This window comes from Pseudomonas sp. Irchel s3f10 (assembly GCF_900187515.1).
Taxonomy (GTDB): Bacteria; Pseudomonadota; Gammaproteobacteria; order Pseudomonadales; family Pseudomonadaceae; genus Aquipseudomonas; species Aquipseudomonas tensinigenes.
This window is the reverse complement of the sequence record NZ_FYDZ01000007.1, coordinates 1-57,671: the sequence shown is the minus strand read 5'-3', so window position 1 is coordinate 57,671 and position 57,671 is coordinate 1. Positions and strand designations below refer to the sequence as shown.

Annotated in this window: 44 protein-coding genes and 2 tRNA genes (1 of these 46 running past the window's edge); 30 read left to right on the top strand and 16 right to left on the bottom strand. The window is 60.0% G+C overall.

Annotated features, from left to right (window positions below; all coding sequences use genetic code 11):
- The 4 genes from CKW17_RS16565 to CKW17_RS16550 form a co-directional block, all read left to right on the top strand.
- On the top strand, positions 1-973 hold the 3' portion of the coding sequence (locus CKW17_RS16565) for an esterase-like activity of phytase family protein (RefSeq protein ID WP_095120648.1). 17 nt of this gene lie to the left of the window's left edge; 973 of the gene's 990 nt are visible here — the last part of the coding sequence; its start codon lies off the left edge, out of view; the stop codon is at positions 971-973.
- Positions 970-1,494 (top strand): TIGR02281 family clan AA aspartic protease, encoded by a 525-nt coding sequence (locus CKW17_RS16560; protein ID WP_053116749.1) that lies wholly within the window; start codon positions 970-972, stop codon positions 1,492-1,494. Before CKW17_RS16565 ends, CKW17_RS16560 begins: the two co-directional genes overlap by 4 nt.
- A gap of 7 nt (positions 1,495-1,501) precedes the next feature.
- Positions 1,502-3,766, top strand: coding sequence for a DNA topoisomerase IV subunit A (gene parC, locus CKW17_RS16555; RefSeq protein WP_095120647.1), 2,265 nt, complete (start codon positions 1,502-1,504; stop codon positions 3,764-3,766).
- A 177-nt stretch (positions 3,767-3,943) separates the two neighbouring features.
- Positions 3,944-4,654 carry a membrane integrity-associated transporter subunit PqiC gene (locus CKW17_RS16550; RefSeq protein WP_095120646.1) on the top strand — a complete coding sequence of 237 codons (711 nt, stop codon included), beginning with the start codon at positions 3,944-3,946 and terminating at the stop codon, positions 4,652-4,654.
- Positions 4,655-5,048: 394 nt separating this feature from the next.
- Here CKW17_RS16550 and CKW17_RS16545 read toward each other — a convergent pair whose 3' ends face one another.
- Entirely contained in the window at positions 5,049-6,554 is a 1,506-nt protein-coding gene (locus tag CKW17_RS16545; RefSeq protein WP_095120645.1) for an AhpA/YtjB family protein, read from the bottom strand.
- Between the two features lie 134 nt (positions 6,555-6,688).
- On the opposite strand from CKW17_RS16545, the gene serB reads away from it, so the two are divergent.
- Entirely contained in the window at positions 6,689-7,903 is a 1,215-nt protein-coding gene (serB, locus tag CKW17_RS16540; protein WP_008079219.1) for a phosphoserine phosphatase SerB, read from the top strand.
- Between the two features lie 118 nt (positions 7,904-8,021).
- Here the strand turns inward: serB and CKW17_RS16535 are convergent, their stop codons facing one another.
- From CKW17_RS16535 to CKW17_RS16520, 4 genes are all read right to left on the bottom strand, one after another.
- Entirely contained in the window at positions 8,022-9,776 is a 1,755-nt protein-coding gene (locus CKW17_RS16535) for a molecular chaperone (RefSeq protein WP_095120644.1), read from the bottom strand.
- 67 nt (positions 9,777-9,843) lie between these two features.
- Positions 9,844-10,704: an archaetidylserine decarboxylase gene (gene asd / locus CKW17_RS16530; RefSeq protein WP_008079215.1), complete on the bottom strand. Its 861-nt coding sequence runs from the start codon at positions 10,702-10,704 to the stop codon at positions 9,844-9,846.
- Between the two features lie 9 nt (positions 10,705-10,713).
- On the bottom strand, positions 10,714-11,538 hold the full coding sequence (gene rhdA, locus CKW17_RS16525; protein ID WP_095120643.1) for a thiosulfate sulfurtransferase: 825 nt from the start codon (positions 11,536-11,538) through the stop codon (positions 10,714-10,716).
- A 42-nt stretch (positions 11,539-11,580) separates the two neighbouring features.
- Positions 11,581-13,119, bottom strand: a complete 1,539-nt coding sequence (locus CKW17_RS16520; RefSeq protein ID WP_095120642.1) for an HDOD domain-containing protein — start codon at positions 13,117-13,119, stop codon at positions 11,581-11,583.
- Positions 13,120-13,285: 166 nt separating this feature from the next.
- Between CKW17_RS16520 and motA the strand changes: the two genes are divergently transcribed.
- The 3 genes from motA to CKW17_RS16505 all read left to right on the top strand — a co-directional run bounded on the left by motA (position 13,286) and on the right by CKW17_RS16505 (position 16,443).
- Positions 13,286-14,137 (top strand): flagellar motor stator protein MotA, encoded by an 852-nt coding sequence (gene motA / locus CKW17_RS16515; protein ID WP_007915795.1) that lies wholly within the window; start codon positions 13,286-13,288, stop codon positions 14,135-14,137.
- A 3-nt stretch (positions 14,138-14,140) separates the two neighbouring features.
- Positions 14,141-15,217: a flagellar motor protein MotB gene (gene motB, locus CKW17_RS16510; protein ID WP_095120641.1), complete on the top strand. Its 1,077-nt coding sequence runs from the start codon at positions 14,141-14,143 to the stop codon at positions 15,215-15,217.
- Positions 15,218-15,309: 92 nt separating this feature from the next.
- The gene (locus CKW17_RS16505; RefSeq protein ID WP_095120640.1) at positions 15,310-16,443 is read left to right on the top strand and encodes a sterol desaturase family protein; all 1,134 of its coding nucleotides are present in this window, start codon (positions 15,310-15,312) and stop codon (positions 16,441-16,443) included.
- A 58-nt stretch (positions 16,444-16,501) separates the two neighbouring features.
- Here CKW17_RS16505 and CKW17_RS16500 read toward each other — a convergent pair whose 3' ends face one another.
- From CKW17_RS16500 to rsgA, 4 genes are all read right to left on the bottom strand, one after another.
- Positions 16,502-16,987 (bottom strand): toll/interleukin-1 receptor domain-containing protein, encoded by a 486-nt coding sequence (locus CKW17_RS16500; RefSeq protein ID WP_095120639.1) that lies wholly within the window; start codon positions 16,985-16,987, stop codon positions 16,502-16,504.
- The gene (locus tag CKW17_RS16495; protein ID WP_095120638.1) at positions 16,987-17,946 is read right to left on the bottom strand and encodes a caspase family protein; all 960 of its coding nucleotides are present in this window, start codon (positions 17,944-17,946) and stop codon (positions 16,987-16,989) included. The genes CKW17_RS16500 and CKW17_RS16495 overlap by 1 nt, the downstream gene beginning before the upstream one ends.
- A 2-nt stretch (positions 17,947-17,948) precedes the next feature.
- On the bottom strand, positions 17,949-18,356 hold the full coding sequence (locus CKW17_RS16490) for a TIR domain-containing protein (protein WP_095120637.1): 408 nt from the start codon (positions 18,354-18,356) through the stop codon (positions 17,949-17,951).
- A gap of 211 nt (positions 18,357-18,567) precedes the next feature.
- Complete coding sequence (gene rsgA / locus CKW17_RS16485) at positions 18,568-19,599, bottom strand: small ribosomal subunit biogenesis GTPase RsgA (RefSeq protein WP_095120636.1); 1,032 nt, start codon at positions 19,597-19,599, stop codon at positions 18,568-18,570.
- 107 nt (positions 19,600-19,706) lie between these two features.
- On the opposite strand from rsgA, the gene orn reads away from it, so the two are divergent.
- Positions 19,707-20,249, top strand: a complete 543-nt coding sequence (orn, locus tag CKW17_RS16480) for an oligoribonuclease (RefSeq protein WP_034151653.1) — start codon at positions 19,707-19,709, stop codon at positions 20,247-20,249.
- Between the two features lie 92 nt (positions 20,250-20,341).
- Positions 20,342-20,953, top strand: a complete 612-nt coding sequence (locus CKW17_RS16475) for a trimeric intracellular cation channel family protein (protein WP_095120635.1) — start codon at positions 20,342-20,344, stop codon at positions 20,951-20,953.
- On the opposite strand, the gene queG is transcribed toward CKW17_RS16475, so the two are convergent.
- Complete coding sequence (gene queG / locus CKW17_RS16470) at positions 20,935-22,014, bottom strand: tRNA epoxyqueuosine(34) reductase QueG (protein WP_095120634.1); 1,080 nt, start codon at positions 22,012-22,014, stop codon at positions 20,935-20,937. The genes CKW17_RS16475 and queG overlap by 19 nt on opposite strands.
- Positions 22,015-22,077: 63 nt before the next feature.
- Between queG and CKW17_RS16465 the strand changes: the two genes are divergently transcribed.
- The 12 genes from CKW17_RS16465 to CKW17_RS16410 all read left to right on the top strand — a co-directional run bounded on the left by CKW17_RS16465 (position 22,078) and on the right by CKW17_RS16410 (position 37,075).
- On the top strand, positions 22,078-23,577 hold the full coding sequence (locus CKW17_RS16465) for an NAD(P)H-hydrate dehydratase (protein WP_095120633.1): 1,500 nt from the start codon (positions 22,078-22,080) through the stop codon (positions 23,575-23,577).
- Positions 23,565-24,035 carry a tRNA (adenosine(37)-N6)-threonylcarbamoyltransferase complex ATPase subunit type 1 TsaE gene (gene tsaE, locus CKW17_RS16460; RefSeq protein WP_007915806.1) on the top strand — a complete coding sequence of 157 codons (471 nt, stop codon included), beginning with the start codon at positions 23,565-23,567 and terminating at the stop codon, positions 24,033-24,035. Before CKW17_RS16465 ends, tsaE begins: the two co-directional genes overlap by 13 nt.
- 57 nt (positions 24,036-24,092) lie before the next feature.
- Complete coding sequence (locus CKW17_RS16455) at positions 24,093-25,466, top strand: N-acetylmuramoyl-L-alanine amidase (protein ID WP_371850959.1); 1,374 nt, start codon at positions 24,093-24,095, stop codon at positions 25,464-25,466.
- An 8-nt stretch (positions 25,467-25,474) separates the two neighbouring features.
- Positions 25,475-27,376, top strand: coding sequence for a DNA mismatch repair endonuclease MutL (gene mutL / locus CKW17_RS16450; RefSeq protein WP_176470085.1), 1,902 nt, complete (start codon positions 25,475-25,477; stop codon positions 27,374-27,376).
- A complete protein-coding gene (miaA, locus tag CKW17_RS16445; RefSeq protein WP_095120630.1) occupies positions 27,376-28,347 on the top strand; it encodes a tRNA (adenosine(37)-N6)-dimethylallyltransferase MiaA in 972 nt (323 codons plus the stop codon). Before mutL ends, miaA begins: the two co-directional genes overlap by 1 nt.
- Before the next feature lie 95 nt (positions 28,348-28,442).
- Positions 28,443-28,703 (top strand): RNA chaperone Hfq, encoded by a 261-nt coding sequence (gene hfq, locus CKW17_RS16440; protein ID WP_007902656.1) that lies wholly within the window; start codon positions 28,443-28,445, stop codon positions 28,701-28,703.
- A gap of 12 nt (positions 28,704-28,715) precedes the next feature.
- Complete coding sequence (hflX, locus tag CKW17_RS16435; protein ID WP_095120629.1) at positions 28,716-30,017, top strand: ribosome rescue GTPase HflX; 1,302 nt, start codon at positions 28,716-28,718, stop codon at positions 30,015-30,017.
- Between the two features lie 96 nt (positions 30,018-30,113).
- A complete protein-coding gene (gene hflK, locus CKW17_RS16430; protein WP_007915828.1) occupies positions 30,114-31,286 on the top strand; it encodes an FtsH protease activity modulator HflK in 1,173 nt (390 codons plus the stop codon).
- Positions 31,286-32,155: a protease modulator HflC gene (gene hflC, locus CKW17_RS16425; protein ID WP_007915830.1), complete on the top strand. Its 870-nt coding sequence runs from the start codon at positions 31,286-31,288 to the stop codon at positions 32,153-32,155. Before hflK ends, hflC begins: the two co-directional genes overlap by 1 nt.
- A 313-nt stretch (positions 32,156-32,468) precedes the next feature.
- Entirely contained in the window at positions 32,469-33,656 is a 1,188-nt protein-coding gene (locus tag CKW17_RS16420) for an ATP phosphoribosyltransferase regulatory subunit (protein ID WP_007915833.1), read from the top strand.
- A 54-nt stretch (positions 33,657-33,710) separates the two neighbouring features.
- Positions 33,711-35,000, top strand: coding sequence for an adenylosuccinate synthase (locus CKW17_RS16415; protein WP_016984782.1), 1,290 nt, complete (start codon positions 33,711-33,713; stop codon positions 34,998-35,000).
- Between the two features lie 140 nt (positions 35,001-35,140).
- Positions 35,141-37,075 carry a methyl-accepting chemotaxis protein gene (locus CKW17_RS16410; protein ID WP_095120819.1) on the top strand — a complete coding sequence of 645 codons (1,935 nt, stop codon included), beginning with the start codon at positions 35,141-35,143 and terminating at the stop codon, positions 37,073-37,075.
- A 108-nt stretch (positions 37,076-37,183) separates the two neighbouring features.
- Here CKW17_RS16410 and CKW17_RS16405 read toward each other — a convergent pair whose 3' ends face one another.
- The 4 genes from CKW17_RS16405 to CKW17_RS16390 form a co-directional block, all read right to left on the bottom strand.
- Positions 37,184-38,749 (bottom strand): iron ABC transporter permease, encoded by a 1,566-nt coding sequence (locus CKW17_RS16405; RefSeq protein ID WP_095120628.1) that lies wholly within the window; start codon positions 38,747-38,749, stop codon positions 37,184-37,186.
- The gene (locus CKW17_RS16400) at positions 38,749-39,759 is read right to left on the bottom strand and encodes an extracellular solute-binding protein (protein ID WP_095120627.1); all 1,011 of its coding nucleotides are present in this window, start codon (positions 39,757-39,759) and stop codon (positions 38,749-38,751) included. Before CKW17_RS16400 ends, CKW17_RS16405 begins: the two co-directional genes overlap by 1 nt.
- A 191-nt stretch (positions 39,760-39,950) precedes the next feature.
- A tRNA-Leu gene (locus tag CKW17_RS16395) sits at positions 39,951-40,037 on the bottom strand.
- A gap of 180 nt (positions 40,038-40,217) precedes the next feature.
- Positions 40,218-40,304: transfer RNA gene (locus CKW17_RS16390), tRNA-Leu, on the bottom strand.
- 225 nt (positions 40,305-40,529) lie between these two features.
- On the opposite strand from CKW17_RS16390, the gene rnr reads away from it, so the two are divergent.
- The 7 genes from rnr (at position 40,530) to dnaB (ending at position 47,826) form a co-directional block, all read left to right on the top strand.
- Complete coding sequence (gene rnr / locus CKW17_RS16385) at positions 40,530-43,160, top strand: ribonuclease R (protein ID WP_095120626.1); 2,631 nt, start codon at positions 40,530-40,532, stop codon at positions 43,158-43,160.
- On the top strand, positions 43,157-43,924 hold the full coding sequence (rlmB, locus tag CKW17_RS16380; RefSeq protein WP_016983783.1) for a 23S rRNA (guanosine(2251)-2'-O)-methyltransferase RlmB: 768 nt from the start codon (positions 43,157-43,159) through the stop codon (positions 43,922-43,924). The genes rnr and rlmB overlap by 4 nt, the downstream gene beginning before the upstream one ends.
- Positions 43,925-44,231: 307 nt before the next feature.
- Complete coding sequence (gene rpsF / locus CKW17_RS16375; protein WP_038360383.1) at positions 44,232-44,654, top strand: 30S ribosomal protein S6; 423 nt, start codon at positions 44,232-44,234, stop codon at positions 44,652-44,654.
- Between the two features lie 28 nt (positions 44,655-44,682).
- Positions 44,683-44,913, top strand: a complete 231-nt coding sequence (gene rpsR, locus CKW17_RS16370) for a 30S ribosomal protein S18 (protein ID WP_002551829.1) — start codon at positions 44,683-44,685, stop codon at positions 44,911-44,913.
- Positions 44,914-44,949: 36 nt separating this feature from the next.
- Positions 44,950-45,843: a hypothetical protein gene (locus CKW17_RS16365; protein WP_095120625.1), complete on the top strand. Its 894-nt coding sequence runs from the start codon at positions 44,950-44,952 to the stop codon at positions 45,841-45,843.
- Between the two features lie 19 nt (positions 45,844-45,862).
- Positions 45,863-46,309, top strand: a complete 447-nt coding sequence (rplI, locus tag CKW17_RS16360) for a 50S ribosomal protein L9 (RefSeq protein WP_003186385.1) — start codon at positions 45,863-45,865, stop codon at positions 46,307-46,309.
- A 119-nt stretch (positions 46,310-46,428) separates the two neighbouring features.
- Positions 46,429-47,826, top strand: coding sequence for a replicative DNA helicase (gene dnaB, locus CKW17_RS16355; protein WP_007915846.1), 1,398 nt, complete (start codon positions 46,429-46,431; stop codon positions 47,824-47,826).
- A 44-nt stretch (positions 47,827-47,870) separates the two neighbouring features.
- Here dnaB and CKW17_RS16350 read toward each other — a convergent pair whose 3' ends face one another.
- Positions 47,871-52,229: an NEL-type E3 ubiquitin ligase domain-containing protein gene (locus CKW17_RS16350; protein WP_256586244.1), complete on the bottom strand. Its 4,359-nt coding sequence runs from the start codon at positions 52,227-52,229 to the stop codon at positions 47,871-47,873.
- Positions 52,230-52,343: 114 nt separating this feature from the next.
- Positions 52,344-54,956, bottom strand: coding sequence for a hypothetical protein (locus tag CKW17_RS16345; RefSeq protein ID WP_095120623.1), 2,613 nt, complete (start codon positions 54,954-54,956; stop codon positions 52,344-52,346).
- 226 nt (positions 54,957-55,182) lie between these two features.
- Here CKW17_RS16345 and CKW17_RS16340 point away from each other — a divergent pair, with 226 nt between their 5' ends.
- Complete coding sequence (locus CKW17_RS16340; RefSeq protein WP_095120622.1) at positions 55,183-57,495, top strand: YgiQ family radical SAM protein; 2,313 nt, start codon at positions 55,183-55,185, stop codon at positions 57,493-57,495.
- Positions 57,496-57,671: the final 176 nt, after the last annotated feature.

Genomic DNA, 57,671 nt, shown 5'->3' with positions numbered 1-57,671 from the left:
CTTGGCGGGTGCGTTGCTGCTGAGTGCAATGAATGTGTCGGCCGAGCCGTTGCAGGAGTTGCGCGTGCTCTCCGGGCACCCGGTCGAGGGCATGCGCGGCGGCAACCTGTCGGGGCTGGCCATGTGTGGCGGCGAGTTGTGGACGGTGTCGGACCGCGATGACGATCAGATCTATCGGCTCAATACCGCCGAACAGGTCTGGCAGGCCGAAGCCTTGCACATCGACGTACCCCTGGTGCCTGAGACCGGTTTGCCGTGGGGGTTGCGCTCGCGCAATTGGGCCGCGTCGTTCGTGCGCGGTGGCGATCTGGATTTCGAAGGCATCAGCTGCGACAGCGCCGGCAATCGCTACATTGTCAGCGAGGGCCACGCGGCGGTCTTGCAGGTGCCCGTCAGCGGCCCGGTCAACTGGCTGAAGATCTCGCCGATGATGGTTCGCGAAGCGCGGGCCAGCGGCATGCTCCTGCATTTCAATGCGATCTTCGAAGGCCTGGCGATCAGCCCGGCGGGTGATCAGATGTGGCTGGCCGCCGAGCGGCAAAGCCGTGGCTTGCTGCTGATCAAGCGCCAGCAGACGGTGTGGGATTGCGACGGTCGTTGCGTGCTGCTCAGCGAGGGCGGCAAGGAAATGCAGCCGCCGCAGTTCCTGAAGGCCAGAGCGGTCAACCGAGACTTTTCCGACCTTTCGTTGTTTAACGGCAAATTGTTTACCCTTGAGCGCAACGCGTTCCAGATTTGTCGGCGCGATGCGCAGACCGCCAAGGTCGAGCGTTGCTGGTCGTACGCCGCTGAACTGTTGCAGGCCAACCGCCGTTATTCGCAGAACTTCGGGTTGGAAGAGGCGCTGATCGTTGACGCTGATGGTGCATGGGTCGGCGTCGACAATAATTTCGGCCCGCGCGCTGACGGTGAGGTTCGGCCGATCGTCTGGCGCTTCGCCGCACCTGACGGTGGCTGGAGCGCCAAGCCATGAGCCAGCAACCGCCGGGCAAGCGCGCCGGTCGGGTGCTGATGATTCTGGCGTGGTGCGCGGCGCTGTTCCTCGCGACGCGGTTCTTTGGCCAGTGGGAGCAACGCCAGCAGAATCCGAACGTGGTAGTCAGCTCGGAGCAGGGTGAAGGGTTTATCGAGGTGAAACTGGCCGGTAATGCCCAAGGGCATTTTGTCGCCAGCGGTCAGATCAACGGTGAGCCGGTGGAGTTCATGCTCGACACCGGTGCGACCGATGTGGCGATCCCGGCGGATCTGGCCAAGCGTTTGAAACTGGAAGAGGGCTTCGGAGTGACCCTGAGCACGGCCAACGGCCTGAGCCAGGGCTATCGGACCAAAATTGCCCGTCTGCAACTGGGTGACATCGTGCTGCGGGACGTCCGTGCACTGGTGGCGCCGGGGTTGCATGGCGATCAGGTGCTGCTCGGCATGAGCGCCCTGAACAAACTTGAATTTACTCAGCGCGGTGGCACCATGCTGCTGCGCCAGACAACGAACCGATGAGGCCTGCATGAGCAACCCCCTTGATCTCAGCCTGGACGGTGTAGAACGCCGCTCGTTGGCCGACTTCACCGAAAGTGCCTACCTCAACTACTCCATGTACGTGATCATGGACCGTGCCTTGCCGCATATTGGCGACGGCCTGAAACCAGTGCAGCGGCGTATCGTCTACGCCATGAGCGAGTTGGGCCTGGACGCCGATTCCAAGCACAAGAAATCGGCGCGTACCGTCGGTGACGTGCTCGGCAAGTTCCACCCGCACGGCGACTCGGCGTGCTACGAAGCGATGGTGCTGATGGCCCAGCCGTTCAGCTATCGCTACACGCTGGTCGACGGCCAGGGTAACTGGGGTGCGCCGGACGATCCGAAGTCCTTCGCCGCCATGCGTTACACCGAAGCGCGGCTGTCGCGTTATTCCGAAGTACTGCTCAGCGAACTGGGCCAAGGCACTGCCGACTGGGGCCCGAACTTCGACGGCACCTTGCAGGAGCCGCTGGTGCTGCCAGCGCGCCTGCCGAACATCCTGCTCAATGGCACCACGGGTATCGCCGTGGGCATGGCCACCGATGTGCCGCCGCACAACCTGCGCGAAGTCGCGACAGCGTGCGTGCGTCTGCTCGATGAGCCGAAAGCCACGGTTGAACAGCTCTGCGAACACATTCAGGGCCCGGACTATCCGACCGAAGCAGAAATCATCACGCCGCGCGCCGACCTGCTGAAGATGTACGAAACCGGCAAGGGCTCGGTGCGCATGCGCGCCGTGTACCACGTCGAGGACGGCGACATCATCGTCACCGCGCTGCCGCATCAGGTCTCCGGTGCGAAAGTGCTGGAGCAGATTGCCGCGCTGATGCAGGCGAAACCGTCGAAAGCCCCGCAGATCGCTGACCTGCGCGACGAATCCGACCACGAAAACCCGTGCCGCATCGTGATCATTCCGGTCAACAGCCGCGTCGATCACGAAGCGCTGATGCAGCACCTGTTCGCCAGCACCGAGCTGGAGTCGACCTACCGGGTCAACGTCAACATCATCGGTCTGGACGGCAAGCCGCAGTTGAAAAACCTGCGCGCGTTGCTGGTCGAATGGTTGGAATTCCGCGTGCAGACCGTGCGTCGCCGCCTGCAATTCCGCCTCGACAAAGTCGAGCGTCGCCTGCACCTGTTGGACGGTTTGTTGATCGCCTACCTCAATCTGGATGAAGTGATCCACATCATCCGTACCGAGGAACATCCGAAAGCCAAGCTTATTGAACGTTTCGCCCTCAGCGAGATTCAGGCCGACTACATCCTCGACACCCGTCTGCGTCAGTTGGCGCGACTGGAAGAGATGAAGCTGCGCGACGAGCAGGACGAACTGCTCAAGGAACAAGCCAAGCTGCAAGCCCTGCTGGGCAGCGAAGCCAAGTTGAAAAAACTGGTGCGTACCGAGCTGATCAAGGACGCCGAAACCTATGGCGACGATCGTCGTTCGCCAATCGTTGAGCGTACCGAAGCCAAAGCGTTGACCGAACACGATCTGCTGCCGAACGAGAAAGTCACCGTCGTGCTGTCGGAAAAAGGCTGGATCCGTTCAGCCAAAGGGCATGACATCGACGCTACCGGCCTGTCGTACAAGGCCGGCGATGGCTTCAAAACCTCGGCGGCGGGGCGTTCCAACCAGTCTGCCGTGGTGATTGACTCCACCGGCCGCAGCTATTCGGTTGCCGCGCATACGCTGCCGTCGGCGCGTGGCCAGGGTGAACCGTTGACTGGCCGTCTGACGCCGCCGCCGGGAGCCTCGTTCGAATGCGTGCTGATGCCGGAAGACGACGCGTTGTACGTGATCGCTTCCGACGCCGGTTACGGCTTCGTGGTCAAAGGCGAAGACCTGCAAGCCAAGAACAAGGCCGGTAAAGCCCTGTTGAGCCTGCCGAACAACGCCAAAGTGATCGCGCCGCGCCCTGTGGCTGATCGTGAGCAGAACTGGCTGGCTTCGGTCACGACCGAAGGTCGCCTGCTGATCTTCAAAATCAGCGATCTGCCACAATTAGGGAAGGGCAAAGGCAACAAGATCATCGGTATTTCCGGTGAGCGTGTGGCCAGTCGCGAAGAATATGTCACGGACATCGCCGTACTTCCGGAAGGCGCCACTTTGGTGTTGCAGGCCGGAAAACGCACCTTGTCGCTGAAGGCTGACGACCTTGAACACTACAAAGGTGAGCGTGGACGTCGTGGCAACAAGCTTCCAAGGGGCTTCCAGCGGGTCGATGCGCTGCTCGTCGAAAACCTCAATTAGGCGTCCTAGAGGCGTCGATCCACGATTTAACGCGTAGATCGACGCTTTGGCGCTGGAGTCGGAACGCATATTCACGGATGATATGGCCTTTCCAAGCGCCGGCGTGGCCGAGCGTTCTTCATATTTATTGAGTATTTTCACTGTGGTCAGCCTTGTGGCGGCCACCTGGACGGGATGATGACTGCTCTGCGCCCCCTTATTTTCCTGCTCGCCGGCGTTCTTGGCCTGGCGGGTTGCAGCGTTCACCAGCCGGTGTCGCTGTATCAACTGGACAGCGGAAGTCCGGTTCAGCCTGCGCAAAGCGCTGGCATGGCGGTTTTGTTGGGCCCGGTAGTCGTAGCCGATTACCTGCAACGTGAGACATTGCTGCAACGTCAACCGGACGGCAGTCTGCAAGCGGCGACCGACGGTCGTTGGGCTGGCAGCCTTTCGTCGGATATCGATCAGTTGCTGATGCGTCAGGTGGCGGGTCATCTGGACAGCCAGCGAGTGGTGCTGGCACCGGCCACTTCGGGGTTCACTCCGGATGTGCAGGTGTTGCTGACCATCACGCGTCTGGACTCCGGTCAGAAACAACCGGCGATCCTCGATGCGCAATGGCGTCTGATCGACCGTCGTGGTCAAGTGCGCGATAACCGCATCGTGCATCTGCAAGAGCTGCATGCTGGTAGTACGGCTTCGCAGGTGCAGGCGCAGGGCATTTTGCTGCAGCGTCTGGCCGAGCAATTGTCGGTCGCGCTGAAGCCTTTGGCCAATCAGCCACCGGTGGCCGAAGCGCCGCGTAAATCGGCACCGAAACCGGCCGCGCCGGCGGCGGAGGCCGAGAAGCAGCCGAAGATTCCGATGGCCTCGCCGATTCGGACTGACATGGAAGTGTTCCGCTTCTAAGCTGGATCGAGTCAGAACAGAGCCCGCCTTGTGCGGGCTTTGTTGTGTTTGGGGTTTGGTGGGGAAGATCAAAAGCCCCTCACCCTAACCCTCTCCCGGAGGGAGAGGGGATTGACCGAGGTGTCTGGCGTCATACATCGACCTGAAAGAGCATGGCGATTATGGATTCGGTAGAGCAGGAGCGACCGAGGTGTCTGCGTCATGCGTCGACCTGAAAGAGCTTGGTGATTCTGGATTCACAGCAGGGCGCTCAAGTCGGTGTAGCTCTCCAATATCCCCCAATCAGTTCCCTCTCCCTCGGGGAGAGGGCTAGGGTGAGGGGCTTTTCAGTCATCCACAAAAAAGCCCGCAGACAATCACTCATCTGCGGGCTTCTGTGTTTCTGACTTAAGGCCTACGCCCGACGCTCATGCATCCGCGCCAGTTGCCGCTCAAGCATCGACGGATAAGGCTCCATCAACCGCTCCACGCAGCAAGCCCCCTCAGGGCTGGCGATCGGGCGGATCCGTGCACGCTGGCGGATCAGCGCGTCATCACTGATCTTGCGCTCAACCAGCAGCAGGTTGCGGCTGTGTTGCGACAAGGCCAGCGCGTCCTGGGCCGAATCGGTCAGCAACAGATCAATCTGGCTCAGGCCAAACAGCTCGTCACCCAAAGTCAGGCCCAATTGCAGTTGCAGGGTGATGCCGCTGTCCGCGACTTCAATCTGCAACTGATGACCCAGCGCGCGCAGCAACTCACCGCAGCAGATTGCATTGGTCAGGTAGTCATCGCCACTGTCTTCGGTGTGGAACAGCATCAGCGTGCTGCCGTCGTTCAGCGTTTCGATTTCGCCCTGATACAACGAAGCGGCCTGATCGAGGCAATCGCGATAGCGCTCCTGCAACTCTTCCAGGCGTGCCCGTGGCAAGCGGCGCAGTTGCTCCTGTGAACCCAGTTGCACGGCCAGCACGGCGGTGTGCTGCGGCACGCTTGGCGACGGCTGACGAACGACGGGTTGCGGCGCGCCATTGAGCGACTCGTCGCGCAGGTCGGCGAACGCGTCATCGTCATCATCGTCTTCAACGGTGCTGACCAGATGTCGCGGTGCCGGCTTCTGCGCGGCCATCGGACGGGTTTCGTCGAAACTTGGATCACGCAAGTTGCGCACCTCGAATTCCGTCTCGTCCTCCTCATCCTCGAACTCGGGTTCCGGTTCCGGTGCAGGCTCCGGCGCGTAGTTGGCGTGCAGCTGACGCGCCAGATCGCCAATCTCATCCTGACGCTCTATGCCCGGTGTGTGCTCGTCAATCCGGCGCAGCCACACGCGCAATTGCAGCAACGGCGTCGACAGATAGCGGCCCATGCGCAGGCTCAAGGCCAGCGACAGCGCCAACAGAATCGCACTGAGAATGCCCATGCTTTGCAGGCTGATGGTCATCGGCTGCTGGAACTGATCCATGTCCAGGCTGATGCGCAGTTGCCCGGCGGTCACGTCCTGGAAAGTGATCTTGCTCTCGTACATGCCTTCGGCTTCGCCCAACAGGCTGTGCTTGGGGCGCTGACCGGATTCGGCGAGGATACGGTTATCCACGCTGTAGATCGCCGCGTGGGCCACCAGTTTGTTTTTGGTCAGGTTGTTGAGCAGCACGTTGAGGCTGAGGATGTCGTTGGACACCAACAGCTCCGTGGCGGACGTGGCGGTCTGCGTGGTCAGGCTTTCACCCAGCGCATCGGCCTGCTCGTGCATGGCCTGCTTGAATTGCAAGCCCATTACCCCGGCATAAATCACCAGGGCCAGAGCGACCAGGATCACGTTATGGCTGGCAATGCGCAATGCAATCGGTACACGGCGATGACGCAGTGCACGGAAGATCAGCAGGAAGAAGTTATCGGTTTTAACTGGCGTGGGCCGGTTCACTGAGCTCGGCTCTTTTGTCCGTGAAGTTGACGCGCAGTATAGCGACAGGCCCTAGACCGGCAAAGCGCTCCCGGTGCCCGATGGTCACTGAAAGTGGGTAGAATGCGGTTTTTTTCCAGTTGCGGGGGTGCGCGTTGCGCGAAATCGTCCTGATTAACATCACGGGAGTCGACCGTCCGGGTCTGACTGCGGCCATTACCGGCGTTCTGGCACAAGGTGGTGTGAACATTCTCGACATCGGTCAGGCGGTGATCCACGACACCCTGTCGTTCGGCATCCTGGTTGAAATTCCCGATTCCGAGCAGGGTAAGTCCGTGCTCAAGGACATCCTGTTCAAGGGCTACGAGCTCGACCAGCAGGTGCGCTTCACCCCGGTGTCCGAAGAGGATTACCAGCAATGGGTGGGCAATCAGGGTAAAAAACGCCACATCGTTACCCTGCTGACCCGCAAAGTAACCGCCGGTCAATTGCAGGCGGTCAGTTCGATCACGGCTAAATACGGTTTGAATATCGACCATATCGACCGTCTGTCGGGTCGCATGCCACTGGACACGCCAGCGGACAAGGGCAAGGGCTGCATCGAGTTTTCCGTGCGTGGCGAAGCGGCCGATCCGCAGGCGCTGCGTGCCGAATTCCTCAGCGTCGCTCAGGAGCTGAATGTCGACATCGCCTTCCAGGAAGATTCGCTGTTCCGGCGCAACCGTCGCCTGGCGGTGTTCGACATGGACTCGACCCTGATTGAAGCTGAAGTCATCGACGAACTGGCCAAGGCTGCCGGCGTGGGCGAGCAGGTGTCCGAAATCACTGAGCGGGCAATGGCCGGCGAACTGGATTTCCGCGCCAGCTTCAAAGAGCGTCTGGCTTTGCTCAAAGGTCTGGATGTCAGCGTGCTGGATTCTATCGGTGCTTCATTGCGTCTGACCGAGGGCGCGGAAACGCTGTTCGCCGAACTCAAGCGTCTGGGCTACAAGACCGCGATCCTCTCCGGCGGCTTCACCTATTTCGCCAAGCAATTGCAGGCCAAACTCGGCATCGACTATGTGTTCGCCAACGAACTGGAAGTGGTCGACGGCAAGTGCACCGGCGTGGCGATCGAGCCGATTGTCGACGCGCAGCGCAAGGCTGATTTGCTGAAAGAGCTGGCACACAAGGAGGGTTTGCGTCTGGAGCAGACCATCGCGGTCGGCGACGGCGCGAATGACCTGCCAATGCTGGCGATTGCCGGTTTGGGCGTGGCGTTCCGCGCCAAGCCGTTGGTGAAACAGTCGGCGAAGCAGGCGATTTCCACCCTAGGGCTGGATGGCGTGTTGTATCTGCTGGGCTTCCGCGATCGTGATGGGCAGCTCTGAGATATCTATCGCCTGACTGGCCTCTTCGCGAGCAGGCTCGCTCCCACATTGGAATGCATTTCAACTGTGGGAGCGAGCCTGCTCGCGAAGATAGCGCCGCCGATCCATCGGCGGGCACTTAAAGCGATTTCCACAACGAATCGAAATCCTCCTCACTCCCGCCATTTTTCGCGGCCTCCAGCGAGCGATAGGCAAACTGATTGAAACTGTGCGTACTTGCCACCCGCCGATCCAGCCCGGCGCGGTGTTCTTCGCCTTGGGTATTGATCATCACCTTGCTGCCCTCCTGAAACGGCAAACGTGGTGCCAGCAAGGTTGCCGGCACATCGATTGCACTGATCTCCGGCAACAATAATCCGCGCAGATACTGACTGTGATCGTCCCGCGAGCGCACCAGTTGCAAACCGCAGGGCTGCGCATGTGGCGCCACCAGTTCAATGCCCATTTGCGTGCCGCCACCGCGTACCTGACGGATCCAGCGGATCACCGCAATGCTCCAGCCCAGACTGACACTGTCGTGTATTCCGAGCATTTCTCCGGCCTGCAGTTCGGCGGGCACTTCCTCTGGCCATGCCAGGCAATAACCGCCGGGGCTATGGTTGATCACCGGCAGGGCATGGGTCGGGTAATGGGGTGTGCTGTCGGTGCCGCTTTCGTCCTCGACCAAATGGTCGTACTGGATTTCCTCGTAGGGCAAAAACTGCTCGGCATTACTTTGCGGTGCTGCGTCGAAGGCCTGACTCCAACTGTCCTTTTCACCTTTGATGACGGCACTGCTGAAATTCGCCGAGCGCGCCCCGGGAAGCTTGAGCAGCTCGCTGAAACTGCGCTCGCCGCCGAGGTAGAAGTGCAGGGCGCTCATGCCCACGCACACGGTCAGATTGCCTTGGCCAACGGTCCGCTGAAAACTGCGTTCAGCCGCTTGCCCCCAGCTGGCGTGCAGGTGTTGCAAGGTATCGAAGCTCAGCCCGGCCGGGACGGGCAGCGGCGCCGAAGTGTCCTGATGCAGCAAATGCGCTTCGATGGCATTCACCAGCGGCTGCGGATCGAAACCGAGCAATCCGCGTTGTTGCTCGCTGCGAAACATGCTGCGATAGCGTGGGCCGGCATCCAGTTCTGCACTGATCGCCAGCAGGCCGGCGTCCGGGCTTGCGGGATGCAGCTTGAGCCGCGCGCTCCACGGCTCTAACACGTCGGCCAGCCGCGCGATCTGGTTTTGTCGCAACTGATTGCAACGAGCGCTGCCCAGTAAGAGCGCGGCGATGTAGGTCTGCTCCAGGCTCAGCTCTGTCGTGAGGCTGGCCAAGTCGTCATGCACGGCGCGGTGTTGCAGTTGCAGTTCAGCGGCGCTGCGATACAGCTGATGCAGTTCGAACCAGACATGTTCCGGCGGCGAGCTATACAGCTGCGTGGCGCGCAGCAGTTGGCCTTTGAGTGCATGGGCTGCTCGCTGCAGAGCCATACTGACCAATGCTGCGCGGTCCTTGCGGTACTTTGGCGCAATTCGCAGCACGATCTGTTTGTAGCCGATGGCCAGATGGCTTTGCAGGGCCTGACAGAGATTGCTGATCTTGCGCGACCGCTCGTCGAGCATGATTGCCTGATGCAGGAAGTGCCGCTCCAGATGCAGGCAGACGAAATACACCTCGGGCCGCAGCAGCTCCAGCAGATTGAGGCGATTGTCGCTGGGTGTGAGCAATTGGTTGAGTTCACCCAAGGCTTGATACAACTGGCGGGCGGTTTCGCCGATGTTGGCTTTGGGCAGGTCGGCGATCCAGCGCTTGAGGTCGCGCGGAGTCGCTTCGCAAAACGACAGGCGCGTTTGCGACGGTGTTGGTGCTTGAAGGGACGGCGGGGAGATGGTCTGGCTCATGCCAAAAACCATAGCAGCAAATAACGTAATCTGCGGGAGCGCCTGAGGCGACTCCCGCAGCGGTCAATCAGGCTTTTGGCAGCGCCAGGCCCTGGCCCATCTGCACAGGCGAACCAGCGACCAGTTCTTCAGCCCATTTCACCTGATCCGGCCCAAACAGCACGATGGCGGTCGAACCCAGCTTGAAGCGACCCAGTTCGGCACCTTTTTCCAGATGGATCGGCGCACGCGCGGCTTCGTCATAGCGGAAGGTTTTCAGTTCACGCTTTGGCGGCGTGACCAGACCGGCCCACACGGTTTCGATCGAAGCGACGATCATCGCGCCCACCAGCACCACCGCCATCGGCCCGCGCTCGGTGTCGAAAATGCACGCCACGCGCTCATTACGGGCGAACAGTTCCGGAACGTTTTCAGCCGTGGTCTGGTTGACCGAGAAAATCCGCCCCGGGATGTAGACCATCTCGCGCAGGGTGCCGGCCAGCGGCATGTGCACGCGGTGGTAGTCCTTGGGCGACAGGTAAATGGTGGCAAAGTCGCCGCCCATGAACGGCGCCGCATTGGCCGCGTCACCGCCGAGCAGTTCCAGCACGCTGAAGCTGTGGCCCTTGGCCTGGAACACGCGACCGTGCTCGATCGGGCCGAGCTGGCTGACCGCACCGTCGGCCGGGCTGAGGATCGCGCCCGGGGTTTCGTCCAATGGACGCGCGCCGTCTTTCAGGGCACGGGTGAAGAAGGCGTTGAAATGCTCGTAAGCGGTCAGGTCTTCGACCAGTGCTTGCGACATGTCCACCTGGTAACGCTTGGCGAACCACTGGGTGAAAGCATTCTTGAACCAGCGCACGCGGCACTCGGCAACGCAGCCGGCCAGGCGCGACAGCAGGTGATGAGGCAGCAGGTACTGGCTGAGGATAAACAGACGCTCTTTCATTAGTTGTCCTTAAAAACCTTGAATCTCGACGGGCGTGTCAGGGTGGTTACCCCATTCGCCCCAGGAACCGGCGTAGCCCTTGACCCGCGGATAACCGAGGGACTTGGCCACCAGATAAGTGAAGCCCGACCGGTGATGGGTCTGGCAGTGGGTAATGATTTCTTTGTCCTTGGTGATCCCGAGGTCTTCGAGAATCTGCGGCATGTCTGTGCGAATACGCAGCTGACGGGCCTTGTCCATGCCGGCGGTCCATTCGAAATTGACCGCGCCGGGGATGTGCCCGGCCTTGGCGGCCAGGACTTTCTCGCCGGAATACTCCAGCGGCCCGCGCGCATCCCAGATCGCCAGATCGGCAGCACCGAGACGGCTTTGCAAATATTCGCGCGTGGCAGTCGGCTCGTCGTGCAAAGTCAGCGCAATCGGGCCGCCAACCGCTGGTGGTACCTGGATCGACATCGGCATGCCATCTGCCAGCCACGCCGGCAGACCACCGTCTATATAGTGGTACTTGTCGTGACCGATGACGTCGAGCAGCCAGATGAAGCGCCCGGCCCAGCCGCCACCTTCATCGTCATACACCACGTAGACCGCGTCCTGGCGATGCCCGAGTTCACCGAACAACGCTTCCAGATCGGCTTTGGCCGGCAGCAGGCCCGGCGCCGGCGGCTGGCCGAGCTGGGTGCGCTTCGGGTCGACAAAACGTGCGCCGGGAAGATGACCTTCGGTGTAGCGGGCAGCGCTGGTCAGATCCACCAGAATCAGTTCAGGGGAATCGAGACGCGGGAGCAGGTCGCTCGGCTCGATGACGAGCGGCAAGCCAGAGAAGTCAGACATGTGAGGTCTCCAGAGCACAAAGGGGAGGATTGTAGCGCAGCCTCATCGGCCACGGCTGCTAAAGCTGTGCAGGGCTTTTTCTATGCACTGCGCGGTTTTGCCAAAGGCTTGCACGGTGATGTCGGCGAACGGCCCGCCGCCCTGATCGGCGACGACGATCATGATCACCCGGCCATTGTTGACCAGAGAGCGCAGGAACAGATGCTCGCCACGAAACAGCGTGCGCAGGCTCGACGGCAGCAGGGCGGAGAACTGTGCATTGTTGTCCGGGTTGATGCGCACCTGCGCTTGTTGCGCGAGTAAACGTTGCAGCACGCTACTTTGGCTGACGGCAAAAGTCAGTGCAGCGGCTTCTTTCGGCAAACCATAGGTTTGCTGCACACGCAGACTGGATTGGCTGCGGTCGGCCATCAGGATCATCACCCGGCGCATGCCGCTGGCGGCCAAGGCATCGCGCGCGGCGACGGTCAGGCTCATCGCATTGGTGAAGCGGCTCGGTTCTGCCAGCAATTCGGCGCATTGCTTGCGCCATTGGCCCAAGTCCTCAGCTGTCGGCGCGGCGGCGGGCAGCAGGCCGGCGGGTAAACGACGGGTGCCCCACGGCCACAACAGCGAAACGGCCGGGTGCCACAAATCGGGCATCGCGTGATAACGCGCGCTGTTGGCGGCTTGTTGGTGCAACTGTTGCTGCACTTCGTCCATCGAGATTTGCAGATAAAGGCTGGTCAGGTACTGCCAGCGTTCGCTGTGCGGACTGTCCCAGGCCTGTTGCGCCGACAGCGCCAGACCGTTGGCCAGCAGTACGCTATTAGCCGGTTGATTAAGCCAGCGGCGCAGCGTCGGGTCATCGTCGAGGCGATTCTGCTGGCGCAGCGGATGCTCGCTGTCGCGGGCGATGCGCAGCACTTTCACCAGTTCGCGCTGTTCACTGAGCAGCAGTTTGTAGCCCTGCTGCACCCAGATCGGCAGATGCCAGGCCTGCACCAGTGCCTCGGCAATTTTCAGCAGGCGCACGCCGAACAATTGCTTTTCGACGGTGCGGGCCGACTCGCCCTTGTGGATAACCCGCAGCTCCCATTCCTCAAGCAGTTGCGGATAAGTCAGCGCCAATGGCCACAGCGGCGACAGAAACAGCAGGCTGCCCCAATGAATGTCCTGCCACAGCCGCGCCAGGCGACTGGCAAAAAAACCGTTGGCCTGTTGCGTCGCGTGCTGGCTGATCATTTGCAGTTGGCGCAGGGCCTTGGGGATTTGCATCAGCGGTTCGGCGGGCAGGCGCGTCAGCAGCTCTTCGGTGCGGGCGAGGCCCAGACGATTGATCGCTACCTCGAGATTTTCCGCTGGCGTGGCCATGGTGCCGTGGGTGTGACGATTCGCCTCACGGATGATGCTCAAGGCCAATGCCGGGCTGTCCTGCATCAGGTCGGCGATGTCACGCAACGAGCTGCGGTTGTCGCGAATCGCCCGACAAACCTTGTCGTGAGACTCTTGCGGCACGGGCAGTCGCACGCCATCGAGCAACTTTACCCAGCCGTCGAGTGTGGTCGGTTTTGCGTGTGGGACGTTCGTTTCATTAGCCATGTCTGGAGGGGATCTTCACTGACTGTAGACGCGCCCGGCATGGGCTAAATTGGCTTTTCGCCTGAACTGGCTATAGTCTGGCGCAGTTTTGCCGATAAGTAGAAGAAGAGATTTTTTAACTTCCGAATATGACCTTGAACCCGACTTAAGTAAGTACTTTCTACCTATGGCTAAAATTATCGGCATCATCGTCGTATTCGCGAGCGTGCTCGGCGGATACGTGCTCTCCCACGGCAAGATTGCCGCCCTGATCCAGCCTTTCGAGGTGTTGATCATCGGTGGTGCTGCACTCGGTGCATTCCTGCAGGCCAACCCCGGCTACATGACGATGCACGTGCTCAAGAAATCCCTGAGCATGTTCAGTTCGCGCTTCAGCCACACGTTCTACCTGGAAGTGCTCGGCCTGATCTACGAGATCCTCAACAAGAGCCGCCGCGAAGGCATGATGGCCATTGAAGGCGACATCGAAGATGCCGCCGCGAGCCCGATTTTCGCCAAGTACCCGGCAGTGCTCAAAGACGAACGCATGACCGCGTTCATCTGCGATTACCTGCGCATCATGTCGTCCGGCAACATGGCCCCGCACGAGCTGGAAGGCTTGTTCGACATGGAACTGTACAGCCTCAAGGAAGACCTTGAGCATCCGTCCCACGCGGTGAACGGCATCGCCGACGCCATGCCCGGGTTCGGTATCGTTGCGGCGGTACTCGGTATCGTGGTGACCATGGCCTCGCTGGGTGAAGGTGATCAGAAGTCCATCGGTCTGCACGTCGGTGCGGCACTGGTCGGTACCTTCTTCGGTATTCTCGCGGCGTACGGTTTCTTCGGCCCGCTGGCGCATTCCCTGGCCCACGATGCCAAGGAAGAGCTGAACGTCTACGAAGCCATCAAGGCTTCGCTGGTGGCTTCGGCTTCCGGCATGCCGCCGTCGCTGGCGGTCGAGTTCGGTCGCAAGGTGCTGTACCCGGCCCACCGTCCAAGCTTTGCCGAGCTGGAACAAGCCGTTCGCGGTCGCTAAGCCATGGAAAATAATCAGCCGATTATCATCAAGCGCGTCAAGCGCATAGCCGGCGGGCATCACGGCGGGGCGTGGAAAATCGCCTTCGCCGACTTCGCCACGGCGATGATGGCGTTCTTCCTGGTGCTGTGGTTGCTGTCCACCGCAACGCCGGAGCAGAAGATCGCCATCGCCGGTTACTTCAAAGACCCGGTCGGCTTTTCCGAAAGCGGCACGCCGTACATCATCGACCTGGGTGGCACACCGACCCTGGCCCCGGAAAATACCCTCAACCCTGAGGTGAAATCCCAGCCGCAACCGGACAAGGTCACCGTCGACACCGAACAAGTTGAAGGCATGGCTGAAATGGTCGAGAAAGAGCGCCTCGAACTGCTGCTGCAAGAACTGCAGAACAAGGTCGACGAGAACCCGCAACTGCAGAAATTCAAGGATCAGATCCTCTTCGAAATCACGCCGAATGGCTTGCGTATCCAGATCATGGACGCCGAGAACCGGCCGATGTTCGACTCCGGTTCTGCACGCCTGAAGCCGTATTTCGAAGACATCCTGCTGGCCATGGCCGACACCATCAAAGCGGTGCCGAACAAGATCAGCATCAGCGGCCACACCGACGCCAAGCCATACACTGGCACTGGCGATTTCGGTAACTGGGAACTGTCGGCCAACCGTGCCAACGCTGCCCGTCGTGCGCTGATCGCCGGTAGCTATCCGGATGCGCAAGTGGCGCGGGTCGTCGGTTATGCCTCGTCGGCACTGTTCGACAAGGAAAACCCGTTCAACCCGGTCAACCGTCGTATCGACATTGTGGTGTTGACCAAGAAAGCCCAAGCGGCCATCGAAGGTGCGCAAGGTGCAGACGCTGCGAAGCCAGCGGATCAAGGTCAGAACGGCGCCGCTCCAGCGACGCCGGTTGATCCGAACGCACTGCCAGCGGATCAGCAACCGGTGCCTGCACACGAGCTGCGCGAACGCTTGAACCTGTTCGACGACGCTGCGCCGAAACCGGCTGAGCCGGGGAGTGCGGCGCCCGCGCCTGCTGCCCCGCCAGCCACTGTGCCGGCCCCCGCGCCGAAACAGTGACCGACAAAAAAGCCACGGTCACCGTGGCTTTTTTGTATCTGCCTGCGTCGCAATGACCAGTCGCAGTTTTCGCAATCACGGAAGATCAGTTAATGGAAAGACTCAAAGCCTATTTTCAACGGCATGGCAACGCACCCTTCAAATTTGGCGAGGGGCGGGTCAGTGGCTATATATCAGCCACCCTCGGACTGTTGAGCCTGCTGGCGGTGTTCTGCTTCCTGTTTCCCGAGTGGCTGACCACAGCCGAACTGCGCAAGGTCTATGACGAACAGTTCGCGCGAACCACGCTATTGCTCGGTCTGGTGGTTTCGTTCAGCCTCGGCACCCTGAATATCCTGCTCAACAAACGCAAGCGTCTGGGGATTACCGGTCTGGTTGCATCGGGCCTGGCGGTGTTCCTTGGGGGCACCAACGTACAAGTCAGCTCGATCGGGCAGACCCCGTACTCGTTGGGTCTGGACTGGTTCGTGCTGGCGCTGCTGGTATCGGCCATCGTGTTCATTCCTCTGGAGAAGCTCTACTCCAAGGATCCCGAGCAAAACATCCTGCGCCCGCACTGGCGCACCGACCTGACCTACTTCTTCGTCAGCCACATGCTGGTGCAATTCATCCTGATCTTCATCACTGCCTCGTCGAGTTACATCGCCGGTTGGGCGATGTCGCCGAGCGTGCAGACCAGCGTACAAAGCCTGCCGTTGCTGGTGCAGTTCCTGCTCGCAATCCTGGTTGCGGATCTCGGCCAGTATTGGCTGCACCGGCTCTATCACGTGGTGCCATTTCTGTGGCGCCTCCACGCGGTGCATCACTCCAGCACGCACATGGACTGGCTCGCCGGCTCGCGCGTGCACTTCATCGAAATCCTGCTGACCCGCACCGGCGTGCTGGTGCCGTTGATGCTGCTGGGCTTCGCCCCGCAAGCGTTGAACGCCTATGTGATTCTGGTCGGTGTCCAGGCCGTACTGGCCCACGCCAACGTGCGAATCAACGGCGGCTGGCTGAACTACCTGATCGTGCTGCCGCGCTACCACCACTGGCACCACGCCCGGCACAAGGATTACATCTACAAAAACTACGCGATCCACACGCCGCTGGTGGACATGTTGTTCGGCACGTTCAAATTGCCGCCGAAGGAGTGGCCGGTGCGTTACGGCGTGTTCGGCAAAGAATTGCCGGGCGGGATTGTGCGTCAGCATTTATATGCGTTTCGCAAGCCTGAGCCGAAGTAGGTTTGGAAGTTGAAGAAAGCCACGGTTACCGTGGCTTTTTTGTATCTGCCGATGGGCTCTAAAAACCGCGCCGAATCCGGTTTTTCAGTTGGTCGTGGAATACCTCTGCGTTGCGTTTATAGGTGCCGCTAAAGGATTCATTGCTCGAATCCAGCGTCATCGAACGCTTGCTCGACACCTCCTCACGATACGCATCGATAAAGAAATTCAGATCTTTATCCGTGCTCAACTTCGGCCACTTGTCCAGGTACAACGGCAATTCTGCGGGGCCGGTCTTGAACGAGCAGATCCGGCGGTTGCTGATAGTCGCCTCACCAATTTCGAACGGCACCCACCACGACAACGCAGTCTTTTCCGAGACCACTGCCAGCAGGTGCGTGCATTCGGTGATGTTGCGGGTGATGACCCCGGTGATGTCGTCGGTGGTCTGCGACTCGGGGTCGAGCACATCGAGGTAGGTCTTGATGTTGGCCTGGATAAGGCGGCTGTTGATGGCGATGGCGTGGGCGCGATCCATGTGGCGGTAGCTGATGAAGACGGGCATCAGAAGTGTCCTTTGAGGGCGAGTTCGCGGTAGTAGGCGCCGAGGGCGGTGAGGCGGCAGCCGGTGGAATTGATGGCCGCGTAATACATGTGTTCGGCGTCCACCGGCTCGACCAGGCTGTGGCGGTTGCACATTTGCAATTGTTTGAAGATGTCGCCGTGATCGGCATCGAACGAGGGTTCTGTGGGCTCGTAACTTGGATCGAGCCTGAAGACGAAACTCGGCTCGGGGAACCAGTCCTTGAGTTTGCGCAGGGTTTCTTCGGCGATCAGCGGTGCCACTTCGCGTAGCGGCACGAACTGCGAGACATTGGTCTTGAATACCGGACGCTGCTCCCAGGCACCCAGTGCATTGTCGACAAACGAGTAAACGCTACCGGGGGTGACCTTGCCGAGCACGTTGGCGGCGCCACCGTGCAGCGCTTGCAGCAGCAGGTCGGTGAATACGCCATGGCCACGACTTTCCAGAGCGGACTGTTCTTTTTTACAGGCCGTGAGAATGGTCATGCCTTCGCCAATCACACTGCTACCACCGCGCAAACCGCGCATGGCAGCGGCCGCGCCGGCCTGGCAGCAATCGAGGATGATGATTTTGTTTTTGATCTGCGACGCCTGATCAGCCCACAGCAGAATGTCGCTGATGCGAATGCCTTCCCCGCCGTGTTTGAAGTCCTGCGGAATCAGCAGCCCTTCGTCGATGCTGGTGTCGAACTGGCCATGGCCGGCGAAGTACAACAGAGCCACGTCGCAATCACCGGAAAACAGACTCTGAATCTGTTGCTTCAGGGTGTTAAGTGTCAGGTTTTCCTCAGATGAGGTCAGCACTTTACTGCTGAAGTTCGGGCGCCCGTTGGCGTGGCGTTCCAGCACCGACGCCATGGCCATCGCATCGTTGTTGCAGCCGCTCAATGGCGCCACGTGCTGGTAATGATTGATGCCGATAAACAGTCCCTTGCGCATGGTTACACCGCCGTATGCAGACGAATCGCGCTAACGATGCTTTTGGTGCTCCACGCGCACTCAGCATGCGCGGCATTGCGCACCACGGTAGAAATCCGCTCGGCGCCGAACGGTTTGATCGCGATGATCACCTTGCCCATGCGCTTGGCGATCTCGATTTCCTTGTTGATCCACTTGCTGTAGGTCGAGTACATGCCAGCCATGATCAGCACCGCCGAGCAAGGGCGGATCTTGTTCTCGATGGCTTCTTCCAGTTGCTTGTCGGTTTGCGCACCCATGATCGGGTTATGCGGCGGTACGGAAAAATTCTTGAAGGTGAAACCCGGTTGCGCGCCGAGCAGGCGTACCAGATTGTCGTGGGCGTGGGAGTAGTTCCACGAATGGCTGATGAACAGATGATAGGTTTGCATGGGGTTCCTCGGAAGTCGCGAATGTGCGAAGGAGGAACCGACTGTAGGCATCTGCGTGATGCCTACAAGGTGCTGGCAGCAAAAGAGAAATGTCCTGCAAACGGGTGTGCGGACGCCTACAGAAACGTCTGATGTTTAAGCGTTTTAGGGATTTGTCAGGCGTGATCCGACAACCGGCAACCCCGGGTCTCAGGGCTGCCGGTACGGCTGTTTAATAACCGTTTTCCGGTAGGCTGGCGATGATCGAGCGGTAGCTGTTCATGCGCTGTTGCTGCACGCGGCCGTCTTCAAGGGCCTTGAGCAACGCGCAACCCGGTTCGCGGTCGTGCTTGCAGTCGCGGAAACGGCAAGTGCCGAGCAAATCATCGAACTCGATGAAGCCGGCTTCGACGTCGGCGCGGCTGACGTGGCCCAGGCCGAACTCACGGATACCCGGGGAGTCGATCAATTCGCCACCGCCAGGGAAGTGGAACAGTCGCGCGGTGGTCGTCGTATGCGTGCCCTGGCCGGACAACTCGGACAACGGCCCGACGCGGGTTTCGACCTCCGGCAGCAGGCTGTTGACCAGCGACGACTTGCCGACACCGGACTGGCCGACGAATACGCTGATGCGGCCGTCGAGCTGCTGTTGCAGTTGTTCCATACCGTTGCCGTGGTGCGCCGACACTTCCAGTACCGGATAACCCAGCGTGCGGTATACCGCCAGCAGCGCATTGAGCGCCGGGGCGTTGTGCTCGTCGATCAGGTCGAATTTGTTCAGCAGCAACAACGGACGGATGCCGGCGTGTTCCGCGGCAACCAGATAACGGTCGATCAGGTTGGCATGCGGCTCGGGCAGGGGCGCGAAGACGATGACGATCATGTCGACGTTGGCCGCAACTGGTTTGAGCTGGCCGCGGCTGTCCGGGCGGCACAGTTCGGTGGTGCGCGGCAGTTGCGCGACGATCACGCCAATGCCCTGATTGCCGGCACGCCAGACGACTGTGTCGCCGGTCACCAGCGCAGGCAGGTTGGCGCGCAAGTGGCAGCGGAAGACCTGGCCGGCCTGATCGCCGTCAACAGCTTCGACCTCGACCTGCACACCGAAGTGGGCGATCACCAGACCTGTTTGCTCTGGGCCCAGATCGCCGCCCTCAAGGGCTTCGACCGCCGAGGACTCGCGTTTGGCGGCGCGTGCGGCGCGTTCGCCCTGAATCTTTTCGATGCGCCAGTTTTGACGACGATTGAGTTGGCGTTTGGCCATGGGTGTTCCGTCTGAAGAATGCAGCGATTAGGTAAAACGGCCGCGAGTTTAGCACGCCCGGCCACCGGCCTAGGCTAAACTGCGCAGCATTGTCTAGGAGCCGAAATATGCCAAACCCGCAGAATCTGATCTGGATCGACCTGGAAATGACCGGTCTGGATCCGGAAAACGACGTCATCATCGAGATGGCCACCATCGTTACCGACAGTGATCTCAACACCCTGGCTGAAGGCCCGGTAATTGCCATCCACCACAGCGATGAAGTGCTTGCGCGCATGGACGAGTGGAACACTCGCACCCACGGCAACTCCGGCCTGACCCAGCGCGTGCGCGATAGCCGCATCAGCATGGCTGAAGCCGAAGCAGAAACCATCGCCTTCCTGGAAAAATGGGTGCCGAAAGGCAAATCGCCGATCTGTGGCAACAGCATCTGCCAGGATCGCCGCTTTCTTTATACGCACATGAAAGCGCTGGAAAGCTACTTCCACTACCGCAACCTCGACGTTTCCACACTCAAGGAACTGGCCGCGCGCTGGGCGCCTGATGTGCGTGACAGCTTCAAGAAGGGCAGCACGCACCTGGCGCTGGACGACATCCGCGAATCGATCGCCGAGCTGCAGCATTACCGCAAGCACTTCATCAAGTTCTGATACTTGGCGATGGGGGCGGGTAAAGCATTTGCCCCCTTTTGGTGCCGCATCGAAATGGCTAGACTGCGCGCCTTCCTGCCTGGATCGCCACCATGTTGCTGATGCTCTATCTGATTGCCATCACCGCTGAAGCCATGACCGGCGCGCTGTCTGCCGGCCGTCGCGGCATGGACTGGTTTGGCGTGGTGCTGATCGCCTGCGTCACGGCGTTGGGCGGCGGTTCGGTGCGCGACGTGTTGCTTGGGCATTACCCGCTGACCTGGGTCAAACATCCGGAATACCTGGTGCTGACCTCGGTAGCGGCGATGTTCACGGTGTTCACCGCCCGCTGGATGCGTCATCTGCGCTCGCTGTTTCTGGTGCTCGACGCCGTGGGTCTGGTGGCTTTCACCCTGATCGGTTGCATGACCGCGCTGGAAATGGGCCACGGCATGCTGGTGGCCTCGGTCAGCGGCGTGATCACCGGAGTCTTCGGTGGCATCCTGCGCGACATCTTCTGCAACGACATCCCGCTGATCTTCCGCCGTGAACTGTACGCCAGCGTCTCGTTCGCGGCGGCGTGGTGTTACATGCTTTGCCTGTACCTGAACGTACCGAGCGAGCAGGCGATTCTGATCACGTTGTTCGGCGGCTTCCTGCTGCGCCTGCTGGCAATCCGTTTCCACTGGGAAATGCCCAAGTTCGTTTATAACGACGCGCCTTGACGTTGGGCGTGCTGCTTCAGCGCCCACTCGACGTGCTCTTGTACCAGCGCTGACGGGTAGTCACGGCGCGCCTTCAATGCTTCCAGTACTGGAATGCTCGAGGGCGCATTGCCCAGTCCCACGGCCAGATTGCGCAGCCAGCGCTCATACCCGGCCCGACGCAACGGTGAGCCTTCGGTACTGCTGAGAAATTTGTCTTCATCCCACATGAACAGTTCAGCCAGTTCGGCGTTGTCCAGATTGTGCCGTGGCTTGAAGTCGCTTTCCCCGGAGGGCTTGGCGAACCGGTTCCACGGGCAGACGATCTGGCAGTCATCGCAACCGAACACGCGGTTGCCGATCAACGGACGCAGGTCTTCAGGAATCGCGTTTTTCAGTTCGATGGTCAGATAAGAAATACAGCGTCGCGCGTCCAGCACATACGGCCCGACGAAAGCGTTGGTCGGGCAGATATCCAAACACGCTGTGCAGCGCCCGCAATGTTCGCTGCTGTGCGGCTCATCCACCGGCAATGGCAGGTCGACGAACAGCTCACTGAGAAAGAAATAACTGCCAGCCTTGCGGTTCAGTACCAGGGTGTTTTTGCCGATCCAGCCCAGCCCGGCCTGTTCGGCGATGGCTTTTTCCAGCACCGGGGCACTGTCGACAAACGCACGAAAACCAAACGGGCCGATCTGCGCCTGAATCTTGTCAGCCAATTGCTGCACACGTTTACGGATCAATTTGTGGTAATCGCGGCCCAAGGCATAACGCGACACGTAGGCTTTTTCCGGTTGCGCGAGCATTTGCGCCATTTGCGTGTCGCCGGGCAGGTAGTCCATGCGCAGCGAAACCACGCGCAAAGTGCCCGGCACCAGTTCTTCCGGGTGCGAGCGTTTGCTGCCATGGGCGCCCATGTAGTCCATTTCGCCGTGGTAGCCGGCCTCGAGCCAGCGTGCGAGGTGCTGCTCATGCTCGGCCAGATCCAGACCGCTGATGCCGACTTGCTGAAAGCCCAGCTCGCGGCCCCAATCCTTGATCGATTGGGCGAGGGCGGGCAGGTCTGTGGTGATGGCGGACATGAGGCGAGAGAAACCGGAGCTGAGGTGCGTATAATTCTGCCAGACATCGGAGCCCGAAGACGCATGCCGCACACGAAAGATCAATTACCCGACGCGCTGTATGGCGCCGCACAGGTGCGCGAACTCGATGCACGGCTGATTGCCGCCGGTACGCCGGGCTTCGAATTGATGCAGCGCGCGGCCCATGCGACGTGGCGAGCGTTGGTGCGGCAATGGCCGTCGGCAACTGAACTGACGGTGCTGGCCGGGCATGGCAACAATGCCGGTGACGGTTATCTGGTCGCGGCCATGGCGCAGCGAGCCGGCTGGCAGGTGCGGGTGTTGGCGGTCGGCGATCCGCAGCGTTCGCAGGGCGATGCCGCGCAGGCCCATGCCGCAGCGTTGGCAGAAGGTGTCGTGGTGCAGGCCTGGCAGGCTCAAAGTGAATTGCGCGGGGTCATTCTCGATGCATTACTCGGTACGGGTCTGAGCGGGGATGTGCGCGAGCCTTACGTGGCGGCGATCAAAGCAATCAACGCCAGCGGTTTGCCGGTGACAGCCGTTGATATCCCTTCCGGGCTATGTGCTGACACTGGACATGTACTGGGTGTCGCCGTGCAAGCCGAACTGACGGTGACTTTCATCGGGCTGAAACTCGGCTTGTTCACTGGAGAGGCGGCGGATCACATCGGCTCCTTACTGTTTAATGATCTGCAGGCCAGCGCCGACATCTATCGTGACATTCCCGTTATCGCGCAACGGCTCAACGCGGCTAATCTTCCGCGGTTGGCCGCGCGTGCCCCGACTTCGCACAAGGGCCGCTTCGGCCATGTGTTGCTGATCGGTGGCGATCACGGTTTTGGCGGGGCGATCCTGCTCAGTACCGAAACCGCCTTGCGCAGCGGCGCGGGCATGGTTTCGCTGGCAACCCGTCCTGAACACGTCCCGGCGGCGCTGACGCGAGTGCCGGAAGCCATGGCGCTCGGAACCTCGTCGGCCAATCAGTTGATGAGTTTGCTGGAGAAAGTTTCTGTATTGGTTGTTGGTCCGGGGTTGGGACAGGCCAGTTGGGGGCGGGCGCTGTTGTCGGCGGCAGCCAACGCAGCACTGCCGCAAGTCTGGGACGCCGACGCGTTGAACCTGTTGGCCAGTGGTCTGGTCGAGTTGCCCAAGGACTGCGTGATCACCCCGCACCCGGGCGAAGCGGCGCGTTTGCTGGGGATCAGCACTGCCGACGTGCAGGCGGATCGTCCGGCGGCAGCGCTGGCACTGAGCAAAAAATATACAGCGGTTGTGGTGTTGAAAGGCGCGGGCAGTCTGATCGCGCATCCCGACGGACGTCTGGCGTTGTGTCATCAGGGTCATCCGGCCATGGCCACCGCAGGTCTCGGCGACGTGTTGGCCGGTTTGACCGGCGCGCTGCTGGCGCAAGGCATGGACGGCTTCGATGCTGCATGCCTGGCGGTCTGGCTGCACGCCAATGCCGGTAGGCAACAAGGGAAATTCGGCCGTGGGCTGGCGGCCAGTGATCTGATTCCAGCCATTCGTCAGTTGTTGGAGGAGCAAGCACCGTGTCTGAAGTAACCCTGTACCTGGCCGATGAACAGGCCATGAGCGACTTTGGCGCACGGATCGCCCGCGTGACCCAGGGCCATGGCCTGATTTTTCTCGAAGGCAATCTGGGCATGGGCAAAACCACCCTGTCGCGAGGCATCATTCGCGGGTTGGGCCATGTTGGTGCGGTAAAAAGTCCGACCTTTACTTTGGTCGAACCCTACGAGATCGGTGACATCCGCGCTTTCCACTTCGATCTGTATCGCCTGGTCGATCCGGAAGAGCTGGAGTTTCTCGGCATCCGCGACTACTTCGAAGACGACGCAATGTGCCTGATCGAATGGCCCGATAAAGGTGCAGGCTTTTTGCCAAAGCCTGACCTGACCATTACCATTAGCCCGCAAGACAGCGGGCGTTCGCTGAAAATTTTATCCCAGGGCTCGCGTGGCGAGGCCTGGTGTGCCGCTTTGGCATTGGAATCCAATTAAATGATGGGGTTAGGTATGCGCTTTCGCGCGTTGGTGGCTGCCGCTGGACTGTTGTTGATGGCAGTAACCGTCAACGCTGTGGCCGATTCGAAGGTCAACAGCGTGCGCCTGTGGCGGGCGCCGGACAACACGCGACTGGTCTTTGACCTGAGCGGCCCGGTGCAGCACAGCGTCTTCACCCTGACCTCGCCGGACCGGCTGGTGATCGACATCAACGGCGCCACCCTCGGTGCACCGCTGAATGTGCAGACCGCGAACACGCCAATCACCGCGATGCGCTCGGCCCAACGTACGCCGACCGATCTGCGCGTGGTCATCGATCTGAAGAAAGCCGTCACCCCGAAAAGCTTCTCGCTGGCGCCGAACGCGCAGTACGGCAATCGTCTGGTGGTCGACCTGTTCGACAACCCGGCCGACGCCGCACCGCCGCCTGCGCCAACGCCGCAGGTGGCGACCGTGCCAGCGGTGCCGGTAACCCCGACCGAACCTGCGATCAAGCTGCCGCCAGCTCCGGCCGGCAAGCGCGACATTATTGTCGTGATCGACGCCGGCCACGGTGGCGAAGACCCGGGTGCGTCCGGCTCGCGCGGTCAGCGTGAAAAAGACGTGGTACTGCAGATCGCCCGCGAACTGCAGCGTCAGGTCAACGGCATGAAAGGCTTCCGCGCCGAACTGACCCGTACCGGCGACTACTTCATCCCGTTGCGCGGCCGTACCGAAATCGCCCGCAAAAAAGGCGCCGACCTGTTCGTCTCGATCCACGCCGACGCCGCACCATCCGCCGCAGCTTTCGGTGCCTCGGTGTTTGCCCTGTCTGATCGCGGTGCAACGTCGGAGACCGCCCGTTGGCTGGCCGACAGCGAAAACCGTTCCGACTTGATCGGTGGTGCCGGCAACGTCAGCCTCGACGACAAGGACCGCATGCTCGCGGGCGTGTTGCTCGACCTGTCGATGACCGCCTCGCTGACCTCCAGCCTCAACGTCGGCCAGAAAGTCCTGACCAACATCGGCCGCGTCACGCCGCTGCACAAACAGCGCGTGGAACAGGCCGGGTTCATGGTGCTGAAATCGCCGGACATCCCGTCGATTCTGGTCGAAACCGGCTTCATCTCCAACGCCAACGAAGCCAACAAGCTCTCGGCATCGAGCCACCAGCAAGCGCTGGCGCGTTCGATCAGCAGCGGCGTACGGCAGTTCTTCCAGCAGAACCCGCCACCGGGCACCTACATCGCCTGGCTGCGTGATTCCGGCAAGATCGCCCAAGGCCCTCGCGACCATCGCGTTGGCCCGGGTGAAACGCTGGCAATGATCGGTGTGCGCTATCAGGTGTCGCCGGCCACATTGCGCAGCGCCAATAATCTGAAAAGTGATGAGCTGAAAGTCGGCCAGCACTTGACCATTCCTGGCACCGAACTGGCGTCCAAAGAATGAACGAAGTGCTGAACGCCGCTGCCCGCATCGAACTGCTCAGCCCACGGCTGGCGAACCAGATTGCCGCCGGTGAGGTGGTTGAACGCCCGGCCTCGGTGATCAAGGAGTTGCTGGAAAACAGCCTCGACTCCGGTGCCAAACGCATTGACGTCGACGTCGAGCAGGGCGGCGTCAAGCTGCTCCGTGTGCGCGACGACGGCAGCGGCATCTCTGCCGATGACCTGCCGCTGGCGCTGGCCCGTCACGCCACCAGCAAGATCCGCAATCTGGAAGATCTTGAGCAGGTGATGAGCCTCGGTTTCCGTGGTGAAGCACTGGCGTCGATCAGCTCCGTGGCGCGCCTGACCCTGACCTCGCGCACGCGCGATGCCGATCAAGCCTGGCAGGTCGAAACCGAAGGTCGCGACATGGCGCCTCGGGTGCAACCGGCAGCGCATCCGGTCGGCACCTCGGTGGAAGTTCGCGACCTGTTCTTCAACACCCCGGCGCGACGCAAGTTTCTCAAGACCGAAAAAACCGAATTCGATCACCTGCAAGAAGTGATCAAGCGTCTGGCGCTGGCGCGCTTCGACGTGGCGTTCCATTTGCGCCACAACGGCAAGACCATCCTCAGCCTGCACGAGGCCCACGATGATGCGGCCCGCGCCCGCCGTGTGGCAGCAATCTGCGGCTCAGGTTTCCTTGAGCAGGCGCTGCCGATCGAGATCGAACGCAACGGCTTGCACCTGTGGGGCTGGGTCGGTTTGCCGACCTTCAACCGCAGTCAGGCGGATTTGCAGTATTTCTTCGTGAATGGTCGGGCGGTGCGCGACAAACTGGTGGCCCACGCGGTGCGTCAGGCCTATCGCGACGTGCTGTTCAACGGTCGCCATCCGACGTTTGCATTGTTCTTCGAGGTTGATCCGGCGGCGGTCGACGTCAACGTGCATCCGACCAAACACGAAGTGCGCTTCCGTGACGGGCGCATGGTGCATGACTTCCTTTACGGCACCTTGCACCGCGCATTGGGCGATGTGCGGCCGGAAGATCAGCTTGCCGGTTCCGTGACCACAGCCGTCGTGCGGCCAACGGGCCTGGATGCCGGTGAGTTCGGCCCGCAGGGTGAAATGCGTCTGGCGGCCAATGCGCTGCTGGAGCAACCGCAGGCGCAACCGGCGTTCAACACCTCGTCCGGTGCCAGCGCCGGCGGTGCTTATCAGTATCAATACACGCCGCGCCCGCAATCGGCGGTGCCGCCGGCGGCTGAGGCGCAGGCCGCATATCGCGAGTTTTTCGCGCCGCTGCCTGAGGCCAATGCCAACGCATTGCCGGCCGGTCAGGAAGATATTCCGCCGCTCGGTTATGCCCTGGCGCAGCTCAAAGGCATCTACATTCTGTCCGAGAACGCCCAAGGACTGGTGTTGGTGGATATGCATGCCGCCCACGAACGGATCATGTACGAGCGTCTGAAAATCGCCATGGCCAGCGAAGGCCTAAGCGGTCAGCCATTGCTGGTCCCGGAATCGCTGGCGGTCAGTCAGCGCGAAGCCGATTGCGCTGAAGAATACGCCGCATGGTTCCAGCGTCTGGGCTTCGAATTGCAGCGCCTAGGCCCGGAAACCCTGGCGATTCGTCAGATTCCAGCCTTGTTGAAGCAGGCCGAAGCCAACCGCCTGGTCGGCGATGTACTGTCGGATCTGATGGAGTACGGCACCAGCGACCGGATTCAGGCGCACCTCAACGAATTGCTCGGCACCATGGCCTGTCACGGCGCGATCCGTGCCAACCGGCGCCTGGCCCTGCCGGAAATGAACGGCCTGCTGCGTGACATGGAAAACACCGAGCGCAGTGGTCAATGCAACCATGGCCGACCGACCTGGACCCAATTGGGCCTGGACGATCTGGACAAACTGTTCTTGCGCGGTCGTTGATGAGCCAGCTTCCTCCAGCGATTTTCCTGATGGGCCCGACCGCTGCGGGCAAGACCGATCTGGCCATCGAGCTGACCAAGGTGCTGCCGTGCGAGTTGATCAGTGTCGATTCGGCGCTGGTCTATCGCGGCATGGACATTGGCACGGCCAAGCCTTCGAAAGAACTGCTGGCCGAATATCCGCACCGTTTGATCGATATTCTCGACCCGGCCGAGGCTTATTCGGCTGCGGATTTCCGTCGCGATGCCCTGCAAGCCATGGCCGAGATCACCGCGCGCGGAAAAATTCCGCTGCTGGTCGGCGGCACAATGCTCTATTACAAGGCTTTGGTCGACGGCCTGGCAGACATGCCGGCCGCCGATCCTGACGTCCGCGCGCAGATCGAAGAAGAGGCTGCACGCCTTGGCTGGCAAGCCCTGCACGACCAATTGGCGATCATTGACCCGGTGTCAGCGGCGCGGATTCACCCGAACGATCCGCAGCGCCTGAGTCGCGCGCTGGAAGTTTACCGAGTCAGCGGTCAGAGCATGACCGCCCTGCGCCAGCAACAATCTGCGCAAAGTACTGAAGCAGCCGCTTCGGGACTGCAACAATTGCCCTATACTGTCGCGAACTTGGCCATTGCCCCGGCGAATCGTCAGGTACTGCACGAGCGCATTAAACAAAGATTCACAAATATGTTGGAACAGGGGTTCATCGACGAGGTCGTAGCCCTGCGTAAAAGAAGTGACCTGCATTCAGGGTTGCCGTCTATACGTGCGGTAGGCTACCGCCAAGTCTGGGACTACCTGGATGGCAAGCTGACGTTAGCCGAAATGCAGGAGCGCGGCATCATCGCCACGCGCCAGTTGGCCAAACGCCAGTTCACCTGGCTGCGCAGCTGGGAAGATCTACACTGGCTGGACAGTCTTGATTGCGACAATCTGCCACGCGCCTTGAAATACCTTGGGACCATCTCCATATTGAGCTGAGTCCTTGCAATTGCCGTCTATCCTTGGGGGTGTGACGGCCAAAGCCATCTGAATTACCTATTTTTTATTATCGAATCCTTAAAGGAGTGCGGCACATGTCAAAAGGGCATTCGCTACAAGACCCTTACTTGAATACTTTACGTAAAGAGAAAGTTGGGGTTTCCATCTATCTGGTCAACGGTATCAAACTGCAAGGCACGATCGAGTCGTTCGACCAGTTCGTGATCCTGCTGAAAAACACCGTAAGCCAGATGGTTTACAAACACGCTATCTCGACAGTAGTGCCGGTTCGTCCAATTCGTCTGCCTAGCGCAACCGAATCCGAAGCAGGTGACGCTGAGCCAGGTAACGCCTGATAGGAGTCTCCTTTGTTCTTTGAGCGCCACGGTGGTGGTGAGCGAGTGATCCTCGTTCACTTGGATGGACAGGACCCTGAGGCGCGCGAAGATCCGCAGGAGTTTCAGGAATTGGCTAATTCGGCCGGCGCCGAGACCGTTGCGTTTTTTAACGTGCCGCGTCATCGGCCAACCGCCAAATTTCTGATCGGCAGCGGCAAGGTCGAGGAGTTGCGCGACCTGGTCAAGGCTGAAGAAGCCGATCTGGTGATTTTCAATCACATCCTCACGCCCAGTCAGGAACGTAACCTCGAACGTGTTTTCGAGTGTCGCGTGATCGACCGTACCGGTCTGATTCTCGATATTTTTGCCCAACGCGCGCGTACCCATGAAGGCAAGCTCCAGGTCGAACTGGCCCAGCTTGACCACATGAGCACCCGGCTGGTTCGCGGCTGGACTCACCTTGAGCGTCAGGGTGGCGGTATCGGCATGCGTGGCCCGGGTGAAACCCAGCTCGAAACCGACCGCCGTTTGCTGCGGGTGCGCCTGCGCCAGATCAAGGGCCGGCTCGAGAAGGTGCGCAGCCAGCGCGAGCAATCGCGACGTGGCCGCTCCCGTGCCGATATTCCGACCGTTTCTCTGGTGGGATACACCAACGCCGGCAAATCCACGCTCTTCAATAACGTGACGAAATCCGACGTCTACGCGGCCGACCAATTGTTCGCCACGCTGGACCCGACCCTGCGTCGTCTGGATCTGGACGACCTGGGGCCGATTGTCCTGGCGGACACGGTGGGCTTCATTCGTCACTTGCCGCACAAGCTGGTCGAAGCATTTCGGTCTACCCTCGAAGAGTCGGCCAACTCTGACCTGTTGTTGCACGTGATTGACGCGGCGGAACCGGATCGCATGTTGCAGATCGAGCAGGTGATGGTGGTACTGGGCGAGATTGGTGCCCAGGACTTGCCGATCCTCGAGGTCTATAACAAACTCGATTTGCTTGAAGGCGTTGAGCCACAAATCCAGCGCGACGAAAACGGCAAGCCCCAGCGGGTCTGGCTGTCGGCGCGAGATGGCAGTGGTCTGGAGTTGCTTGAACAAGCCATCGCCGAATTACTTGGCAGTGATTTGTTTGTCGGTACCCTGCGTTTGCCGCAACGATTCGCCCGACTGCGTGCGCAGTTTTTCGAGCTCGGCGCGGTACAGAAAGAAGAGCACGACGAAGAAGGCATCAGTTTGCTGGCCGTTCGTTTGCCCCGGGTCGAGTTGAATCGACTGGTAAGCCGCGAAGGATTGCAGCCGATGGAGTTCATCGAGCAACACACTTTGCAATAAAAGCCTGACAAAGCGGTTGTGCCGCAACGGCAGGCATTCTGTAGCATTGGTCGGCGCGCCGTGGGTGCGTCTTTGCTTTATCAGATGGAGAGCGCTATGGCTTGGAATGAGCCGGGTGGCAACTCGAATAATCAGGATCCTTGGGGTGGCAAACGCCGCAATAACGGCGACCGCAAGGGGCCACCGGATCTCGACGAGGCCTTCCGAAAGCTGCAGGAAAGCCTGAACGGGTTGTTCGGTGGTGGTAAGAAACGTGGTGATGATGGCGGTGGTTCGGGCAAGAGCAGTGGCGGCTTCGGCGGTTTGCTCGGCATCGGCCTCGTTGTGCTGGCGGCTGTCTGGCTGTACAGCGCGGTTTACGTAGTGGACGAGCAGGAGCAAGCCGTGGTGCTGCGCTTCGGCAAGTACTACGAGACTGTCGGCCCGGGCCTGAACATCTACTTCCCGCCGATCGACAAAAAGTACATGGAAAACGTCACGCGTGAGCGTGCCTACACCAAGCAGGGCCAGATGCTGACCGAAGACGAGAACATCGTCGAAGTGCCGCTGACCGTGCAGTACAAGATCAGCAACCTGCAGGACTTCGTGCTGAACGTCGATCAGCCGGAAATCAGCCTGCAACATGCGACCGACAGCGCCCTGCGCCACGTGGTGGGTTCCACCGCCATGGACCAGGTGCTGACTGAAGGTCGTGAGTTGATGGCCAGCGAAATCAAGGAGCGTCTGCAACGCTTCCTCGATACCTATCGCACCGGTATCACCGTTACTCAGGTCAACGTGCAGAGCGCAGCGGCACCGCGTGAAGTGCAGGAAGCCTTTGACGACGTGATTCGCGCCCGTGAAGACGAGCAGCGTTCGCGCAACCAGGCTGAAACCTACGCCAACGGCGTCGTGCCGGAAGCCCGTGGTCAGGCCCAGCGCATCCTTGAAGATGCCAACGGTTACCGTGACGAAACGGTCTCGCGCGCCAAGGGTGAGGCTGATCGCTTTACCAAGCTGGTCGCCGAGTATCGCAAGGCACCTGAAGTCACCCGCCAGCGTCTGTACCTGGACACCATGCAGGAAGTCTTCAGCAACACCAGCAAGGTACTCGTGACCGGTAACAAAAACGGCCAGAGCAACCTGCTTTACCTGCCGTTGGACAAGATGATTCAGAACAGTTCGGGCAGCAATGCACCGGTCACCGGTTCGGCTGCCGCCAGCAACAACACGGACGTCACGCCGCATGTCACTGACCTGCCGCAGTCGCGTACAAGGGAGACCCGCTGATGAGCAATAAATCGCTGATCGCCCTGATCGTTGGCGTCGTTGTGGTCCTGGTGGGCTGGAACTGCTTCTACATCGTCGCTCAGACCGAGCGTGCGGTGCTGCTGCAATTCGGTCGTGTGGTTCAGGCCGATGTTCAGCCAGGCCTGCATGTGAAAGTGCCTTACGTTAACCAGGTGCGTAAATTCGACGCACGTCTGATGACGCTGGATGCACCGACACAGCGTTTCCTGACCCTGGAAAAGAAAGCCGTGATGGTCGACGCTTATGCCAAGTGGCGCGTGAAAGATGCCGAGCGCTTCTACACCGCGACTTCCGGTCTGAAGCAAATCGCTGACGAGCGTCTGTCCCGTCGTCTGGAATCCGGTCTGCGTGACCAGTTCGGTAAGCGCACCCTGCACGAAGTGGTGTCGGGTGAGCGTGATGCACTGATGGCTGACATCACCGCATCGCTGAACAAAATGGCGGAAAAAGAGCTGGGTATCGAAGTGGTCGATGTCCGGGTCAAGACCATCGATCTGCCGAAAGAAGTGAACCGCAGCGTGTTCGAACGTATGAGCACCGAGCGTGAACGTGAAGCTCGCGAGCACCGCGCCAAGGGTAACGAGCTGGCGGAAGGCATCCGTGCTGACGCCGATCGTCAACGCCGCGTGCTGCTGGCTGAAGCCTATCGTGAATCCGAAGAGGTTCGCGGTGACGGTGATGCCCAGGCCGCTGCGATCTACTCCAAGGCCTACGGTCAGGATCAGGAGTTCTACAGTTTCTACCGTAGCCTGCGCGCCTACCGTGAAAGCTTCGCGAACAAATCCGACGTATTGGTCCTCGACCCAAGCAGCGACTTTTTCCACTACCTGGAAAAGGCCAAGCCTTGATACGCCGTTGACCTGAATCATTCCGCCCGGCGGCTAAAACCTCGGGCGGGGTGATCCTTTGGGAAAACGTGTGTATGATGCGGCAGCCGGGAAATTCCCGGCTTTTTTGCGTCTGCACGTTTGATTGCTGTTTTTTGTTGCAGGCATCGGGTTGAATGGCCCGAGAGTATTTCGAGGAAAGTGATGGGCGAAGCCGCTAACAGGCCTTTCGCCGCGTCGTTCATGCGCGTGCGTTTTGAACGGTTCAGTCATTTTCTGCTTCACTCAAGGCTCGCCCGCAGGCTGGCCGCCCGGATCAAAGGGGAATGGCGTAATGGCAACGGTAGACCGCTGGCTGCTGCCAGATGGCATCGAAGAAGTACTGCCACCGGAAGCGGCGCGCATTGAAGTCGCGCGTCGTCAGGTGTTGGATCTGTTCCAGAGCTGGGGTTACGAGTTTGTCGTGACTCCCCATATCGAGTACCTGGAATCCCTGCTGACCGGCGCGGGCCAGGACCTGGATCTGCGTACCTTCAAGGTCATCGACCCGCAGTCGGGCCGGCAGATGGGTTTCCGTGCCGACATCACGCCGCAAGTGGCGCGCATCGATGCGCACACCCTGCGTCGCGAAGGCCCGAGCCGTCTGTGCTATGCCGGCAGCGTGCTGCATGCCCAGCCGCGTGCACTGTCGTCCTCGCGCAGCCCGATTCAGTTGGGCGCCGAGTTGTACGGCGATGCCAGCCCGAGCAGCGACGTTGAAGTGATCAGCCTGATGCTGGCCATGTTGCAACTGGCCGATGTGCCGGACGTGCACATGGACCTCGGTCATGTCGGCATCTACCGTGGTCTGGCACGTGCCGCCGGTCTGTCCGGTGAAGTCGAGCAGCAGTTGTTCGATGCATTGCAACGCAAGGCCATCGACGAGGTCATTACCTTGACCGAAGGCTTGCCGGCCGACTTGTCCGGCATGCTGCGCGCGCTGGTCGATCTGTGCGGCGGCCGTGAAGTGTTGAGTGCTGCCCGCGAGCGTCTGGCCAATGCGCCGGCGCCGGTTCTGGCGGCACTGGAAGATTTGCTGGCGATCGCCGAGCGCCTGTCGGCACGCTTCCCGGAGCTGCCTTTGTACTTCGATCTGGGCGAGCTGCGTGGCTACCACTACCACACCGGTGTGGTGTTCGCGGTGTTCGTACCGGGCGTTGGCCAGTCCATCGCTCAGGGCGGTCGTTATGACGACATCGGCGCCGATTTTGGCCGCGCCCGTCCAGCGACAGGCTTTTCCACCGATTTGAAAACCCTGGTGACCCTGGGGCGTGCTGAGATCGAGCTACCGTCTGGCGGTATCTGGATGCCTGACAGTACGGATGCGGCACTCTGGCAGCAGGTTTGCCAGTTGCGCAGTGAGGGTCAGCGTGTCGTTCAGGCGTTGCCTGGGCAACCTTTGGCCGCCGCCCGTGATGCGGACTGCGACCGGCAATTGATTCAGCAGAACGGGCTTTGGCAAGTATCGCCACTGGCTTCTTGAGTTTTCCTGCCGGCCATCGCCGGCACCAAGTTTGCGCGAATGAGGACAAGTGTTATGGGTAAGAATGTCGTAGTCCTGGGCACCCAATGGGGTGATGAGGGCAAAGGCAAGATCGTTGATCTGCTGACCGAACATGCTGCCGCCGTAGTGCGCTACCAAGGTGGCCACAACGCTGGCCACACACTGGTGATCGACGGCGAGAAAACCGTCCTGCACCTGATCCCGTCGGGCGTGCTGCGCGAAGGTGTGCAGTGCCTGATCGGCAACGGCGTGGTGGTTGCACCTGACGCCCTGCTGCGCGAGATCACCAAGCTGGAAGAGAAAGGTGTACCGGTGCGCGAGCGTCTGCGTATCAGCCCGTCCTGCCCGCTGATCCTGTCCTTCCACGTGGCACTGGATCAGGCCCGTGAAAAGGCCCGTGGCGAGCTGAAGATCGGTACTACCGGTCGCGGCATCGGCCCGGCGTACGAAGACAAGGTTGCGCGTCGTGGCCTGCGTGTTGGCGACCTGCTGAACATGCCGCGCTTCGAAGACAAGCTGCGTGAACTGGTGGATTACCACAACTTCATGCTGGTCGGTTACTACAAAGAGCCGGCCATCGAGTTCGAAAAGACCCTGGCCGAGTGCAAGGAATACGCTGAGCTGCTGAAGCCGCTGATGCTCGACGTGACTGCCGAGCTGCACGACCTGCGTCGCGCCGGCAAAGACATCATGTTCGAAGGCGCCCAGGGTTCGTTGCTCGACATCGACCACGGTACCTATCCGTACGTGACCAGCTCCAACACCACCGCCGGTGGCGTGGCCACTGGTTCGGGCGTTGGCCCGATGTTCCTGGACTACATCCTGGGCATCACCAAGGCTTACACCACTCGCGTCGGTTCGGGTCCATTCCCGACTGAGCTGTTCGACGAAGTCGGTGCACACCTGGCCAAGCAAGGTCACGAGTTCGGTGCGACCACCGGCCGTGCCCGTCGTTGCGGCTGGTTCGACGCCGTTATCCTGCGTCGCGCGATCGATGTGAACAGCATCTCGGGCATCTGCCTGACCAAGCTGGACGTACTCGACGGTCTGGAAACCATCAACATCTGCGTCGGCTACAAAGATGCCGAAGGCAATGCTGTTGCTCCGACTGACGCTGACAGCTACGTAGGCCTGCAGCCTGTGTACGAAGAAGTACCGGGCTGGACCGAATCGACCGTGGGCGCCAAGACCCTGGAAGAGCTGCCAGCTAACGCTCGCGCTTACATCAAACGCGTTGAAGAGCTGATCGGCGCGCCGATCGACATTATTTCGACGGGCCCGGACCGCAACGAAACCATCGTTCTGCGTCATCCGTTTGCTTGATAAGTCGTTGATGTAAAAACACAAAGGCCCCTTCATCGGGGCCTTTGTCGTTTATGCCTGTTGGACGGCATGACCTTTGCTGTGAATCTGTCTACAAGAGTGCCATCAAATTAATGGCGTCAGAAGTAGAGGTATTCACAGTGTCGGCCGTTCTCTCACTGTTACAAAGCCGTTTGTTGCGTCCCGTGTTCGTTACCCTTGGTATCGCCCTTTTGGTGCAAGTGTTGGTGGCCGTTGCCCTGACGCGGAGCACCGTCACGGCGCTGGAGGCTGATCTGGCGGTGCGCCTCGGTGCTGACAGCCAGAAACTCTCCGGCGAGCTGGAGCAGGCCGGGCGTGAAGTCACCTCAAGCCTCGATGCCTTGTCCGCCAGTACCCGTCAGCGGCTTACCGCCGGGCTGTCTTCGCGCCTGAAAGACGAGCAGGCGCAATTGCGTGCGACGCTGGAAAAGGATCTGAAAGATTCGGCCAATGACATGGCGCAGTTACTCGCCTCCGTTGCCCCGCGTGCCATGTGGGACAGCGACGTACCGACCCTGTCCGAGTTCGCCCGGCGTGCCCAGCGTAATCCCAACGTTCTATTCGTGGTCTACGACGACGCCACCGGCCAGCACCTGACCCGTTATCTCAACCGCGAAAACCCGATCAACAAGGCTTTGCTGGAAAAAGGCCAGGGTGAGCGTGCGCTGGATAAAGTGCTGGATGCGGCGAAGAACGATCCGTCGGTCTACTACCTTGAAGCCTCGATCAATCCCAACGGCGTGGAAATCGGCAAGGTGCTGATGGGTGTCTCCACAGCCTCGGTGGAAACCGATCTGGCGGCACTGGACAAGCGCTTCTCGGCGCTGATCGCCAGCAGTGATCAGTTGGTCGGCGACAGTCTCAAGGGCGCTGCCGCAGACAGTGCCAAAGCCATGCAGTCGCGCCTGCAATCGGCGCAGTCAACGGCCATCGAGATGAAAGCCAACACCGCCAATACTGTGCAAGAGGCGGCCGCGACCCTGCGCTGGCGGATCGGCATGGGCCTGGCGCTGGTCGGTTGCGGCGTACTGCTGTTGCTCGCGGTCGTGTTGGGCCATCGCGTGGTCAATCGCCTGAAGATGCTCAACGCAGCGATGGATGACCTGGCGGCGGGCGAGGGCGATCTGACCAAGCGTGTGCAGATCAACAGCAAAGATGAAATCGGCGACATGGCCTCGGCGGTCAATCGCTTTGTGGATAAGTTGCAGCCGATCGTGCGCGAGGCGGGTGATGTCGCGCAGCGTACCGGTGTGGAAATCGGCGCGATGACGTTGCGCAATGCCGGTGCGGATGCGGCGGCGGGCATGCAGCGTGATGAAGTGGCGGAGAGCCTGCGCGCGCTATCGCAGATGGCCGATGAGGCACAATCGGAAAGCCACGCGATGCAGGCGGCGTTGAAGCAAGTGGTCGATATTCGTCAGGCTACCGATGAAAACACTCGCACCTCTGCCAAGGTCGGCAGCTTGATCGAAGCGCTGGCGGGACAGGTTGATACCGGAGCAAAAGTCATCGAGCGTCTCGCGCAGCAGAGCGAGCAGATTGAAGTGGTGCTGACGGTGATTCACGGGATTGCCGAGCAGACCAACTTGCTCGCGTTGAACGCCGCTATCGAGGCGGCACGTGCCGGCGAAACCGGGCGCGGCTTTGCGGTTGTGGCCGACGAGGTGCGGGCGCTGGCGAGCAAGACGCAAAGCTCCACCGGCGATATTCAGGCGCACATCGTCGCGTTGCAGCAGGGCGCGCGTGAGGCGGTCGAGGCGATCGGTCAGGCCGGGCGTCAGGCCAGCGAAGGCTTGCTGGTGTTGCGCGACAGCGCGCGCTTGCAGCAATCGGTGCAGGCTTCGGTTGAGCAGGTGCACGCGGCGATTGGTCTGGCGACCCAGGCGGCTGCGCATCAGGCGCAGGGCGCGCAGGCTGTGCGTGGGCGAGTCGAAACGATTCATGCACAGGCCGAGAAGGCGGCGCAGGCGGTGGTGGAGACCACGGCGAGCGGCAAGGTGCTGGATGGTTTGGCGGCGCAGCTGAAGGCGAGTCTGGGGCAGTTCAGGGCTTGAGGTTGTTTGGGCGGGCCTCTTCGCGAGCAGGCTCGCTCCCACATAGATCGCGTTCCTCTGATGGGACTCGGTCAGAATGTGGGAGCGAGCCTGCTCGCGAAAGCGGCATCAGCGGCTCAGATACATCCGGGTCGTCAGCAAATAAACCGGCAGCCCCGATACCAAAATCAGCAACGCCGCATAAGGCGCCGCTGCCGCAAACTCGACATTCGCGGTATGCGCCCAGACCTCGGTCGCCAACGTGTTCAGCCCGGTCGGACTCAACAGTAGCGTCGCCGTCAATTCCTTCATCGCATCCAGAAACACCAGTGCAAACGCCGCGCCCAATGCCGGGAAGATGATCGGCAACGTCACCCGGCAAAACGCCGTGAACGACGAAGCGCCCAGCGTCCGCGCAGCCTCTTCCAGTTGCGGTGCCGCCTTGTTCAGTGCCGTGCGAATCGGCGCCTGCGCCAATGGCAGAAACAGCAGCGCATAAGCGATCAGCAGCAGCCCCGACGTCTGATAAAGTGCCGGCACGTAATGCAGGGCGAAATACACCAGCGTCAACGCAATCACCAATCCTGGCAGTGCATGCAGCAGATATGGCAAGCGTTCGGCCCAGATCGCCAGTTGGCCTTTGTAACGCACCACCAGCAAGCCGACCGGCACGGCCAGCACCAGGCACAATGCCGCACCGCCAAGAGAAAGCGCCAAAGACGAGAGCAGCGCTTCAGTAATTGCGGCCACCGGAAAAGCCGCCGACGAACCGACCGCGAGCCAATACGCCAGCATCCCCAGTGGAATCCCGCTGCCGACAATCGCCAGCATCAGGCAATACAGCTGACCGACTGCTGCCCATGGTCCGAGTCGAACCTGTTCAGCCTGCCGCGCCGCGCCTTGCCCGGTGCGCACGTGCCGGCCTTTGCCGCGTACGCGCAGTTCCAGCCACAGCAACACCAGGCACAGCGCCAGCAATACGGCCGACAGCATCGCCGCGTTTGCATTGCTGAATTCCAGTTCGAATTGCTGATAGATCGCGGTGGTGAAGGTTTGCAGGCCGATGATCGACAGTGCGCCGAACTCCACCAGCATGTGCAAAGCAATCAGCAGCGAACCTGCCAGCAACGATGGCCAGAGCAGCGGCAAGGTGACGCGGAAGAACACGCCCCAGCGATTCTGTCCAAGGGTTCGCGCGGACTCTTCAAGGGAGGGATCGAGATTGCGCAGGGTTGCCGCTACCGGCAGAAAGATCAGCGGGTACTTCGACAGGCTCATCACCAGAATCGCCCCGCCAAGCCCTTCGAACTGCGCGCTCAAAGAGACCCAAGTGAAACTGCTGACGAATGCTGGTACTGCGAACGGCAGGCACAGAATCACGCCCCACAGGCGTCGCCCCGGCAAGTTGCTGCGCTCCAGCAGCCAGGCCAGCGACAGGCCGATCACGCCGCAGGTGATCGTCACGCCCACCATCAATGCCAGAGTGTTGCGCAGCAGGCCGAACACATACGGGCGCCACAGCAAGTGCAAGGCCTCGGCCCAGCCGGCCTGCCAGGCTTTGAGCCCGACATAGGCCAGCGGCAACAGGCTCAGTACCACCAGCAGCAACACCGGCAGCACCAGCCAGATCGATGGCCGTTTGCGCCTTGGCACGTAACCCCCGCGCGCGGCGGGGGCGGATAACGATGCGGTCATCAGTTCAAGCCAACTTCACGTTCCAGTTCCAGCGCTTCTTCGGCATTGCCCAGATCGGCCGGAGTGACGTTCGGCGCTTCCAGTTCGCTGAACGGCTTGAGCCCGCGATCCGATTCCATGCCTTTGTGCAGAGGGTACTCGGCGGTGGTCTGAGTGATCACGCGCTGGCCTTCTTCGCTGGCCATGTAGGCGAGGAATTGCTGGGCTTCTTTTGGATGTTTGCTGGATTTCAGCACGGCAGCGCTCGATACAGTGATCAAGCCGCCGACGTCGCCGCCGGTGAAGTAATGCAGCTTCGAATCCAGTTTGCCTTTCTCGCGTTGCAGGGCGAACCAGTAGTAATTGTTCACCAGTACGGTGGCGACTTCGCCGTTTTCCACGGCTTTGAGGGCGACCATGTTGTTGCTGTAGGTCTTGCCGAAGGCGCGCAGGCCGGTGAGCCATTCTTCGGCGGCGTCGCGACCGTGCATCTTGATGATCGCCACGGCCTGTTCCTGGAAGGCGCCGCTGGTCGGTACGAAACCGACTTTGCCTTGCCACTGCGGATCGGAGAATTCCATCACCGATTTCGGCAGGTCTTTTTCATCGACCAGTTTCGGGTTGTAGGCGACCACACGAACGCGCGCCGTTACGCCAATCCAGGTGCCGTTACCGGCGACGTATTTTTCCGGCAAAACCGCCAAAGTGGCGTCGTCGGTCTTGGCCAGCAAGCCCAGTTCGCCAAGATTGTTCAATGGCGGCGACTCTTCGGTGTAGATCACGTCTGCAGGGGAGCGGTCGCCTTCTTCGATGACCTGGCTGGCGAGTTGATTGCTGCTGCCTTTGCGCACATTGACGTGAATGCCGGTCTTGGCTTCGAAGGCTTTGGCGATCGCGTCGCCGACTTCCTTGTGCTGGCCGTTATAGAGCGTCAGGGAAACCGCATCGGCAGCCTGGGTGAGGGGAGTGGCGAGCGCCATGCCGAGGAGGGTGAAGGTCAAGCCTCGGCGCAGGGTATTTCGAAACGTCATTCGCAGGGTTCCTCACTGTCGCATTGCAAAAACTTGCAACAATGATAAACGATATTGTTTCTCAAGTGCGCCTTGCGGTGGGGCTGGCCTTTTGATAGGCGGGGTGGTGATGGATTTCTGGAGGCCAGAAACGCAAAAACCCGCTTTCGCGGGTTTTTGTGAAATCCAAGGCCGTAACCTTGAATTTGAATTGGTGCCCAGAAGAAGACTCGAACTTCCACGACCGTAAGGTCACCAGCACCTGAAGCTGGCGTGTCTACCAATTTCACCATCTGGGCAATCATCGTTAGCGTTGCCGCTGTTGATGTGGCGCACTATACGGAGCGCCTTTTGATCTGTAAACCCCTGATTTAATTTTAATAAATCAGTTTTAAGAAAACCCGGGCTTAGAATGCAAAAAACCCGCTTTCGCGGGTTTTGTGTGAGCCTTGAAACTGATCTAGTCTCAAGCTCGAAATTGGTGCCCAGAAGAAGACTCGAACTTCCACGACCGTAAGGTCACCAGCACCTGAAGCTGGCGTGTCTACCAATTTCACCATCTGGGCAGTATCGGCTACGCTGTGCGTCGTCGATGGCGCGCACTATACGGAGCGTCTTTTTAACTGTAAACCCCTGTCAGCAAAAAACATGATTTTTTTTACCAGCGGTGGTCAAAACGGCTTTCCAGCTTCGATACAAGGCCTCAGTTGGGCCTTATAGAGTCGGAAATTTCCCGTTTCATGGCGCCTATGCCAAACTAACCCGCATATAGACAAGGTGAAAACTCTCTAATGGCCGATTGGCAGTCCCTCGATCCCGAGGCCGCTCGTGAAGCGGAAAAATACGAAAACCCTATTCCTAGCCGCGAACTGATCCTGGCGCACCTCGCCGATCGGGGTTCGCCTGCTGCCCGCGAGCAACTGGTCGAAGAGTTTGGTCTGACCACAGAAGACCAGATCGAAGCCCTGCGCCGCCGCCTTCGCGCCATGGAGCGCGACGCACAACTGATCTACACCCGTCGCGGTACGTACGCGCCGGTAGACAAGCTCGACCTGATCCTCGGCCGCATCAGCGGTCACCGTGACGGTTTCGGCTTCCTGGTGCCGGATGATGGCAGCGACGACCTGTTCATGAGCCCGGCGCAAATGCGTCTGGTGTTCGATGGCGATCGTGCGTTGGCCCGTGTTTCCGGTCTCGACCGTCGCGGTCGCCGTGAAGGCGTTATCGTTGAAGTGGTGTCGCGCGCTCACGAAACCATCGTCGGCCGCTACTTCGAAGAGGGCGGCATCGGCTTCGTCGTCGCGGACAATCCGAAGATTCAGCAAGAAGTGCTGGTCACCCCGGGTCGTAACGCCAACGCGCAGATCGGTCAGTTCGTCGAGGTGAAAATCACCCACTGGCCGACGCCGCGCTTCCAGCCGCAAGGCGATGTGGTCGAAGTGGTCGGCAACTACATGGCGCCGGGCATGGAAATCGACGTTGCCCTGCGCACCTACGATATCCCGCACGTCTGGCCTGAAGCGGTTCTGAAAGAAGCCGCCAAGCTCAAGCCGGAAGTCGAAGAAAAAGACAAAGAGAAGCGCGTCGACCTGCGCCATCTGCCGTTCGTCACCATCGACGGCGAAGATGCCCGCGACTTCGACGATGCTGTTTATTGCGAAGCCAAACCGGGCAAGCTGCGCCTGTTCTCCGGCGGCTGGAAGTTGTACGTGGCGATTGCCGACGTTTCCAGCTACGTGAAAATCGGTTCGGCGCTGGACAACGAAGCGCAAGTGCGCGGCAACTCGGTGTACTTCCCCGAGCGCGTCGTGCCGATGTTGCCTGAGCAACTGTCCAACGGCCTGTGCTCGCTGAACCCGCACGTCGATCGTCTGGCCATGGTTTGCGAGATGACCATCTCCAAGTCCGGCGAGATGACTGACTACTGCTTCTATGAAGCGGTGATCCATTCCCACGCTCGTCTGACGTACAACAAAGTCAGCGCGATGCTGGAAACGCCGAAAATCACCGAGGCGCGTCAGCTTCGCGGTGAGTACAACGACGTTCTGCCGCACCTCAAGCAGCTGTATGCGCTGTACAAGGTTCTGCTCGCTGCTCGTCACGTCCGTGGCGCGATCGATTTCGAAACGCAGGAAACCCGAATCATCTTCGGTACCGAGCGCAAGATTGCCGAAATCCGTCCGACCACCCGTAACGACGCGCACAAGCTGATCGAAGAATGCATGCTGGCGGCCAACGTGGCCACTGCCGAATTCCTCAAGAAGCACGAAATTCCTGCGCTGTACCGCGTTCACGACGGCCCGCCACCGGAGCGTCTGGAAAAACTGCGTGCGTTCCTCGGTGAGCTCGGCCTGTCCCTGCACAAAGGCAAGGACGGCCCGTCGCCGAAGGACTATCAGGCCTTGCTGGCGAGCATCAAGGACCGTCCGGATTTCCATCTGATCCAGACCGTGATGCTGCGCTCGCTGAGCCAAGCGGTGTACAGCGCTGACAACCAGGGTCACTTCGGCCTGAATTACGAAGCCTATACCCACTTCACTTCGCCGATCCGTCGTTACCCGGACCTGCTCACGCACCGCGCAATCCGCAGCGTGATCCATTCGAAACAGGACACCCCGCACGTTCGTCGTGCCGGCGCGATGACCATTCCGAAGGCGCGTATCTATCCGTACGACGAAGCAGCGCTTGAGCAGCTCGGCGAGCAGTGCTCGATGAGCGAGCGCCGTGCCGACGAAGCGACCCGCGACGTGGTGAACTGGCTCAAGTGCGAGTTCATGAAGGATCGCGTGGGTGAGTCGTTCCCGGGCGTGATCACCGCCGTGACCGGTTTTGGTTTGTTCGTCGAACTGACCGATATCTACGTCGAAGGCCTGGTGCACGTCACCGCGCTGCCGGGCGATTACTACCACTTCGACCCTGTGCATCACCGCCTGGCGGGCGAGCGCACCGGTCGTAGCTTCCGCCTCGGCGATACCGTTGAAGTGCGCGTGATGCGCGTTGACCTCGACGAGCGCAAGATCGACTTCGAGATGGCCGAAAAAACCATCAGCGCGCCGATCGGTCGGAAAAAGCGTGGTGCTGAAACTGCCGCACCGGCCGCGAAGGAAAAAGCCGAAGCAGCGCCAGCGAAAACCGCTGGTCGTCGCCCTGCTAAAGAGAAAGCTGCCGAAGCCTATCGCCCAAGCGACGCCGTGGCGAAAAACGCCGAGCTGCGCAAAAGCCGTGAAATGAAGAAAGCGCTGCTTTCCGACGCGAAAAACGGTGGTAAAGCGGCGTCCGGGGGAAAGACCGGACGGTCGGCGCCTGAAAAGGCCTCCGGCGGCAAGCCAGCGAAACCGAGCAAACACCGTAAGGGCCCGCCAAAAGCGGGTTCCGCTCCAGCCAAAAGTGGCGGGGCACGTAAACCGAAGGCGAAGTCATGAGTCAGTTGGAAAAAATCTACGGCGTTCACGCGGTAGAAGCGTTGCTGCGTCACCACCCGAAACGCGTCAAGCAGATCTGGCTGGCGGAAAGCCGCAACGATCCGCGCGTGCAGACTCTGGTTGAACTGGCCAACGAAAATCGTGTCCAGGTCGGCCAGGCCGAACGTCGCGAAATGGATGCCTGGGTTGAAGGCGTGCATCAGGGCGTAGTCGCGGAAGTCAGCCCGAGCCAGGTCTGGGGCGAAGCAATGCTCGATGAGCTGCTTGATCGCACTGAAGGCGCGCCGCTGTTGCTGGTGCTCGACGGTGTGACCGACCCGCACAACCTCGGCGCTTGCCTGCGCTCGGCCGATGCGGCCGGTGCGCTGGCGGTGATCGTGCCGAAAGACAAATCGGCAACTTTGACCCCGGTCGTGCGTAAAGTCGCTTGCGGCGCGGCGGAAGTGATTCCGTTGGTGGCGGTGACCAACCTCGCCCGTACTCTGGAAAAACTTCAGCAGCGCGGTCTGTGGATTGTCGGTACGGCGGGTGAGGCCGAGGTCAGCATTTATGACCAGGATCTGACCGGGCCGACCATCCTGATCATGGGCGCCGAAGGCAAAGGTATGCGTCGCCTGACTCGCGAACACTGCGACTATCTGGTGAAGCTGCCGATGGCCGGTAGCGTCAGCAGTCTGAACGTATCCGTAGCCACTGGCGTTTGCCTGTTTGAAGCACAGCGTCAGCGCGGTGCAAAAGCCAAGGCTGCCGCGAAGAAATCCTGAGTCGTACTCGGTTCAAATGTGGGAGCGAGCTTGCTCGCGAAAGCGGAGTGTCAGTCGATATAAATGTTGCCTGACAAACTGCATTCGCGAGCAAGCTCGCTCCCACAGTGTTTTATGGTGTGGCATAAATGGGTGGTTGTTCAAATAATCACCAATTGCCTTGCACCTCTTCTGTCCCTTCTCTACAATTGCGCCCCTTGCTGTGACGGCAGGCACGCATGTGCCCCGCGCCAGCAAGTCCATAAGTGTCATTCACTCCTTGTCTGACCGTTTTTGAGCGGCAGGCTACAACCCGTAAGGAGCATTCATGCGTCATTACGAAATCATCTTTTTGGTCCACCCGGATCAAAGCGAGCAAGTCGGCGGCATGGTTGAGCGTTACACCAAGCTGATCGAAGAAGACGGCGGCAAAATCCACCGTCTGGAAGATTGGGGCCGTCGTCAACTGGCCTACGCAATCAACAATGTTCACAAGGCTCACTACGTGATGCTGAACGTTGAGTGCACTGGCAAGGCCCTGGCCGAGCTGGAAGACAACTTCCGCTACAACGATGCAGTGATCCGTAACCTGGTCATCCGTCGCGACGAAGCCGTTACTGGCCAGTCCGAGATGCTCAAGGCTGAAGAAAACCGCAGTGAGCGCCGTGAGCGTCGCGACCGTCCTGAGCACGAAGGCGCTGATAGCGCTGATAGTGATGACAGCGACAACAGCGATAACGCTGACGAGTAATCCACGGACCTTTTAAGGAGCCTATCAAATGGCACGTTTCTTCCGTCGTCGTAAATTCTGCCGCTTCACCGCTGAAGACGTGAAAGAGATCGATTACAAAGATCTCAACACTCTGAAAGCCTACGTATCCGAGACCGGCAAAATCGTTCCAAGCCGCATCACCGGTACCAAAGCTCGTTATCAGCGTCAGCTGGCCACCGCTATCAAGCGCGCCCGCTTCCTGGCCCTGCTGGCCTACACCGACAGCCACGGCCGCTGAGACCGGGCAGTCGACAAGTAGCAAAGGATTGAATGCATGCGTGCCTTAGCTGAGTTCATCATGCGAGGCCGTATGCAGGCCACTCTCGTGGTGGCCGGATGTGCAACATTGCCGTTGTTGTATTGGTTGGGCGCTGCCGCCGGGAGCCTTGTGCTGCTGCGGCGCGGACTGACGGACGCCCTGGGTGTTCTGTCTCTGGGGCTGCTGCCGGCATTGATCTGGTGGCTGTATGCCGATGACCCACGGGCACTTCTGGTGCTGCTGGGGTCTTCGGGACTTGCGTTGGTTTTGCGCGCAAGTGAGTCCTGGGTTCGCACGCTGCTTGTCAGCGTAGTGATTGGAGTGGTGTTTTCAGTGGTGCTCGGGGCAGCGTTTGCGGCCCAGATCGAGATGCTCGCGCAGGCCTTGATAAAGGTCATGCCGGCGCTTCTCGGTGAGACCTACAAGCAATTGTCGGTCGATGAGCAAGCGCGTTTCGCGTCCCTGATCGCACCAGTCCTGACCGGACTGATTGCGGCGTTGTTGCAAATCGTCAGCGTGCTGAGCCTGATTGTCGGGCGGCATTGGCAGGCGTTGTTGTACAACCCGGGTGGTTTTGGTCGCGAGTTTCGCGCCATCCGGATCCCGCTGGGGCCGGCGATGTTACTGCTGGCGTTGATGCTTCTGTGCCCGAATCTCGGTGCACAGATGGCCATGTTGACGCCGTTGTGCAGTGTACCGCTGGTGTTCGCCGGACTTGCCCTGATTCACGGGCTGGTCGGGCAGAAGCGACTGGCCGGTTTCTGGCTGGTGGGGTTGTACGTCACGCTGCTGTTGTTCATGCAGCTGATCTATCCGTTGCTCGTGGTCCTGGCCATTGTCGACAGCCTGATTGATTTTCGCGGTCGTCACGTGTCGAAAGACACCGATAACGCGAACGGTGAAGGTTAAAAGTTAAGAGGATTTCCACATGCAACTGATCCTTCTGGAAAAAATCGCCAACCTGGGCAACCTGGGCGACAAAGTAAACGTTAAGGCCGGTTACGGCCGTAACTACCTGCTGCCTTTCGGCAAAGCTACCGCTGCGACCGCTGCCAACCTGGCTGCGTTCGAAGAGCGTCGTGCTGAGCTGGAAAAAGCTGCCGCAGACCGTAAAGCATCGGCTGAAAGCCGTGCTGCCCAACTGGCCGAGCTGGAAGTGACCATCACTGCCACCGCTGGCGACGAAGGCAAGCTGTTCGGTTCGATCGGTACTCACGACATCGCTGACGCACTGACCGCCTCCGGCGTTGAAGTTGCGAAAAGCGAAGTTCGTCTGCCGAACGGCACCATCCGCAACGTGGGTGAATTCGACGTGGCTGTGCACCTGCACGCCGAAGTTGAAGCCACCGTACGCGTTGTCGTGGTAGCAGCTTAAGCAACACTGATCGGCTGGCGGCTTGTCCGTCAGACGGTTAACATCGGGCACGATCCTGTTTACAGGTCGTGCCCTTTGTCTTTCTGAATTCCCTGTTTTTCCAAACAACACAAGTGGCCATGAACGATATCTCCGCTCCCGAGCAATACGATCTGCAAACCGCTGCCCTGAAGGTGCCGCCGCATTCCATCGAAGCCGAACAGGCTGTACTCGGTGGTCTGATGCTGGACAACAACGCCTGGGAACGCGTGCTCGATCAAGTCTCCGACGGCGATTTCTATCGACATGACCACCGTCTGATTTTCCGGGCGATCGCCAAACTGGCCGATCAGAACATGCCGATCGACGTCGTGACCCTGTCCGAACAACTGGACAAAGAAGGTCAGACCTCGCAGGTCGGCGGTCTCGGTTACCTTGGCGAACTGGCGAAAAACACGCCGTCCGTCGCCAACATCAAGGCTTATGCGCAGATCGTTCGCGAACGAGCGACCTTGCGTCAGTTGATCGGCATCAGCACCGAAATCGCCGACAGCGCCTTCAACCCGGAAGGCCGCACCGCCGCCGAGATTCTCGATGAAGCCGAACGGCAGATCTTCCAGATCGCCGAGGCCAGGCCAAAAACCGGTGGCCCGGTGGGTGTGAACGATTTGCTGACCAAGGCCATCGATCGCATCGACACCTTGTTCAACACCGACAACGCCATCACCGGCCTGTCCACCGGCTACACCGACCTCGACGAGAAGACCAGCGGCCTGCAGCCGTCCGACTTGATCATCGTCGCCGGCCGTCCGTCGATGGGTAAAACCACCTTCGCGATGAACCTGGTGGAAAACGCCGTGTTGCGCAGCGAGAAGGCGGTTCTGGTGTACTCCCTCGAGATGCCAGGTGAATCGCTGATCATGCGTATGCTTTCCTCGCTGGGGCGTATCGACCAGACCAAGGTGCGTTCCGGTCAACTGGAAGACGATGACTGGCCGCGCCTGACTTCTGCGGTCAACCTGCTCAACGACCGCAAGCTGTTCATCGATGACACTGCCGGTATCAGCCCGTCGGAAATGCGTGCGCGGACCCGGCGTCTGGTGCGTGAACACGGCGACGTCGGCCTGATCATGATCGATTACCTGCAACTGATGCAGATCCCCGGTTCCAGCGGCGATAACCGGACCAACGAGATTTCCGAGATCTCGCGATCCCTGAAAGCGCTGGCCAAGGAATTCAACTGCCCGGTGGTGGCGCTGTCGCAGCTCAACCGCTCCCTCGAACAGCGCCCGAACAAGCGCCCGGTGAACTCCGACTTGCGGGAATCCGGAGCGATCGAGCAGGACGCCGACGTGATCATGTTCGTGTACCGCGACGAGGTGTATCACCCGGAGACCGAGCATAAAGGCATCGCCGAAATCATCATCGGCAAGCAGCGTAACGGCCCGATCGGTTTTATCCGCCTGGCGTTCATCGGCAAATACACCCGTTTTGAAAACCTTGCGCCCGGCAGCTACAACTTCGACGACGACGAATGAGTGTTGGCCGAAGTCATTCGGCCAACACCCGCTCTTGCGCTGTGTTACGTGCTTTCGCCCGCGGGTTCTTCGACGTTGTCGCGGGTCGCATGCCCGGCCAGTTCCAGCCGGGTCAGCGTTTCGATCAAGGCGGCTTCCTCGATCGCAAGCGGCGCTTGCAGCGCTCTGGATTGCGCGTCGTATTCGGCAAACGATAGTTCGTTGGCAGCGTAAGACTCATCGAGTGTCGCCTGGCGGTCCTGAAACGGCTGACGCTGAGCTTCGAACTGCGATTGGTATTTGTGGATAACAAACTCCTGCCAGAACTCTCTCGATAACAGAGCCTGAAATTCTTCGGGCGAGTTATCCAGTGCGATGATTTTTTCGTATGCGGCATCCATCTGTGCTTTTGACACATTGACCAGATGCCCGAAACCCATTCGCTCGGGCTGCCCCGGCAGTTGCAAACGGTCTTTCAGACCGTGGCGATAAAAAAGCCTGATTTCGACTTCTTCTGAGACATGCGGGGCTGGAAGCGCCTGAGCCTCCTGGCCCTGCCTGGATTCGAGGATGCTCGCCTCTCGTTGCGCAATGTCCGCCGATGCGATTTTGTCGACCTCATGCAAGCGAAACAAGGCCTTGGACAGTGCGGCAAGTTGCGGGCCTTGTGCTTGATCCCGAGCCAGGCTGCGAGCGTTATGCATCATCATCCGGGTTTCCAGATTGGCGAACGTGAAGGCTGCCCGATCGCAGCAGGCTGCCTCGCCTGACCGTTCGAACAGCTCGCTGCGCAGGCGTTCGGATTGCGGGTTGTTTTCGGTAATGCTGTCGATCAGTTTCCAGACCCGTTGCTGAAGGTCGTTATGGCCGGCGGGAACATGCAGCAGACGGGCAAGGGTATTGAACAGCCCGTCGGAGCCTTGCTGGTTACGCAGTGTTCGCCATTGGGCTCTTCGGGTTGACAGCAGATCGGTTGGCATCCCGACTGTCCAGCGAGTCATTGGGTTGTCGGTGGTGACTCGGCGCACAACAGGCGCGTGGCCGTCCGCCGTGTCGAGCAGGTTGTTCCGGCCGGTCAGCGGCATCTCTGCCTCAATCAGTCGGTCGTTGTAATGGTTCAGCCGGGTACGTGTCTGTGCCGACAGTGGATTGTCGGTGATGTTGGTCACGTTGTTGACGCGAGCCGTGTGTGCAAGTCGCTCGTCCGGCGGGGCAATGACGGAATCGGGGATTTCCTCGATCCGGTTGTTGCTCAGGTTAACGGTATCCAATAGGGGTTGATCGGCAATGCCGGCAGGAAAGGTGTCGATGCCTGTGTTGGCCAGATTGATTGAGCGCATGTCGATTATCCGGCTGAAATCCGGGGCGATGGCCAATTGTGGATTGTCATGCAGCCACAATGCTCGCAGTGTTGTGCGTTCTGACAAAGCGCGGGCGGTGTCGTCCGTCAGGACGATCTGGTTGTTCTGCAGAAACAGTCGGGTCAGTCCGTGCATTTCTCCAGCGGCGGGCGGCAATTCGCGCAGTTGATTGCGTGAAAGATCCAGCCAGCGTACGTGGCGAAAACGGGTCAGAAAGCCTTCCGGCGATGTGCTCAGGCCCATATTGCTCAGGTTGAGCGAGCCGACGTGACTGAAGTCTGCGTCGATATCCGGCAGGCTTTGCAGCCTCAGACCGCGCAGGTCCAGCTCAAGTCCGATGGGGGTCCTGTCATTGGCCAGTTTTTGCGGAGTTTCACGTCGCCAGCAACTGATGATCCGCTGGCTTGCCGTGGTGCGATCGTTGCGAGTCTCGGCGTTGATCAACACCTGATTCGCGCGAAGATAACCCTGACGGTTGCCACCTCCCGAAAAAACCCACGCGTCCAGATGGGTTTTCAGTGTGGTGAATTCTCGTTCGAGGCTGGCCAGCCTTGTACCGGCAGTGCCTTGGTCAAGGTTCCACAAATACTCTCTGCACTCCTTGATGCTTTTGTTCGGATAGAGACGGCGATATCGCTGCGCTCGAGAGTTGTCGCTATCGAAAGCAGCGGGATGCGCAGCGTCCAACAGTTGCGGGTGCGCAACGTGCACACGTCGCCAGTAGCCGTCGAACTTTCTCCAGTAACCTGATGGAAAATCATTGCCCTCCAGTAACGTCGCACCATTGATTCGAGCGATCGAGGCCAACTGCTCGGGAGCGGGGTTGATGTTTGCCTGCGGCACTTGCGTCAAATGGTTGTTGCGCAAATCAAGGCCCGCCAAAGCAGTTTTGCCCAGCAGGCCAGTCGGCCACTGATCGATTCCCGTGCTGTTCAAGTCAAGGCTTGTCAGCCCGGACATGGCGCTGAAGTCGGGGGGCGTTTTCAGCGGGTTCTGCGAAAGATTGACGATCTGCAGCCGGCTCAGGGTGCTCAGTGCTGCAGCACTTTGCGCATCCAGCTCAAGATTGTTGGCGCTCAGATCCAGTCGGGTCAGCTTGTTCATATCGTTCACGCTGGCTGGCAGCTGTTGAAGATTGGAACGGTTGATGGACAGGCTTTCCAGATTGGTAAAGTTGGCCAGGAAGGTGTCGCCGCTATCCGACCAGTTCATTTCTTGCAGATCGAGCATCCGGACATGACTGAAATCCGCCGTCAGGGCGGGCAGTGGTCCACTGCCGGGCGGAAGTCTGAGCATTTCCCCCGACTCCCGTAGCCAGCAGGCCTTGATGATTCTGGCGACACGTTGCGGTGCCCATCGTCTTGCAGTGGCCGCGTCGATGGAGCCCTGGTATTGATGGCCGGCGACATAATCTTCCAGCTGCGTTTCAAGCAGCTCGAAATCCTGCAGGCGGCGAGTCAGTTCCTGATCTCCCAACTGCAGAACATAATCCTTCGCCGCTTGCGCATCCTTGCCCGGGTACATCCGCTGCACCGCGCTCAGCTGGGGAATGTTTTCGACCAGCCTGAGACCCTGTGGATGAGCAGAGCCAGACAGTGCAGGATGATCCGCAGCGAGGCGGCGCCAATACAGTTCCAGGGTTTTCCAATAGCCGGGAGCAAAGGCGTTGCCCTCAATAAGGGTGACGCCGTTAAGTCTGACGGTGGCCTCGAGCTGCGCGGCGGGGGGATTGAGCAGCGTCTGGGGTACTTCCTGCAATTGGTTATTGCGCAAATCGACGATTTGCAGACCGGTCTGGTGGCGCAAACCTGTTGGCCACTGATCCAGTTGCGAATTGCTCAGGTTCAACACTTTCAACCCGGTCAGCGCGCTGAAGTCGGGCGTCATGCTCAGCGGATTGTTCGACAGGTTGATGGTTTCAAGATTGCTGAGAGACGTGAGTGCAGCGGCGCTTGGTGTGTCCAGCCGGATCCGGTTGGCACTCAAATCCAATGTTCTGAGGTCGCCCATCTGCGCGACGGCTGCCGGCAGTTTATCCAGCGTGGCGCGGGTGACCGTCAATTGCTCCAGGCGCGAGAATCCGCTGAGAAAAGTGTCGGCTGCGGGCGTCCAGGTAATGGAGTCCAGAGACAGTTCCCGGACATGACTGAAATCAGCCTGCAATGCCGGCAGGGGGCCGCTGCCAGGCTCAAGCTTCAATGACGTCCCGGTCTCTCGGCGAAAGCAGCGTTTTATTTCGTGGGTGACGTGTTCTGCCCAGTCTTTTGCTATTGCTGGCGTCGAAGATGATTCTTTGCTCCAGAGCGTCAGTTGATGCTTGAGCGTTTTGTATTCGGTTTCGCGTCGACTCAACCCGCCTTCGATGTCGCTGCCCAGCGAGCGGATGTAAGCGCCAATCTGTTCCTCACTCATGGCGCGGAACAGCCTCTTTGCGCGAGCGTGTGGACTGCGCAGCCGATTGATGATGGCGGCAACCCGGTCTGCCAATTGTCGATGAGCCGTGCGTGTGTGCCCGCCACCGGGCCGGGGCAATCCACCACTGCCTGGCGCGGCCGACGTAGACGGGGCTGGTTGGGGGCGTTCCTGTGGGTGCCAGAGACCGCTTTCGGTGTCACGCAGCAGCACCGGGCCGAGCGCTTCCAGATCGGTTGATAAGCGGGCTCGATACTGTCGGGTCTGCGTGTCGACTCCGACAAGCACCGTGCCGCCGTTGGGGACATCGACGTAACGTCGCCCCCTGTGTACCCGGAAACCCTCAGCGTTTGGACCTTGCAGGTCAGCGGGGGTGGCAATCCAGTAATGTTCCAGTGGCCATTGCTCACGCGTGATCGCGGCTATTGGTGGCGCTGACTCACTGATCGTTACCGCCGGTATTGGCGCGATGCTATCGAGGCTGGCGTCGCTCGCGGGTCTGCCGAGACCTTCACGGTTCAGCGTTCCTCGTGAGCTCGATGGGCCGAAATCGACATGCGGTGGTGTCTCGGGCCTTGCTGTTTCCGATCCTTGCCGGGTCGGTCGTACGGGGCTTTCAACGGTGCCTTTGAGAGGCAGTCGTGGTGACATTTTTTCTTCCTTGCAGGTTTGCTATCAGGGCCCGCGAACGGGCGCCGACGGCGTTCGGCGTCATTGCCTGGTGGTTGTCACAGGGTCGCAAGCGCGGCGCTCAGGCGTGGTCCTTTACTCGGTAAGCGCTGCGGCGTTGTCTGCCAATGTGAATATTTTGTGCGCTGTTTTGCCATCGAACCTCTCTCGCCAGATCGGCACATGCACCAGACCGGCCAGTTCATCGCGGCGCTGCGACTCGATCCCGCGTTTGCTCTGTTCCAGGGTTTTCAGGTGGCTGCCCTTGATAGTGAAGTTCAGCGGGTGGCTGTCCTGCTTGTCATAGTGGAAGTGGGCTTGCCACAAGGGTCCGCCGTCAGCGCGATCAGCGATGGCGTAAACGTCGAGGAATGACTTGTCCTTGCCTTTGCCCAACGCCTTGCGATCAACGGTCTTGCTCACATTGAGCTCGGCGCGATCCAGCAGATAATTCAGGCGCATGATGTCCAGCACGTCTTTGTTCTTGTACATCCGCACCAGAATCTCTTGCCCTTGGCTGGTCAATGAGTCGGCTGCGGTTCGCAGGCGTGCGGCCAAATCGATGAGCCCTCTATCTTCGCCCTCGCTTGCGTGGTTCTCCAGCCGTCTGGCCTGCTCGTTGAGCAAATCGCTTTCCTTGCCCAGACTTTCGATGATCTCTGTCGGGTTGGTTTTTCTGGCTTCCTGGGCGCTCGCATCGAGCATGTGATTCTCATGGCTGGCCAGTAAGCGGATTGCCTCTGCGACCAGTTGCGAGCGTGGTACGCGGACAATCGGCGGGAGCACCGGCAGCCATTCGTCTTGTCTTTTTTCGTAGCGCCTGGGCGGTGAGTCTGGCCGCAACGGGTCGGGAACCTTGATGATGATGCTCCCGTCCGGGGCGGTTTCAGTCTCCCCGACCAGTACCCTGTAAGTGCCGTGCTGACGGGTTCGGAACATCTTCTTGGCGGGGGCGGGACGGCTTGTATCGGCGTAGACCGGTTGCGTCGGAATGAAGTCGAAATCAATGTCCTGGTCGAGGCTCGGCAGATCGGATCGGCGCATCGAAACGTCAAGAATTTCAGTCAGTTTGCCTTCGATTTTCTTCTCGATGGGATCGATCAGAGCAATGATCTCCTCAAGGTATTGGCTCCTCGGGCTTTGCGAGCTCAGCAGCATCTCAAAGCGGCTACGGTCTCCTTTCAACTGATCAATAGCCAGCAGCAGCGCCATGGGATGCTCGCGCTCTGGAACATTGCCCAGATCCCCGGTAATCAGGTCGAGGGCTGATAGCGAGGGCATGGTCGTGTCTGGCGGCTGGTCGGGAGTGCCGGCAAACAGGTGCACATAAAGAGCCAGTTTGTTGAAGTTGATGCGATCCGTTGCGGGTACCTGCCGGCCGAGTTCAGTCAGTTGCGCGGCCGCACCGGGAGACGCTTTTCTGATCTGCTCCATCACCACCTGGCGCTCGTCGAGAATCTTCAGTTTCTTGTTCAGGTGAGTGATGATTTTCCTGCAATTGTCGGCACTCATGTCTGTCACCTCAGGCCTGGTTCTGAGGTCCATGACGGCCATGAGCCTGTTGAGGTATTCGACGCGCTCTATCCGGAAAGTGTGCAGTTCTTCCTTGAATAGCCCGCCTGCCTTGAGGATGGTCATCCAGTCCTTGTTGTCGACGAGCGACTGAACAAAGGCCGTTTGTTTTCTGATGTGCTTGAGCAAATGCACCTCAACGGCGACCAGGGCCGAGGTCCTGGCGGGGCCATCCGCCTGTTGTCGGGCCCGATTCCAGAGGGCGTCGTACTGCGTGGATGATTCGATCAGGGCGGTGTGGGCATTCTGGAAGGGTTCATAGCGTTGCATCAGGAGGGCCATTTTGGCCTGCGTCGAGTCATTGCGGGGCATGCCACCCCTCAGCCCCGTAAGCACAGAAACCCAGACGTTTGCCTCGTTGCGAGTGATCGCCCGGGTTTCGCCGCTGCGACTGGCGCGGTAGATGTTCGCGCTGTCGGTGGCCACCGGATCCCTGGGGTTAACGATACGCCACACCTTGTACGCCGGGCTCGACGCATCGAGATCTTGCATCACCTGATACGCGTGGTTGTGGATGATCACGTAGAGCTTGCCGTCGTGGCGAAACAAACCATCGCTGCCGGGCTCGGCTGTGCGTAAATCCAGATCAGTGCGAAACGGCTGAAGACGTGCGTCGGTGAGCGGAACGTTGCCGGCGTCAACATCATTGAGTGGGTGCCAGACCCCGCTGTCGACGTCGCGTAACAGCAGCGGCCCAGAGGGGTGCAGTTCGCTCGATAGCCGGGCCCGGTACAGTCCCGTGTCCGGCTGCACTGCGACCAGAACGATGCCGCCATCGGGGACGTCGACGTACAGCCGTTTGTTGTACACCCTGAATCCTTCGCTGTCGGCAGGCGGCAGTTTTGCCGTGGTACTGACCCAGTAATGCTTTAGCGGCTGATCGGTGACGAGACGGACTTCAGCGGGGGCTGGGGTCGGGCGAATCATGACAGTCGCTGCTGGCAGGATCGCATCGGGATCTTCGGCACCGGGTGGCGGGGTCCGCGGTTTCGGGGTTTCGCCATGAAGCCACGGATCTAGGCCTTTGCGGGCCGGCGTATCTGGCGTCCTTGTGTCGCCGTCCACCGGTCGATTCGAGCGGATATGGACGTCCACGTCCACGTAGGCGGTGCCATTGCGAGGCGGTTTTACTGCCATGTTTCTTCATCCTTGAAAAAGTGGCGGCTGCAGCACCCGTTCATCGAGTATTGCAAGGCATTCAGCGTCATTGCCGCTGTCTGGCGGGTTGAAAGTCACCGGAGATTTTCTGCTCGAAGTGCGCAGAGCGGGTTGTCGTTAGAAACCGACCATTGCCGTCGGAATTGGTCAAAATTTGTGCTATATTCCGCGCCCGCGATTTTTCACTTCAACACCGGTCGTCGACATGCAAGCAGCCAAGCCGTTATTTGACTATCCAAAATATTGGGCCGAATGTTTCGGGCCAGCGCCATTCCTGCCGATGAGCAGGGAGGAGATGGATCAGCTTGGCTGGGATTCGTGCGACATCATCATTGTTACCGGTGATGCCTACGTCGATCACCCGTCGTTCGGCATGGCGATCATTGGCCGGCTGCTGGAGTCCCAGGGCTTCCGCGTCGGGATCATCGCCCAGCCGAACTGGCAGTCCAAAGACGACTTCATGAAGCTCGGCGAGCCGAACCTGTTCTTCGGGGTTGCGGCGGGCAACATGGACTCGATGATCAACCGCTACACAGCGGACAAGAAAATCCGTTCCGATGACGCTTACACGCCAGGCGGTATGGCCGGTAAGCGTCCGGATCGCGCGAGCCTGGTTTACAGTCAGCGCTGCAAGGAAGCCTACAAGCATGTACCGATCGTCCTTGGCGGCATCGAAGCTTCCCTGCGCCGCATTGCGCACTATGACTACTGGCAGGATCGTGTGCGTAACTCGATCCTGATCGACGCCAGCGCCGACATTCTGCTGTACGGCAACGCCGAGCGCGCGATTGTCGAAGTCGCCCAGCGTCTGTCCTACGGCCACAAGATCGAAGACATCACCGACGTGCGCGGCACCGCGTTCATTCGTCGCGATACGCCGAAAGACTGGTACGAAGTCGACTCCACGCGTATCGATCGTCCGGGCAAGGTCGACAAGATCATCAACCCGTACGTGAACACTCAGGACACTCAGGCATGCGCCATCGAGCAGGAAAAAGGTCCGGTTGAAGATCCGCAGGAAGCCAAGGTCGTGCAGATCCTGGCCAGCCCGCGCATGACCCGCGACAAGACCGTGATTCGTCTGCCATCGGTTGAAAAGGTCCGTGGCGACGCCGTTCTGTATGCCCACGCCAACCGCGTGCTGCACCTCGAGACCAACCCGGGCAACGCCCGTGCGCTGGTGCAGAAACACGGCGAAGTCGATGTCTGGTTCAACCCGCCGCCGATTCCGATGACCACTGAAGAAATGGACTACGTGTTCGGCATGCCTTACGCCCGTGTTCCGCACCCGGCGTACGGCAAGGAGAAGATCCCGGCCTACGACATGATCCGTTTCTCGGTGAACATCATGCGTGGCTGCTTCGGCGGCTGCACCTTCTGCTCGATCACCGAGCACGAAGGCCGGATCATCCAGAACCGTTCCGAAGAGTCGATCATTCGCGAAATCGAAGAGATCCGCGACAAGGTGCCGGGCTTCACCGGCGTCATTTCCGACCTCGGCGGCCCGACTGCGAACATGTACCGCATCGCCTGCAAAACACCGGAAATCGAATCCGCGTGCCGCAAGCCGTCCTGCGTGTTCCCGGGCATCTGCCCGAACCTCAACACCGACCACTCGTCGCTGATTCAGCTGTACCGCAGCGCCCGTGCGTTGCCGGGTGTGAAGAAAATCCTGATCGCTTCTGGCCTGCGCTACGACCTCGCGGTCGAGTCGCCGGAGTACGTCAAAGAGCTGGTGACCCACCACGTCGGCGGTTACCTGAAGATCGCCCCGGAACACACCGAGGAAGGTCCGCTCAACCAGATGATGAAACCGGGCATCGGCAGCTATGACAAGTTCAAGCGCATGTTCGAGAAGTACACCAAGGAAGCGGGCAAAGAGCAGTACCTGATTCCGTACTTCATCGCCGCCCACCCGGGCACCACCGACGAAGACATGATGAACCTCGCGCTGTGGCTCAAGGGCAACGGCTTCCGCGCCGACCAGGTGCAGGCGTTCTACCCGTCGCCGATGGCCACCGCCACCGCGATGTACCACTCGGGCAAGAACCCACTGCGCAAGGTCACTTACAAGAGTGATGGCGTGACTATCGTCAAGAGCGAAGAGCAGCGTCGTCTGCACAAGGCGTTCTTGCGTTATCACGACCCGAAAGGCTGGCCGATGCTGCGCGAAGCGTTGATCCGCATGGGCCGCGCTGATCTGATCGGTTCGGGCAAGGATCAATTGATTCCGACGCACCAGCCGGCTACCGACAGCTATCAGAGCGCCCGTCGCAAGAATTCGACGCCAGCCGGCAGCCATAAAGTGGCGAAGGAAGGCAAAGAGAAGACCACCAAGATTCTCACCCAGCACACCGGCTTGCCGCCGCGTGCCAGTGATGGTGGTAATCCTTGGGACAAGCGTGAACAGGCCAAGGCGGCGGCGTTTGCCCGCAACCAGCAGGCGGCCAAGGAGCGCAAGGACGCCGCGAAAGGCAAAGGGCCGAAGCCGACGCGCAAGCCGGTCGTGCCGCGCTAAACATCGCTTGAGCTGAACAGAACGCCAACCTTCGGGTTGGCGTTTTGCGTTGTGCGCCAGGCATGGCGCGTTGCGCGTAAGCGCAACCAGTTTGGCTGTGGTGGCCATGCTGGTGACTTGGAGGTGAAAGTCCTCTACACACCCGGCAAGGGGAAGTGTTAGCCAGAGGCAAGGGT

Bases quoted from the DNA above. Each gene is read 5' to 3' on its own strand.
- CKW17_RS16560 (WP_053116749.1), top strand. From the start codon at position 970: ATGAGCCAGCAACCGCCGGGCAAGCGCGCCGGTCGGGTGCTGATGATT.
- parC (WP_095120647.1), top strand. From the start codon at position 1,502: ATGAGCAACCCCCTTGATCTCAGCCTGGACGGTGTAGAACGCCGCTCG.
- CKW17_RS16550 (WP_095120646.1), top strand. From the start codon at position 3,944: ATGACTGCTCTGCGCCCCCTTATTTTCCTGCTCGCCGGCGTTCTTGGC.
- CKW17_RS16535 (WP_095120644.1), bottom strand. From the start codon at position 9,776: ATGAGCCAGACCATCTCCCCGCCGTCCCTTCAAGCACCAACACCGTCG.
- asd (WP_008079215.1), bottom strand. From the start codon at position 10,704: ATGAAAGAGCGTCTGTTTATCCTCAGCCAGTACCTGCTGCCTCATCAC.
- rhdA (WP_095120643.1), bottom strand. From the start codon at position 11,538: ATGTCTGACTTCTCTGGCTTGCCGCTCGTCATCGAGCCGAGCGACCTG.
- CKW17_RS16520 (WP_095120642.1), bottom strand. From the start codon at position 13,119: ATGGCTAATGAAACGAACGTCCCACACGCAAAACCGACCACACTCGAC.
- motA (WP_007915795.1), top strand. From the start codon at position 13,286: ATGGCTAAAATTATCGGCATCATCGTCGTATTCGCGAGCGTGCTCGGC.
- motB (WP_095120641.1), top strand. From the start codon at position 14,141: ATGGAAAATAATCAGCCGATTATCATCAAGCGCGTCAAGCGCATAGCC.
- CKW17_RS16505 (WP_095120640.1), top strand. From the start codon at position 15,310: ATGGAAAGACTCAAAGCCTATTTTCAACGGCATGGCAACGCACCCTTC.
- CKW17_RS16500 (WP_095120639.1), bottom strand. From the start codon at position 16,987: ATGCCCGTCTTCATCAGCTACCGCCACATGGATCGCGCCCACGCCATC.
- CKW17_RS16495 (WP_095120638.1), bottom strand. From the start codon at position 17,946: ATGCGCAAGGGACTGTTTATCGGCATCAATCATTACCAGCACGTGGCG.
- CKW17_RS16490 (WP_095120637.1), bottom strand. From the start codon at position 18,356: ATGCAAACCTATCATCTGTTCATCAGCCATTCGTGGAACTACTCCCAC.
- rsgA (WP_095120636.1), bottom strand. From the start codon at position 19,599: ATGGCCAAACGCCAACTCAATCGTCGTCAAAACTGGCGCATCGAAAAG.
- orn (WP_034151653.1), top strand. From the start codon at position 19,707: ATGCCAAACCCGCAGAATCTGATCTGGATCGACCTGGAAATGACCGGT.
- CKW17_RS16475 (WP_095120635.1), top strand. From the start codon at position 20,342: ATGTTGCTGATGCTCTATCTGATTGCCATCACCGCTGAAGCCATGACC.
- queG (WP_095120634.1), bottom strand. From the start codon at position 22,014: ATGTCCGCCATCACCACAGACCTGCCCGCCCTCGCCCAATCGATCAAG.
- CKW17_RS16465 (WP_095120633.1), top strand. From the start codon at position 22,078: ATGCCGCACACGAAAGATCAATTACCCGACGCGCTGTATGGCGCCGCA.
- CKW17_RS16455 (WP_371850959.1), top strand. From the start codon at position 24,093: ATGGCAGTAACCGTCAACGCTGTGGCCGATTCGAAGGTCAACAGCGTG.
- miaA (WP_095120630.1), top strand. From the start codon at position 27,376: ATGAGCCAGCTTCCTCCAGCGATTTTCCTGATGGGCCCGACCGCTGCG.
- hfq (WP_007902656.1), top strand. From the start codon at position 28,443: ATGTCAAAAGGGCATTCGCTACAAGACCCTTACTTGAATACTTTACGT.
- hflK (WP_007915828.1), top strand. From the start codon at position 30,114: ATGGCTTGGAATGAGCCGGGTGGCAACTCGAATAATCAGGATCCTTGG.
- hflC (WP_007915830.1), top strand. From the start codon at position 31,286: ATGAGCAATAAATCGCTGATCGCCCTGATCGTTGGCGTCGTTGTGGTC.
- CKW17_RS16420 (WP_007915833.1), top strand. From the start codon at position 32,469: ATGGCAACGGTAGACCGCTGGCTGCTGCCAGATGGCATCGAAGAAGTA.
- CKW17_RS16415 (WP_016984782.1), top strand. From the start codon at position 33,711: ATGGGTAAGAATGTCGTAGTCCTGGGCACCCAATGGGGTGATGAGGGC.
- CKW17_RS16405 (WP_095120628.1), bottom strand. From the start codon at position 38,749: ATGACCGCATCGTTATCCGCCCCCGCCGCGCGCGGGGGTTACGTGCCA.
- CKW17_RS16400 (WP_095120627.1), bottom strand. From the start codon at position 39,759: ATGACGTTTCGAAATACCCTGCGCCGAGGCTTGACCTTCACCCTCCTC.
- rnr (WP_095120626.1), top strand. From the start codon at position 40,530: ATGGCCGATTGGCAGTCCCTCGATCCCGAGGCCGCTCGTGAAGCGGAA.
- rlmB (WP_016983783.1), top strand. From the start codon at position 43,157: ATGAGTCAGTTGGAAAAAATCTACGGCGTTCACGCGGTAGAAGCGTTG.
- rpsF (WP_038360383.1), top strand. From the start codon at position 44,232: ATGCGTCATTACGAAATCATCTTTTTGGTCCACCCGGATCAAAGCGAG.
- rpsR (WP_002551829.1), top strand. From the start codon at position 44,683: ATGGCACGTTTCTTCCGTCGTCGTAAATTCTGCCGCTTCACCGCTGAA.
- CKW17_RS16365 (WP_095120625.1), top strand. From the start codon at position 44,950: ATGCGTGCCTTAGCTGAGTTCATCATGCGAGGCCGTATGCAGGCCACT.
- rplI (WP_003186385.1), top strand. From the start codon at position 45,863: ATGCAACTGATCCTTCTGGAAAAAATCGCCAACCTGGGCAACCTGGGC.
- dnaB (WP_007915846.1), top strand. From the start codon at position 46,429: ATGAACGATATCTCCGCTCCCGAGCAATACGATCTGCAAACCGCTGCC.
- CKW17_RS16350 (WP_256586244.1), bottom strand. From the start codon at position 52,229: ATGTCACCACGACTGCCTCTCAAAGGCACCGTTGAAAGCCCCGTACGA.
- CKW17_RS16345 (WP_095120623.1), bottom strand. From the start codon at position 54,956: ATGGCAGTAAAACCGCCTCGCAATGGCACCGCCTACGTGGACGTGGAC.
- CKW17_RS16340 (WP_095120622.1), top strand. From the start codon at position 55,183: ATGCAAGCAGCCAAGCCGTTATTTGACTATCCAAAATATTGGGCCGAA.